At 60.4% G+C, this 56,339-nt stretch carries 56 protein-coding genes (2 of these 56 cut by a window edge); 25 read left to right on the top strand and 31 right to left on the bottom strand.

Going from position 1 to position 56,339, the window contains the following annotated elements; all coding sequences use genetic code 11:
* Positions 1-120, top strand: partial view of a cupin domain-containing protein gene (locus NL123_RS05435; protein WP_248484230.1) — the end only. The gene continues 261 nt to the left of window position 1, outside the view; 120 of the gene's 381 nt are visible here — the last part of the coding sequence; the start codon falls outside the window, past its left edge; the stop codon is at positions 118-120.
* Positions 121-228: 108 nt separating this feature from the next.
* Here the strand turns inward: NL123_RS05435 and NL123_RS05430 are convergent, their stop codons facing one another.
* On the bottom strand, positions 229-513 hold the full coding sequence (locus tag NL123_RS05430) for a hypothetical protein (protein ID WP_494357371.1): 285 nt from the start codon (positions 511-513) through the stop codon (positions 229-231).
* Positions 514-787: 274 nt separating this feature from the next.
* On the opposite strand from NL123_RS05430, the gene NL123_RS05425 reads away from it, so the two are divergent.
* Positions 788-1,117, top strand: a complete 330-nt coding sequence (locus NL123_RS05425) for a hypothetical protein (RefSeq protein ID WP_058423396.1) — start codon at positions 788-790, stop codon at positions 1,115-1,117.
* A gap of 8 nt (positions 1,118-1,125) precedes the next feature.
* On the opposite strand, the gene NL123_RS05420 is transcribed toward NL123_RS05425, so the two are convergent.
* Positions 1,126-1,761: a LysE family translocator gene (locus tag NL123_RS05420; protein ID WP_058423397.1), complete on the bottom strand. Its 636-nt coding sequence runs from the start codon at positions 1,759-1,761 to the stop codon at positions 1,126-1,128.
* 141 nt (positions 1,762-1,902) lie between these two features.
* Between NL123_RS05420 and NL123_RS05415 the strand changes: the two genes are divergently transcribed.
* Positions 1,903-2,274 carry a PH domain-containing protein gene (locus NL123_RS05415; protein ID WP_494357370.1) on the top strand — a complete coding sequence of 124 codons (372 nt, stop codon included), beginning with the start codon at positions 1,903-1,905 and terminating at the stop codon, positions 2,272-2,274.
* Between the two features lie 97 nt (positions 2,275-2,371).
* Here NL123_RS05415 and NL123_RS05410 read toward each other — a convergent pair whose 3' ends face one another.
* Positions 2,372-2,680, bottom strand: coding sequence for a DUF3077 domain-containing protein (locus NL123_RS05410; RefSeq protein ID WP_248484236.1), 309 nt, complete (start codon positions 2,678-2,680; stop codon positions 2,372-2,374).
* Positions 2,681-3,135: 455 nt separating this feature from the next.
* Between NL123_RS05410 and NL123_RS05405 the strand changes: the two genes are divergently transcribed.
* Positions 3,136-3,558, top strand: coding sequence for a hypothetical protein (locus NL123_RS05405; protein WP_494357369.1), 423 nt, complete (start codon positions 3,136-3,138; stop codon positions 3,556-3,558).
* A 153-nt stretch (positions 3,559-3,711) separates the two neighbouring features.
* On the opposite strand, the gene NL123_RS05400 is transcribed toward NL123_RS05405, so the two are convergent.
* The 3 genes from NL123_RS05400 to NL123_RS05390 all read right to left on the bottom strand — a co-directional run bounded on the left by NL123_RS05400 (position 3,712) and on the right by NL123_RS05390 (position 5,741).
* Positions 3,712-4,287 carry a PIN domain-containing protein gene (locus tag NL123_RS05400; RefSeq protein WP_248484256.1) on the bottom strand — a complete coding sequence of 192 codons (576 nt, stop codon included), beginning with the start codon at positions 4,285-4,287 and terminating at the stop codon, positions 3,712-3,714.
* A complete protein-coding gene (locus tag NL123_RS05395; RefSeq protein WP_248484258.1) occupies positions 4,284-4,754 on the bottom strand; it encodes a helix-turn-helix domain-containing protein in 471 nt (156 codons plus the stop codon). Before NL123_RS05395 ends, NL123_RS05400 begins: the two co-directional genes overlap by 4 nt.
* Before the next feature lie 351 nt (positions 4,755-5,105).
* Positions 5,106-5,741, bottom strand: a complete 636-nt coding sequence (locus NL123_RS05390) for a type VI secretion system amidase effector protein Tae4 (protein ID WP_494357368.1) — start codon at positions 5,739-5,741, stop codon at positions 5,106-5,108.
* A gap of 156 nt (positions 5,742-5,897) precedes the next feature.
* On the opposite strand from NL123_RS05390, the gene NL123_RS05385 reads away from it, so the two are divergent.
* The 3 genes from NL123_RS05385 to NL123_RS05375 are packed head-to-tail and all read left to right on the top strand — an operon-like array spanning position 5,898 to position 7,843.
* Positions 5,898-7,055 carry an S-type pyocin domain-containing protein gene (locus tag NL123_RS05385; RefSeq protein WP_494357367.1) on the top strand — a complete coding sequence of 386 codons (1,158 nt, stop codon included), beginning with the start codon at positions 5,898-5,900 and terminating at the stop codon, positions 7,053-7,055.
* A gap of 13 nt (positions 7,056-7,068) precedes the next feature.
* Positions 7,069-7,356 carry a colicin E3-like toxin immunity protein gene (locus NL123_RS05380; RefSeq protein WP_248484265.1) on the top strand — a complete coding sequence of 96 codons (288 nt, stop codon included), beginning with the start codon at positions 7,069-7,071 and terminating at the stop codon, positions 7,354-7,356.
* Between the two features lie 4 nt (positions 7,357-7,360).
* The gene (locus NL123_RS05375; RefSeq protein ID WP_494357366.1) at positions 7,361-7,843 is read left to right on the top strand and encodes a hypothetical protein; all 483 of its coding nucleotides are present in this window, start codon (positions 7,361-7,363) and stop codon (positions 7,841-7,843) included.
* Positions 7,844-7,846: 3 nt separating this feature from the next.
* On the opposite strand, the gene NL123_RS05370 is transcribed toward NL123_RS05375, so the two are convergent.
* The 3 genes from NL123_RS05370 to NL123_RS05360 all read right to left on the bottom strand — a co-directional run bounded on the left by NL123_RS05370 (position 7,847) and on the right by NL123_RS05360 (position 10,515).
* Complete coding sequence (locus NL123_RS05370) at positions 7,847-8,413, bottom strand: hypothetical protein (protein ID WP_494357365.1); 567 nt, start codon at positions 8,411-8,413, stop codon at positions 7,847-7,849.
* A gap of 90 nt (positions 8,414-8,503) precedes the next feature.
* On the bottom strand, positions 8,504-9,856 hold the full coding sequence (locus NL123_RS05365) for a sensor histidine kinase (protein ID WP_494357364.1): 1,353 nt from the start codon (positions 9,854-9,856) through the stop codon (positions 8,504-8,506).
* Complete coding sequence (locus tag NL123_RS05360; protein WP_494357363.1) at positions 9,853-10,515, bottom strand: response regulator; 663 nt, start codon at positions 10,513-10,515, stop codon at positions 9,853-9,855. Before NL123_RS05360 ends, NL123_RS05365 begins: the two co-directional genes overlap by 4 nt.
* Positions 10,516-10,661: 146 nt before the next feature.
* On the opposite strand from NL123_RS05360, the gene NL123_RS05355 reads away from it, so the two are divergent.
* The 5 genes from NL123_RS05355 to NL123_RS05335 all read left to right on the top strand — a co-directional run bounded on the left by NL123_RS05355 (position 10,662) and on the right by NL123_RS05335 (position 15,465).
* Complete coding sequence (locus NL123_RS05355) at positions 10,662-10,928, top strand: PepSY domain-containing protein (protein WP_015885790.1); 267 nt, start codon at positions 10,662-10,664, stop codon at positions 10,926-10,928.
* Positions 10,928-11,473: a cytochrome b/b6 domain-containing protein gene (locus NL123_RS05350; protein ID WP_494357362.1), complete on the top strand. Its 546-nt coding sequence runs from the start codon at positions 10,928-10,930 to the stop codon at positions 11,471-11,473. Before NL123_RS05355 ends, NL123_RS05350 begins: the two co-directional genes overlap by 1 nt.
* A 22-nt stretch (positions 11,474-11,495) precedes the next feature.
* Positions 11,496-12,764, top strand: a complete 1,269-nt coding sequence (locus NL123_RS05345) for a sialidase family protein (RefSeq protein ID WP_248484285.1) — start codon at positions 11,496-11,498, stop codon at positions 12,762-12,764.
* Positions 12,764-13,345, top strand: a complete 582-nt coding sequence (locus NL123_RS05340) for a hypothetical protein (RefSeq protein WP_494357361.1) — start codon at positions 12,764-12,766, stop codon at positions 13,343-13,345. Before NL123_RS05345 ends, NL123_RS05340 begins: the two co-directional genes overlap by 1 nt.
* Before the next feature lie 98 nt (positions 13,346-13,443).
* A complete protein-coding gene (locus NL123_RS05335; protein ID WP_494357360.1) occupies positions 13,444-15,465 on the top strand; it encodes an LTA synthase family protein in 2,022 nt (673 codons plus the stop codon).
* Here NL123_RS05335 and NL123_RS05330 read toward each other — a convergent pair whose 3' ends face one another.
* Complete coding sequence (locus tag NL123_RS05330; protein WP_494357359.1) at positions 15,466-15,840, bottom strand: c-type cytochrome; 375 nt, start codon at positions 15,838-15,840, stop codon at positions 15,466-15,468.
* Positions 15,841-16,077: 237 nt separating this feature from the next.
* Here NL123_RS05330 and NL123_RS05325 point away from each other — a divergent pair, with 237 nt between their 5' ends.
* From NL123_RS05325 to NL123_RS05315, 3 genes are all read left to right on the top strand, one after another.
* Complete coding sequence (locus NL123_RS05325) at positions 16,078-16,458, top strand: response regulator (protein ID WP_071496415.1); 381 nt, start codon at positions 16,078-16,080, stop codon at positions 16,456-16,458.
* Positions 16,459-16,653: 195 nt separating this feature from the next.
* Positions 16,654-17,268: a biliverdin-producing heme oxygenase gene (locus NL123_RS05320; protein WP_494357358.1), complete on the top strand. Its 615-nt coding sequence runs from the start codon at positions 16,654-16,656 to the stop codon at positions 17,266-17,268.
* Positions 17,265-19,508, top strand: a complete 2,244-nt coding sequence (locus tag NL123_RS05315) for an ATP-binding protein (RefSeq protein WP_248484304.1) — start codon at positions 17,265-17,267, stop codon at positions 19,506-19,508. The genes NL123_RS05320 and NL123_RS05315 overlap by 4 nt, the downstream gene beginning before the upstream one ends.
* A gap of 64 nt (positions 19,509-19,572) precedes the next feature.
* Here the strand turns inward: NL123_RS05315 and NL123_RS05310 are convergent, their stop codons facing one another.
* Positions 19,573-20,892 carry an ATP-binding protein gene (locus NL123_RS05310; RefSeq protein WP_494357357.1) on the bottom strand — a complete coding sequence of 440 codons (1,320 nt, stop codon included), beginning with the start codon at positions 20,890-20,892 and terminating at the stop codon, positions 19,573-19,575.
* Positions 20,889-21,599 carry a response regulator gene (locus NL123_RS05305; protein ID WP_248484308.1) on the bottom strand — a complete coding sequence of 237 codons (711 nt, stop codon included), beginning with the start codon at positions 21,597-21,599 and terminating at the stop codon, positions 20,889-20,891. Before NL123_RS05305 ends, NL123_RS05310 begins: the two co-directional genes overlap by 4 nt.
* Before the next feature lie 166 nt (positions 21,600-21,765).
* Here NL123_RS05305 and NL123_RS05300 point away from each other — a divergent pair, with 166 nt between their 5' ends.
* The 3 genes from NL123_RS05300 to NL123_RS05290 all read left to right on the top strand — a co-directional run bounded on the left by NL123_RS05300 (position 21,766) and on the right by NL123_RS05290 (position 26,043).
* A complete protein-coding gene (locus NL123_RS05300) occupies positions 21,766-22,554 on the top strand; it encodes an MlaA family lipoprotein (protein WP_248484310.1) in 789 nt (262 codons plus the stop codon).
* A gap of 445 nt (positions 22,555-22,999) precedes the next feature.
* Positions 23,000-24,892: an alkaline phosphatase D family protein gene (locus NL123_RS05295; protein WP_494357356.1), complete on the top strand. Its 1,893-nt coding sequence runs from the start codon at positions 23,000-23,002 to the stop codon at positions 24,890-24,892.
* Between the two features lie 137 nt (positions 24,893-25,029).
* Positions 25,030-26,043 (top strand): diguanylate cyclase domain-containing protein, encoded by a 1,014-nt coding sequence (locus tag NL123_RS05290; protein WP_494357355.1) that lies wholly within the window; start codon positions 25,030-25,032, stop codon positions 26,041-26,043.
* Between the two features lie 11 nt (positions 26,044-26,054).
* Here the strand turns inward: NL123_RS05290 and NL123_RS05285 are convergent, their stop codons facing one another.
* Positions 26,055-27,083 carry an amino acid ABC transporter substrate-binding protein gene (locus NL123_RS05285; RefSeq protein WP_494357354.1) on the bottom strand — a complete coding sequence of 343 codons (1,029 nt, stop codon included), beginning with the start codon at positions 27,081-27,083 and terminating at the stop codon, positions 26,055-26,057.
* A gap of 144 nt (positions 27,084-27,227) precedes the next feature.
* Between NL123_RS05285 and NL123_RS05280 the strand changes: the two genes are divergently transcribed.
* Both NL123_RS05280 and NL123_RS05275 read left to right on the top strand, forming a co-directional pair.
* Entirely contained in the window at positions 27,228-28,127 is a 900-nt protein-coding gene (locus tag NL123_RS05280; RefSeq protein WP_494357353.1) for a LysR substrate-binding domain-containing protein, read from the top strand.
* A gap of 83 nt (positions 28,128-28,210) precedes the next feature.
* Positions 28,211-29,458, top strand: coding sequence for a 2-aminoadipate transaminase (locus NL123_RS05275; protein ID WP_494357352.1), 1,248 nt, complete (start codon positions 28,211-28,213; stop codon positions 29,456-29,458).
* On the opposite strand, the gene NL123_RS05270 is transcribed toward NL123_RS05275, so the two are convergent.
* A complete protein-coding gene (locus NL123_RS05270; RefSeq protein ID WP_494357351.1) occupies positions 29,455-31,479 on the bottom strand; it encodes a c-type cytochrome in 2,025 nt (674 codons plus the stop codon). The genes NL123_RS05275 and NL123_RS05270 overlap by 4 nt on opposite strands.
* Positions 31,480-31,709: 230 nt before the next feature.
* Between NL123_RS05270 and NL123_RS05265 the strand changes: the two genes are divergently transcribed.
* Together NL123_RS05265 and NL123_RS05260 are read left to right on the top strand one after the other, a co-directional pair.
* Complete coding sequence (locus NL123_RS05265; RefSeq protein ID WP_058423425.1) at positions 31,710-31,952, top strand: type II toxin-antitoxin system prevent-host-death family antitoxin; 243 nt, start codon at positions 31,710-31,712, stop codon at positions 31,950-31,952.
* Positions 31,953-32,096: 144 nt separating this feature from the next.
* Positions 32,097-32,816, top strand: coding sequence for a hypothetical protein (locus NL123_RS05260; protein ID WP_494357350.1), 720 nt, complete (start codon positions 32,097-32,099; stop codon positions 32,814-32,816).
* A gap of 300 nt (positions 32,817-33,116) precedes the next feature.
* Here NL123_RS05260 and ptaA read toward each other — a convergent pair whose 3' ends face one another.
* The 8 genes from ptaA to hmpA form a co-directional block, all read right to left on the bottom strand.
* A complete protein-coding gene (gene ptaA / locus NL123_RS05255; RefSeq protein WP_248484335.1) occupies positions 33,117-34,202 on the bottom strand; it encodes a pyoverdine biosynthesis transaminase PtaA in 1,086 nt (361 codons plus the stop codon).
* 144 nt (positions 34,203-34,346) lie between these two features.
* Positions 34,347-35,234, bottom strand: coding sequence for a heme o synthase (gene cyoE / locus NL123_RS05250; RefSeq protein WP_003194050.1), 888 nt, complete (start codon positions 35,232-35,234; stop codon positions 34,347-34,349).
* Between the two features lie 11 nt (positions 35,235-35,245).
* Entirely contained in the window at positions 35,246-35,587 is a 342-nt protein-coding gene (cyoD, locus tag NL123_RS05245; protein ID WP_016979640.1) for a cytochrome o ubiquinol oxidase subunit IV, read from the bottom strand.
* Positions 35,587-36,213: a cytochrome o ubiquinol oxidase subunit III gene (locus NL123_RS05240; protein ID WP_058426759.1), complete on the bottom strand. Its 627-nt coding sequence runs from the start codon at positions 36,211-36,213 to the stop codon at positions 35,587-35,589. Before NL123_RS05240 ends, cyoD begins: the two co-directional genes overlap by 1 nt.
* Before the next feature lie 3 nt (positions 36,214-36,216).
* Positions 36,217-38,235, bottom strand: coding sequence for a cytochrome o ubiquinol oxidase subunit I (cyoB, locus tag NL123_RS05235; RefSeq protein WP_071489204.1), 2,019 nt, complete (start codon positions 38,233-38,235; stop codon positions 36,217-36,219).
* 3 nt (positions 38,236-38,238) lie between these two features.
* On the bottom strand, positions 38,239-39,180 hold the full coding sequence (gene cyoA / locus NL123_RS05230; RefSeq protein WP_058426761.1) for a ubiquinol oxidase subunit II: 942 nt from the start codon (positions 39,178-39,180) through the stop codon (positions 38,239-38,241).
* Between the two features lie 791 nt (positions 39,181-39,971).
* The gene (locus NL123_RS05225) at positions 39,972-40,478 is read right to left on the bottom strand and encodes a disulfide bond formation protein B (RefSeq protein ID WP_058426762.1); all 507 of its coding nucleotides are present in this window, start codon (positions 40,476-40,478) and stop codon (positions 39,972-39,974) included.
* 211 nt (positions 40,479-40,689) lie between these two features.
* Positions 40,690-41,871: an NO-inducible flavohemoprotein gene (hmpA, locus tag NL123_RS05220; protein WP_494357349.1), complete on the bottom strand. Its 1,182-nt coding sequence runs from the start codon at positions 41,869-41,871 to the stop codon at positions 40,690-40,692.
* Positions 41,872-42,018: 147 nt separating this feature from the next.
* Here hmpA and norR point away from each other — a divergent pair, with 147 nt between their 5' ends.
* The gene (gene norR / locus NL123_RS05215; RefSeq protein WP_248484339.1) at positions 42,019-43,542 is read left to right on the top strand and encodes a nitric oxide reductase transcriptional regulator NorR; all 1,524 of its coding nucleotides are present in this window, start codon (positions 42,019-42,021) and stop codon (positions 43,540-43,542) included.
* Positions 43,543-43,562: 20 nt separating this feature from the next.
* Here the strand turns inward: norR and NL123_RS05210 are convergent, their stop codons facing one another.
* On the bottom strand, positions 43,563-44,465 hold the full coding sequence (locus tag NL123_RS05210; protein WP_494357348.1) for a DMT family transporter: 903 nt from the start codon (positions 44,463-44,465) through the stop codon (positions 43,563-43,565).
* A gap of 138 nt (positions 44,466-44,603) precedes the next feature.
* Between NL123_RS05210 and NL123_RS05205 the strand changes: the two genes are divergently transcribed.
* Positions 44,604-45,479, top strand: coding sequence for a helix-turn-helix domain-containing protein (locus NL123_RS05205; RefSeq protein WP_494357347.1), 876 nt, complete (start codon positions 44,604-44,606; stop codon positions 45,477-45,479).
* Here the strand turns inward: NL123_RS05205 and NL123_RS05200 are convergent.
* The 8 genes from NL123_RS05200 to NL123_RS05165 all read right to left on the bottom strand — a co-directional run bounded on the left by NL123_RS05200 (position 45,476) and on the right by NL123_RS05165 (position 55,687).
* Positions 45,476-47,971 carry a LuxR C-terminal-related transcriptional regulator gene (locus NL123_RS05200; RefSeq protein ID WP_494357346.1) on the bottom strand — a complete coding sequence of 832 codons (2,496 nt, stop codon included), beginning with the start codon at positions 47,969-47,971 and terminating at the stop codon, positions 45,476-45,478. The genes NL123_RS05205 and NL123_RS05200 overlap by 4 nt on opposite strands.
* 146 nt (positions 47,972-48,117) lie before the next feature.
* Positions 48,118-49,476 (bottom strand): DUF1329 domain-containing protein, encoded by a 1,359-nt coding sequence (locus NL123_RS05195; protein ID WP_248484348.1) that lies wholly within the window; start codon positions 49,474-49,476, stop codon positions 48,118-48,120.
* Between the two features lie 26 nt (positions 49,477-49,502).
* Positions 49,503-51,293 (bottom strand): DUF1302 domain-containing protein, encoded by a 1,791-nt coding sequence (locus tag NL123_RS05190; RefSeq protein WP_248484351.1) that lies wholly within the window; start codon positions 51,291-51,293, stop codon positions 49,503-49,505.
* Between the two features lie 483 nt (positions 51,294-51,776).
* Positions 51,777-52,688 carry an SDR family oxidoreductase gene (locus NL123_RS05185; RefSeq protein WP_058426770.1) on the bottom strand — a complete coding sequence of 304 codons (912 nt, stop codon included), beginning with the start codon at positions 52,686-52,688 and terminating at the stop codon, positions 51,777-51,779.
* Positions 52,689-52,805: 117 nt separating this feature from the next.
* Positions 52,806-53,708, bottom strand: coding sequence for an alpha/beta fold hydrolase (locus tag NL123_RS05180; protein ID WP_248484353.1), 903 nt, complete (start codon positions 53,706-53,708; stop codon positions 52,806-52,808).
* On the bottom strand, positions 53,708-54,490 hold the full coding sequence (locus NL123_RS05175) for a class II aldolase/adducin family protein (protein ID WP_248484356.1): 783 nt from the start codon (positions 54,488-54,490) through the stop codon (positions 53,708-53,710). The genes NL123_RS05180 and NL123_RS05175 overlap by 1 nt, the downstream gene beginning before the upstream one ends.
* A 149-nt stretch (positions 54,491-54,639) precedes the next feature.
* Positions 54,640-55,326, bottom strand: a complete 687-nt coding sequence (locus NL123_RS05170) for an LrgB family protein (protein WP_494357345.1) — start codon at positions 55,324-55,326, stop codon at positions 54,640-54,642.
* The gene (locus NL123_RS05165; RefSeq protein ID WP_248484360.1) at positions 55,316-55,687 is read right to left on the bottom strand and encodes a CidA/LrgA family protein; all 372 of its coding nucleotides are present in this window, start codon (positions 55,685-55,687) and stop codon (positions 55,316-55,318) included. Before NL123_RS05165 ends, NL123_RS05170 begins: the two co-directional genes overlap by 11 nt.
* A 98-nt stretch (positions 55,688-55,785) precedes the next feature.
* Between NL123_RS05165 and NL123_RS05160 the strand changes: the two genes are divergently transcribed.
* Positions 55,786-56,339, top strand: the 5' portion of a protein-coding gene (locus NL123_RS05160) for a LysR family transcriptional regulator (RefSeq protein WP_248484369.1). It continues 343 nt past the right edge of the window; 554 of the gene's 897 nt are visible here — the first part of the coding sequence; the start codon lies at positions 55,786-55,788; its stop codon lies off the right edge, out of view.

The following is a 56,339-nucleotide window of genomic DNA, read 5'->3' as shown; positions in this document are numbered from 1 at the left end:
GTAGCGCACCGCACAGCCGCCGAAGGCGAGGCCAAGCTGATGATGATCGAGCCACGGGGCATCTTGAATACCGGGCATGAAGGTGGGGAGCTTACGGCTGTGAATGACCAGTGGATCTGAGGCTGGCGTCGCCTGCTCGCTCATACCGTTATGAGACACTCACTCCACTTACCGTGTCAGCCTTGAACAGGTCAAGACGCGGCCGCCCCAGACGAGCGGCCGGGAGGGTTATTTCAGCAAGGCAATCAGCGTGCAGACCACCGTGATCGCCAGCGCCGGCCATTGCATCGGCATGAAAAAGAAGTGGTGGCGCACGCCATCGGCGTGCGGTTGTCGGTTCAGTACAAAGCCCAGCACAGTGTTGATCGCTGACCCCGTCCCAAAGCCGAGCAACACCTGCATCAGCGATGTGTTGCCGGGTTTGACGCTGGGGTCGGGCCACAGCCACATTAATAGCAGCACCATCGCCACCGGTGTAAACAACGTCAGCCAGCCTGCGCCGCGATAGATCATCGATTAATCCTCACAACTTGCGAGTCTGTGGGGGCCTGGGTGGGAAGTGAGTGCATGCGTTTTTCCGTCCTTGTAATGGGTCAAGCCTTGCACCGCCCCCGTCTGGTGGCCGAGTGCATTTGGCACGGCGAGTTGGAACATGGCTAATTAATATTGTTCCTTGGGCAAATGACTTCACAGGGGCGTGAGCCTGGCAGTTCGCGGTATTGGGGTCTTTTTTTTCCTGCGTAGAACAGTGATCATCGCCCTCCCCCAAGCCCTAGGAACCAAGACCATGGAGTTGACGCTGGAAGCTGTTGCGCTTTTTGCACTCAAGCTGGTGCACGAGACGGACGGCGGCAGCCCGGTCTTGCGGGACGATCCGGTGATGGATGGGTATGAGCGGGAGGTATTCGGGCTGCTGGTGCGGCAGGGAGACTTGGCGGCCATTCAATCCAAAGTCGCGGAATGTGTGGATCAAGCGCTTGAAGCACTGGGCGGGGCCGATACGGTGATGGGGCGCGAGTTGCAGCGCTTGGCGCTGGGCGTGCGCCAGGCGTCGACATTGGATGAACTCAATGCCCCGCTCAACGCACTCAAGGATTACCTGAAAGCCATTCTGTAACGCGCGGTTCAGCGCCGCCCTTCCACCGCCATCCGCACCGCCAGCCCCATCAACACCGAGCCCATCAACCAGCGCTGCACCACCTGCCAACCCGGCCGGGTAACGAAAAACACCGCAATGGACCCCGCCAGGGTGGCAATCACCGCGTTGACACTCACGCTGATAAAAATCTGCGTAAAGCCCAGCACCAACGATTGCGTCAGCACGCTGCCATGGCCGTTCGGGTCGATGAACTGCGGCAGCAGCGACAAATACATCACCGCTACCTTGGGGTTGAGCAGGTTGGTCACCAGGCCCATGGTGAACAGCTTGCGCGGGCTGTCCTTGGGCAAGTCCCGCACCTGGAACGGCGAACGCCCACCCGGCCGGATCGCCTGCCAGGCCATGTACGCCAGGTACAGCGCGCCGCCGAAACGCAGCGCGTCATAGGCAAACGGCACCGCCATGACCAAGGCCGTGATCCCCAAAGCCGCGCACAGCATATAAACCAGAAACCCCAACGCCACGCCGCCGAGGGAAATCAACCCGGCCGTGCGACCCTGGCAGATCGAACGGGAGATAAGGTAAATCATGTTCGGACCGGGCGTGAGCACCATGCCGAGTGAAATCAGCGCATAGGCCAACCAGCTTGACAGTTCGGGCATTATTGGGCTCCTGGGGTGTTATTTTGTCGACGTGAAACATTTGGCCAAGGTTGTCGGCTTGGCCCCCATGGTAGGGCGTTCAAAATGCGCGCGTTAGATACAGATCCGCGAGCAAAACGGCATACACCCAAGAGGCAGGACATGATCGACTTCAACAACAAAGGCTTCTTCAAGCTCAAGCAAAACAACGAATACGCCGAACGCGTCGCCACCCTGCTGCTGGACGGAGAAGAAGTGGTCGACGCCTACAAGGCCATGCGCGACGGTGTGGTGTTTACCACCAAGCGGATTATTGCGGTGAACGTGCAAGGGATTACCGGCAGCAAGAAAGACTTCACGTCGCTGCCATATAAAAACATCGTGGCGTATTCGGTGGAGACGTCCGGGACGTTTGACCTGGATTCGGAGTTGGAGATTTATTTTTCGTCGCTGGGCAAAGTGAAATTCGAATTTACCGGCAAGACCTCGATTGTGGAAATCTCGCGGTTGATTTCCAAGCACCTGCTGGCCTGATCGGCAGGCAATTGATTTAGACGGCGGTCCCCCAATCAAAATGTGGGAGGGGGCTTGCCCCCGATAGGGCCCCCTCCCACACCATCAAACCACAGCCCTACACACCAACGCCTTCCCCTTCCTCCACCGCCCCATTCGGCAACATCCCATTCGCCAAATCATCCACCACTGCCTTGGCCATCTCCCCCAAATAATGCGCCGCCCAGGCATAGCGATCTGCACTGGAATCCATGGCTGCATCCAACGCCAGCAACTTGGAACAGTGCAACAACTCGGAGGCATGCTCCAGGGCATCACGGATGGGCACGCCGGAATTGACGCGGAATAGACGGTGGAGGTTCGGCTGCTTGCCGCAGGTGGAGAAGGTGATGATGCCGAGGGTGTTGTTGAGGGGTGGGTTGATCATTGGGCACCTCCAGAGTGGTTGGAGATGCTTACGATGGTATTGCGTGGGTACGACCTGTCAGAAACGCTCATTGGCTTAACTCCTAATGTAGATAAGAGCCGCCACGTTCGTTTCCAGGCGAATGGGTGGCAGCTATGCGCAGGCTGGAAAACCGGGACAATAGGAACCCGGCAGACCCGAAGGTCTCCCGCGCACAGCCGCCATAACACGAATATGCTGGCACAAAAACACCAGCAATCGTGATAAATAGTGGCGCCTGTGCGCTATTGTTCCACGGGTTTCCAGGCCCGATCGCCGAAAGTCGACGACACGCCAAAAGTAGCCTAAAGACTGATTAGCGGAAAATCGGCTTTGTGGCTAAACGTGTCTGATGAAGCAGAAAAAATCAACTGAAATCAAAAGCCAATAACTTTTTATTAAACAATATAAAAGCAGTCGACGAGACCAGCACACATATGAAACCTGAGCAAAAGACATTAAATTTAGATTCATTTTACTCGGACATACTAAAAGAGGACGAATTAGGAGCAACCATCCGCACGCACATTTATATAGAGTCAGCTCTTGAGCAGCTGATTGAAATATTAGTTTCAGATTATGAGCACATCAAAAAGATGCAGCTCGACTTCTCTCAAAAGGTAAACCTAGCAGTTGCGGTAGGGATGCCAAAAGATTTCGCCCCAGCACTTTTAGCAGTCGGGACGATTCGAAATAAATTTGCGCACAGGATTGACACAAAAATTGACAAGGAGAAAACAAACAACCTTTACAAACAGCTTTCACCCGACCAGAGAAGTGCGATACATGCATCATTCAAAAACACGCTAAAAAAAAACACCACTAGATCAAGCGAGGAATCTTTCCGACATCACACCTAAAGAGCAATTTGCAATTTTATCTGTAGCATTATTAATGCAAATCCTCACCCTGATACAGGCACACGATAGATAAAAAAGCTGAATTGATTGGAACCACACAGTACTTTTATTAAAAGCGTGATCTTAGCGAGAACTGCACCGTTCGTATGAAATTTACAGCATCAACTCATAAGGCCCCAGCACCTTACTAGTCTGCACCAACCCCTGCCGCATCAACATCTCAAGATAACTCCCCGCCTCCATCGGAGGCCGCTTCAACGCCCGCCTCTGCTTCTGCGCCGCTCCCAGCACCGCCGCCTGATCCAGATCCCAAAGATCCGAAATAAAGTCATCTGGATGCATCGGTTCAATATCATAAGCAGACAGAATGTGCGCCGGGAAATCTTTCAAATTGAACGTCACGATAACCTCAGCTTTGCTCCGAATTGCCGCCGCCAGCACGTGACGATCATCTGGATCGGGCAGATCCAGACTCGAGCACAGATCCTCATATCCCGTCACCAAAGCGTCAGGTATAGCCTTGTCCATCAGCGCTGACGTGCAATTCACTTGCTCCGCCGTCAGATCGGGCCGGTTCTTGAGTACGTTGCGCTTCCACTCCTCATGAATCTGGCGGGTCCATCTCGCTCGATACAGCCCTGACAAGCCAAGCCACATCAGTAAATCCCGAAGCGCTGCCGGGTAAAGAACACAAGCATCGTATACAGCAGTAAAAGGCGAACACCTCATCCGTCATACCCCATTCCCAACTCCTGTGCCTGTTGTGCCAACGCTTCCATCGCCTCCTGACTTTCCTCATCCCTCCGCTGCTTGAACGCCATCAAGTCCGAAAAACGGATGCGTCGATGCCGACCGGTTTTTGTAAAGGGAATAGCGCCCTCCTCCAGCATCTTGACCAAGTGCGGCCGTGAAACGTTAAGCAGGTCAGCCGCTTCCTGCGATGTCAATTCAGCGTGCACCGGGACTACCTTGACCGCATTGCCGATCGCTAACTCGCCCAAAATATCGACCAGCAAGCGCAGTGCTGAGGTGGGGAGTACGAGGCTGTGAGGCTTGTCTTCTTTGTCGAAGATGTCGATGCGCTGGGTTTCAAATTTGGTCGACAGCAGCGAGGCCAGCTCACGCTGGCCTTGTACGGCAGCTTCGACTTCCTTTTCCAGAGGAGGAATGGTTTTAGGGAGGTGATTGGCCATCATGATGCAATTCCTGTGTTTCAAAATTCAGGTGAGACCAAACCTAAACGAAACAAACGAAAATCGCAATATTCGAAACACCAACATCGGGCGCTACCGAATCGGCTCCTACTTCCGCTTGGTAAGCTCATCACCTCCTTCGCAGAAGCCTACGATACCAACCCATCCCACCCGTCACTGCCCCGACAACAACCACCCCATTCCCCACCAGCCAAAGCCCAAAATTCCGACTCTGCTCCGCATCCCCCTCATAAAACGGTCCAAAATACGCCGATAGCACCACTACCACCCCGTTAAACACCCCAAGTGCCACCGCAACCACCAGCACAACAAACACCACCCCCTTAACCACTTTCAGGCAACCTTCCAAAACCATATCTCCCTGGACTCGTGATAATCCGAGAACGTCCCTTCAATCGAAAATCCCAGCTGAATACGCGGATAGCTCAACCAGTCCGTCAACCGCCGCCCGTTCCATAGGTCGATGTGATCACCACTGCGATTACCAAACGTTTCGTTTCCCCGGCGCCAAAAGTCTTTGAAGAAGATAATGCCTTGATGCCCAGCCAGCTCATCTTCGAAGCTTTCGGGTTTTATCTTCTTCACGCTTCGTAAACCGGGAATGATGGCGCGGCTTAAAGCGTTGGCCATTTCCTCTGCGGCCAGTATGTGCCCCTCGCTTTTGGGATGCTGCCAACAATAGCGCACGCTGCTTAATCTGCTCAGGTCAACGCCAGATCTACGCAGCGCCACGCCAAGATTGATCGCGCATTGATCACTGAAATTCTTGGCGCCGTTGGTTCTGCATGGCGCCGCGTCGCCGAAGATTTCCGGGTGGTTTTTCCATAGGGTATGGAATGTCAGCATTCTGCTTTCCATGCATATTTTTTCCGCGACCGTAGCAAACACGGTGCGGATAAAGAGAACGCCAGAGCGAATCCAGAACGGTCCTACGCGAGACATAGGCTTGGCTTGCAGGACAATACGCACGAGCCTGTCGCGTGTGGATCAAGGCGCTCAAACGCTCGCCTTCTAGAGCGCTGACAACCTGTTGCCTTTTCCCACGCCAGCCATCGAACAAAGCCAATACCTCCCATCGCTCCCCCCTCATAGGCTCACCTCCTCGCACAAGGAAGTGAGCCCGTCATGCCAGAACGCTTTTACCCACCCACCGAAGAAGAGTTACGCAAACGACGCATCCTGACGCCGCAGCCATCGCGCGTGCCGTATTCGCCTTCGGTTGATTTTTTCGAGCCATCCCCTGCCCCCACGCGAGCCAGACCTCCCGGCTGCGTCTTCATGAAGCCTTGCCAACTGCCTGACGGCATCACTCATTACCTCAACCCGGCCGGGTATGTGCCGTTGGAGCTGATCAGGGAGTACGGCCACTTAAGCCTGCTGGGTGGGCGTGAGGTGGATAGCAGGGGCGCGGTTGCCTTGCGCAAGATCGGCGGCAGCACATTGCCCGCTGGCTTGGGCCAGTTGGCGTTGCGGTCGGCGGTTTGGGAGTCGGCGGCGACTGCCGTTGGATCGGTCGCCGGGGGCCTGCTGACGGGTTTGGTGGCGCTGGCCTGGCCGTCAGAGCTGGGTGATAGCGCGCTCTACAGCGAGGAGCAGTTGCGCTCAATGCAACGGGCGCGGTCGCAGATGCGGTTGCATATCGAGCAACGCGAGGACGGCACGCTCAAGGGGTATGGGTTCTACACGGGCAACCATGCCGATTGGCAGATGATTGATGTGGTGCAGTTTCAACAGCGTAACGATCAGTTTGTGGCGGATTTGGGTGAGGGTGTGGAGCTGATCTGGACGCCCGCCGTTGATCCCAGTGACACGCTGGGGATTCCGGCCTTGGAGGCTGCGCCGCAAGCGCCGGTGATCTGGATTTATCCGCCGACGGAGAAAGCGGCGCAGATTCTGGTGAACCCGGTTTATCCGCCGGAGTACCGGGATTTTATTCTGGTGTTCCCGGTGGAGTCGGGGGTTCGGCCGCTGTATGTGGTGCTTAACAAGCCAAGGAAAGGGCTCAGAAACCCAGACCATGACTACTTCCCAGCCCCCAAAGCCGAAGATATAACAGGCTTCCCTGGTCTGATTCCGCAAAGGCCTGTGACGCCAAGAAGAGGTGGCGTTGGCTTACGTGAACGTTGGATAGACGCAAAAGGAAGAAAAATATTTGAATGGGATTCCAAGAAAGCCGAGCTGGAAGTCTATCGAAACAGTGACTTGGAACACCTCGGTGCATTTGATCCTTATACCGCCGAGCGTCGAGGACCGGCGGATCCGAAACGTCGAATTTATAGATAAAGAGGATTTTGAAATGGTGATGAAAATCAGACTGCGATGGTACGAAAAGCACAGCAATGACTTGAAAGCGGATGAATACTCAGCGGATATCGCAGACCCAGACAGTATTTTTGAAGCATTGGGCTTAAGCGAAGAGACCGCGATATATGCCGACGTATTCAACGTCCAACCCAATTGGATAACGCTAATTCAGCCGTACTTCCAGCACGTGATCCAACCCAACCACCTCGACTACCAAATCTCCTTCCGCTACCAAGGCGCCTGGCCACCGCCTCCAAAACAGTCCAAAAAGGCGTCGTGATGCAATGAAACCCACATCGCAAAAGCCCCTCCTCTACCGCGCAGTCAACACCCGAACCCATGGCGTGCGCCACGGCAGTTATCGCGCCTACCGGTATGAGCGGCACACCAAAGGCGAAAAAGACAAACAATCAAACCGCGGTTCGATGCATAGCCATCAACGGCATGGCTTTGATTACACCCCGCTATACCGCTTTCTCCTCTCCAAAGTCGGCCACCCATGGGACCAGGTGTTCAGCGAAGCCAACGCCCGCCTGGATCGTCCGGAGCCGATGTTCTGGATGGTCGCGCAACATGAAAGCGACAAGCAGGATTACGTGAGAACGGATGAGAACAGCTACTACAGCGGCTTGTGGGTCGACGAAGGCGGCCTGCTGCAAAAGGTCAACCCACAGCTGACGCCCGAGCAGATGAAACCCTGCTGCAACTGCTGCACCCACACCTTCAACGGTGTGGTATTCCCGCAGGGTCTACCACACCACGGCTAACCCTCAACCCGACTTAACCCCACTCCCCGCCTCAGCCACCGGTACCCGATTCGCCGGATCGGTCACGTCATACACATGCTGCTCACACCCCGACCCCTTGAATTGAAATTCCACCAGATACACCTTTGCCTTCTCCGGGCTGAACGTATTCATCATCGGCCCGCAGGTGTAGTAGTAACCGGTGCGGGTGTCGTTCGCGTAACCCGATACAGTGAGTTTCTTGCCGGGGTCGGCCTGGATTTCCAGTTGTGGAAAACGCTTGAAGCCCGCACTGGCCACGGTCTGGTTGAGCTTGGCGATCCAGTTGAAGACCTTGCCTTCACCGGTGTCCATCACGGTGCCGATGGCTTCCATGCGTGGGTCGGGGTCGCCTTCGCGGCTGATCGAGAAGTCGACGGCGGGAGTGCCGCCACTGGACTTCATGATGACTTTGGCGTGCTCCGCATCCACAGCCACGGTTTTCTGGCGAAACTGAATGCCGTCCTTGAGCAGGCTGGGCGATGAGTCGCGTTGGTTGGATTGGCAGGCGCCCAGGGCCAGGGCAATGGAGAGCAGCGCGATTCGCTTCACGGGGGATGTCCTTATCGGGGAAGAGTGTGATGACTGGACCCGAATTTAAACGGATTGTTCCGCTTCAGGAGGGATGAGCGATGCCGCCGTTCAGGCGCTCTCAAACACCAACCGCGCGCACAACCCACCCTGCTTGCGGTTATGCAGCGCCAACCGACAGCCGATCTTGCCGACGATCATCTGCACAATCGCCAACCCCAAGCCCGCGCCATTGGCATTGCCCCGGCTGTAGAACCGTTCGAACAGGCGCTCCATTTGTGCCTCATCAATCCCCGGGCCCCGGTCTTTCACACTCAAACAATGAGCCCCCATCACGACTGTCACTTCACTGCCCGCAGGTGAAAAGTTAAGCGCATTGGTCACCAGGTTTTGCAGCGCAATCGCCAGCGCCAAGGGCTCGGTTTCGACCCAGCAATCTTCATTGCCTTCGAGCACCAGCTCCACGCCTTTTTCCATGGCCAGCGGGGTCAATTCGGCGAGTTCTTCGCGCACCAGTTCGGTCAGTTGCACGCGCCCGCACACAGGGTTGTGCAACTGCGGTTCGATGCGCGCCATCGTCAGCAGTTGGCTGCCGATGCGGGTGGCGCGGTCGACGCCGTTGACCAGAAAATCCAGCGCCTCGCGACGTTGTTCTCCAGTGACGGCGCTTTGCGCGTTCTGGGCGTGAATGCGCAGGATCGCCAGGGGCGTGCGCAGTTCATGGGCGGCGTCGGCGATGAAGCGGCGTTCGCGGTCGAGCAGTTCATCCACTTGGACCAGCAGCCGGTTCAGCGCGGTCTGCATGGGTTCCAGGTCGGTCGGCAGTGGGTTGAGGTGCAGCGGTTGCAAGGTTTCGGTATTGCGTCCACGAATCGACAACACCATGGCGCGCAGCGGTTTGAAGCCCCAGCCGATCACCAGCCAGATCAGCACCGTCAGCAGCGGCACGCCGATCAGCGTGGGCCACAGGGTGTGGCGCATGATGCGCTGGATCACGTCCTGGCGGATGTCGTCGCGCTCACCCACCCAGATCAACACGCCCTGTTGCGAGTCGGCGAGGAGGAAGGCGCACCAGTCGTTGCCGTTGTCCATCAGGTCATGGGAACCCAGGGTGGTCGGTGGCGCCGCCAGCACCGGCGCTTCGGCGGAGCGCACCAGCAGCTCACCCGCGCTGTTCCAGACCTGGAAGGTCAGGCGGGTTTCATAGGGGTGGGCCACGCCGTCCTCGCCGACTCGGCTCATGGCCTGGTCGAACGCCTGGTACAACCGCTCCCAACCCGCGTCCCCAGGGTCACGCTGGCGCAGCACGCCTTGCAGCAGGCGCGCACTCTGCGCGAGTTGGGCGTCGTAGACTTCTTCGATTTCGTGGTGGCTGTCGCGCAGGACCAACCAGCTGATCAAGGCATCGCCCAACAGGATCAACACCAACACCGGGACGAGAATGCGCGCGCGGACCGAGTTCATGCGGTGAGCACCAGCACATAGCCGACACCGCGCACGGTGCGGATCAACTCGGTGGATAACTTTTTGCGCAAGTTATGGATCAGCACTTCCAGCGTGTTGCTCTCGACCCGGTCCTGCCAGCCATACAACGCGCGGGACAGTCGCTCGCGGGTGACGACCTTGCCGGGGCGCACCATCAATTGGTGCAGCAGTTGGTACTCCATGGGGGTGACGATGATGTCAGCGTCCTGGTAGCGCACTTGCTGGGTGGCCGGGTCGAGGCTGATGCCGGCGTGTTCCAGCAGCGGTTGCGCGCGGCCCTGGCTACGGCGCAACAGCGCACGGACACGAGCCTTGAGTTCTTCCACATCGAAGGGTTTGACCAGGTAGTCGTCGGCGCCCGCGTCCAAGCCGGCGATGCGTTCGGCGGTGCCGTCGCGGGCGGTGAGGATCAGCACCGGCAAGTCGTGTTGCTCGGCGCGCAGTTGCTGCAACAGGTCGAGGCCGTCGAGGCGCGGCAAGCCGAGATCGAGCAGCAGCAGGTCGAACGATTCCGTGCGCAGGGCATGCAGGGCGGCAACGCCATCTTGCAGCCAGTCAAGGGTGTAGCCTTCGGCGCCCAGGGCCACGCGAATACCCTGGCCGAGGGCACGGTCATCTTCGACAAGGAGTAGGCGCATTACGAATTCTCTGTAGGAAACGGCGAAATCATGCCGGGTTTCGCCGAAGCCCCCTCGGCAAAGATGTTACGGCTCGTTGCCAACTAAGGTTGCACTAAGGTTGGTTTTGCACTGTGCAAACTCCCACATTTGCTGAGAGCTTTTCCATGCGCAAAATTCTCCTGCTGTCGCTGATTCTTGCCAGCCCCCTGGCCGTCGCTGGCCCACAGTGCACCACCGCCGAACGCTCGCAATGGCAAGACGAAAAAGCCTTCCAGGACAAACTCAAGGCCGAAGGCTACACCATCAGCAAGTTCAAGGTCACCGACGGCAACTGCTACGAGATCTATGGCTTTGACAAAGACAAGCGCAAGGTCGAGATCTACCACGACCCGGTCACCGGCAAAGCCGTGAAGACCGAGATCAAAGGCTGATGCCAGGCGAATCCCTGCGGCTGTGGGACCCGTTGGTGAGGCTGTTTCATGGCTCTATCGCCGGGGTCTTTGTCGCCAATTACTTCTTTAACGAAGCAGGCGACGACTGGCACGTCTGGCTGGGCTACTACGCCATGGCCTGGCTGCTGGTACGTGGGGTGTGGGGATTTGTCGGACCGCGTAGCGCCCAATGGGCGGACTTCTGGCCGACGCCACGACGCCTGAATGCCCACCTACGCTCGCTCCTCAACGGTCGGCCACAGCATCGCCTGGGCCATTCGCCGATTGGCGCGCTGGTGATGCTATTGATGTTGCTGGCGCTGCTGACCCTGGGTATCAGCGGTTTTCTGATGCAGGAAGTCGACGCTTTGTGGGGTGCCGATTGGCCGCTGCAAATCCACGAGACTGCCGCCAATGTGCTTCTGGGCCTAGTCTGCGTGCATGTGCTGGCAGCGATCGTCGAAAGCCTCCAGGTGCGGGAAAACCTGCCGTTATCCATGCTCACCGGTCGCAGGAAGCGCCTGCCGGATGAACGTGCGCCGTAATTCTTTGACCCACAGGTTCCCTATGCGCTCCGTCCTCCTGATCGTCGGCCTGCTCGCGGTGTTTTTCGCCGCCTGGCAAAGCCATCCGCCCCATTTACTGGCACCGTTTGCGCAGGTGAGCCCGAACACCGCCAAAGTGGCATCGGCCCCGCAGTACACCAGCCGGTTTGTATCGACACAGCTCACCGACTTTGTGCACTCCTCGTCCGTCACTGCCCTGCCCGGTGGCGACCTGATGGCGGTGTGGTTCGCCGGTTCCCGCGAAGGTGCCGCCGATGTGCAAGTGCGTACCGCGCGCTTCGACGCACGCGCCGGCGAATGGGGCGCCGAGCAGGTGCTGGCCACGCGGGAAAGCACCCGCGACGGCACCCAGCGCTATATCCGCAAGCTCGGCAACCCGGTGATTGCCCTGGCGCCAGACCAACGCCTGTGGATGTTTTATGTGTCGGTATCGGTTGGGGGCTGGGCCGCCAGTGCGATCAATGTGATGGTATCGGATGACCTGGGCGCCAGTTGGTCGGCACCGCGGCAACTGGTGACGTCGCCGTTCTTCAACATCAGCACGCTGGTGCGCGCCGCGCCGGTGTTCCATGCCGATGGCTCCATCGGGCTGCCGGTGTATCACGAGTTCATGGGCAAGTTTGCCGAGTACCTGTACTTGAGCGCCGACGGGGCGGTGATCGACAAATTCCGCATCAGCCGCGGCAAGCATTCCCTGCAACCGACTATCGTGCCGCAGGATGGCCTACGCGCCGTGGCGATGTTGCGTTACGCCGGCGACACCCACCACCGCGTGCTGGCCAGCCGCACCGAAGACGCCGGGCAAACCTGGAGCGAGCCCTACCCGCTGGCGCCAGCCAACCCCAATTCATCGCTGGCGGCGGTGGGCACGCAGGATGATGGTTTGCTGGTGGCTCTCAATGACTTGGAGGACGGTCGCTTCAAGCTCAGCCTGTATGGCACCGACGCACAGCTCACACAGTGGCGCACCGTGGTGGAACTGGACCAGTCACCCGACCCGCTCGGCCAACCGTTTTCGCCCGAGGCCTATAAAGCAATCATCGGCGAGGGCTTCCGCGCCTCCAGCGGTGCCCGGCGCCTGCCGCTGGAGCAGCGCTTCCTCAGTAACCTCGACTACCGCGTGTGCAAACCCCAGGGCTGCGATTTCGAATACGAATACCCGTATTTCAGCCGCAGCCCGGACGGCATGTACCACCTGGTGTACTCGTGGAATAACACCTTTATCAAACATGTCAGCTTCAACGAAGCCTGGCTGGCGGAGCGTCTGTGATGGTTGCTGTGTGGCAGGCCCATTTGAGTTTTGTGTTGCTGGGTTTCGTGGCGCTGAGCGCGCTGCGCTTCACCGAAGCGTGGCGGCCATGGTTGCTACCGGTGTTGGTGGCGGTGAGTTTTATCCCGGTCAATGCGCTGCCCCTGGCGGCGTATGTGCGCAGTTTTACTGATGACTTGGCGATCAGCACCTTGGTGTTGTTGGCATGGGTGGGGTTGTGCCGGCTGGGCGTGGTGCGGGCGCTGGATCGACCCCATCAGGTACAGATGCTGCTGCTCTTTGGGCTGCTGAGCCTGTTGCTGTACCCCGCCACCTTGGGCCTGACCTATTTCGATCCTTATCGCTGGGGCTTCAACCCTCGCCCGATGATTGTGCTGGTGGCCGTGGCGGCACTGGTGATGCTGTGGCTGCGCAACACGCTGGCGGTGTGGATGTTGGCGGTGGGCACGCTGGCGTTCGCGCTGCGGCTCAAGGCATCGGAAAACTATTGGGACTATCTGGTCGATCCGCTGCTGACGGTCTACTGCGTAGTCGCCGGACTAATGCAATTCAAACTGTGGGAGCGGGCTTGCCCGCGATAGCGGTGTATCAGTTACCGCTGTGTTTACTGAACCACCGCTATCGCGGGCAAGCCCGCTCCCACATGGGTTCTGCGTCGTTTTAAAGAATGGGAAAAATAATGAGTGCGTTGCAATCACGCCGCCTGCGCTACGGCGTGGGCGCGATCGGGTTGGTGTTTGTGCTGCTGGCGGCGTTGCGGCTGGTATTTGTGTTGGGTTTTTCCGGCCTTGACTTCAGTACTCCGGCCCTGCTGGAAACCCTGGGCATCGGCCTGCGGTTCGACCTGCGCCTGGCGGTGCTGGTCCTGCTGCCGCTGGCCGTGCTGGCATGGCTGCCGCGCTGGAACCTCGTCACTCTGCCGGCCCTGCGCTGGCTGGCACGCGGGTATCTGACGGTGGCGCTGGCATTGGTCGGCCTGGTGTACATCATCGACTTCGGCCATTACGCCTACCTCGGCGTACGCATCAATGCGACGGTGCTGCGCTACCTGCAAGACGCACAGATTTCACAACAGATGGTGTGGGAAACCTACCCAGTGCTGTGGATAACTGCCTGCTGGCTGGCGGCGGTGGCGCTGTGGGTCTGGGCGCTCGTCTGCCTCGAACGATTGACACTCGACCGTGCGTCCAGCGCCAGCGGCAAACTCTCCCTGATCGCCGTTTCCATCATCGCCGTGGTCGGCGTGCTGCTGGCGCTGCTCGGCCGCGTCGCCCATCTCAATCTGGAAAACCCGGTGCCCTTGCGCTGGAGTGATGCGTTCTTTTCCGGCAACAGCCAAGTGGCGGCGGTAGGACTGAACCCGGTGCTGTTTTTGTACGACACCCTCAAGGTCGGCCAGTCGCAGTTTGATGAAGCCCAGGTGCGCAAGCATTACCCGCAGATCGCCGACTACCTGGGAGTCGACCAACCTGATGCGCAGCAACTCAACTTTATTCGCAGCCAGAGCGTGCAGCCGTATCGTCTGGCGGGCGAGCGCCCGCCCAACGTGGTCTTCGTGATGCTCGAATCCCTTGGCACTAGCGCCGTAGGCGCCTACGGCAACCCGCTCAACCCCACGCCGAACCTGGACAAACTGGCCAGCCAAAGTTGGTTCTTCAAGCACTTCTACGTGCCCGTCACCGGCACCGCCAAGACGGTGTGGGCGAGCATCAGCGGCGTGCCGGACGTGACCCGCCAGGAAACCGCCACGCGCAACCCGCTGATTACCCGGCAACACACGCTGATCAACGCGTTCGAGGGTTACCAGAAGTTCTACATGATCGGCGGCAATGCCGGCTGGGCGAATATCAACGCGTTGATCCGCCAGAGCATCGACGGTGTGCAGCTGTATGAGGAAAGCCACTGGCGTTCGCCGCGGGTGGACGTGTGGGGCATCTCTGACCTTGACCTGTTCAAGGAAGGTGACGCGTTGCTGCGCGCGGTCCCGAAAGACCAACCGTTCTTCGCCTACCTGCAAACCTCCGGCAACCATCGCCCCTTTACCATCCCCAGGCACAACGACGGCTTCCAGGTGAAGGACGTGACCCTGGAGCACGTCCAGGCCGCCGGGTCGCGCAGCGTCGAGCAGTACAACGCGGTGCGCTTGCTGGACTACAACATCGGCCGCCTGATGGAAATCGCCAAGGCCGGCGGCTGGTACGACAACAGCATTTTCGTGTTCTTCGGCGACCACAACACGCGCATCAGCCAGATCCCGCACATGGCGCCGGCCTTTGAGCAGCTTGGTTTGGAGAGCAATAACGTACCGCTGCTGATCCACGCCCCTGGCCTGGCCCCCCGGGTGATCGAGGAGGCCGTGGGCCTGGCGGACCTGTTGCCCACCGTCGCCGGCATGGCGGGCATACCGTTTCGCAATGGCGCGCTGGGGCGTGATATCCAGCAGCCGGCGCCCGAAGGCGAACGCGTGGTGCCGCTGGTGTTGCGCGAAGGCACCTTCCCGATCATTGGTGGCGTCACCCGGCACTTCCTGCTGCAGATGCAACACGACGGTAGCTCGCCGACCCTGCATGACCTGGCCTCACCCAGCCCGCGAGAGAACGTAGCCGCGCAGCACCCCGAAGAGTTTCAACGCTTGAAGGGATTGACCCGAGGGCTGCATGAGAGTGCGCGGTTGATGCTGTTCAGCAACGTGCGAGAGTGACTATTTTGGCTGGAAGGTTTCGAGGTAGGCCAGGATGTCGGCAATCTTGTCCTGGTCGCTGATGCCCCAAAAAATCATGCGCGTGCCACTCACCACCTTCTTCGGCGCTTCGATATAGGCGGCGAGCTTGTCGCGGGTCCAGACCACACCGGAGTTTTTCATCGCGTCGGAATATTGATAGTCCGTGGTCGTCCCGGCGGGCCGGCCGATGATGCCGTTGAGCTCTGGCCCGAAGCCGCCGCGCGCGCCTTCGCCGATGCTGTGGCAGCCGCCGCAGGTCTTGGTGAAAAGTTTGCCGCCCGCCTCGGCGTCGCCGGCCGCCAAAACGGGGCTTGCGTTAAGGGCCAGGGCGAGGGTGAACAAGGCGTACTTCATGGCAGGCTCCACAGCAGGTTTAGCGAACGATTATGCCTGTTTGTCTGGAGCGCATGCTCATCCAGATTACCGTTTCAGTCCTTGGGGTGCGCAGCGCCGCTATCCTCCCGCCCCCCTTGCGCAAATGTGCAACCTAGACCCTCTGAATGACCATCCATCGCTTCATACACATCCAATCGAACCTAAGCAGCTGTGTTCTACTCCACCTCTATGAACCCTGATGGTGGAGTAAGGATCATGGCTCAGCCATCGATTTTGGTATTGGAAGACGACGAAATCATTCGGGCGTTGATGGTGGATGTGCTTGAGGAATTCGGCGCGGTGGTGACGTCGTTTCCTTCGGCGGATGAAGGAATGATTTACCTGGAGCGGGGCGACGATCCGGTGGACCTGATTGTCAGCGATATCCAGATGCCGGGTTTGCTCAATGGCTATGACCTGAGCAAGGTGGTGGCGCATCGTTGGCCGACGGTGCCAGTGGTGTTGACCTCGGGTAATACGAAGCTGGCGGCACAATTGGGCGGCTCGGTGCGGTTCCTGCCCAAGCCCTGGAGCTCCGAACATTTGATCCAATGTGTGCAAACGGCGCTCACCCAGCAAGGTTTATCCATGCATTGATAGCGCTTCAACATCACTCGAACCGAACTTCATGGCGGGCGCTGTGGTCATTGATGAAGCAAGGAGCGACTTTTCTGATCCGCTGGTCAGCCTTTTCGCCTTGTGCGTACAGCTGCCTGCCTTGAGTTGTGTAGAATTGTCGCCCATTAAAACGCGTCATTCATGGCCGAGAGGCCCACAGTTCGAGCTCACTGAATGCATTCACAGGCCCATGACGTTGGTGCGCCCTCTTTGCTGGAAACGTTGCGCACAGGCACGGCCCTGCTGCATGTGGCGTTGGAAAAGCGCCTGCCGTTTTTCTCCGAGCGCCTGGATGCCGATTGGTATCAGCGCTTGCTTGAGGCGTACTACGGGTTTTATGGGCCGATGGAAGCGGCGTTGTACGAATGCGATTTGATACCTGAGGGCTTCGACCAGGGTTTACGTACGAAAACCCCGACGCTAGTGCACGATCTCGATGCACTGGGCCTGAATGAACAGGCTATCGGCGCCCTGCCCCGCTGCGCCGAACTGCCGAACCTCGACACCCCCGCCGCTTGCCTCGGAGCCCTGTACGTGCTGGAAGGCGCGACCCTCGGCGGCCAAGTGCTGCGCCGGGAAATGGCCCAGCGCCTGGACGTCAATGCCGATAACGGTGGGGCGTTTCTCGATGTATACGGCGCCGAGACCGGTCGACGCTGGAAAGACTTTCTCGATTATCTGGGCCGCCTGCCGCTGGATGCCCCCGCCAAACAGCGCGCGGTAGAGGCAGCCCGTTCGACATTCCGCTGCTTTGAGCAATGGCTCGACAGCCAGGAGGTACTGCTATGAAACCCGAAGATTTTGAAGAGCTGCTTGCCAACTGTGCCAACGAGCCGATTCGCTTCCCGGGGGCGATCCAGCCCCATGGCGTGCTGCTGACATTGTCCGAGCCCGAGCTGAATATCATCCAGGTCAGCGCCAACGTGGGCAGCTTGTTCGGCCATGCGCCCGAGGCGCTGCTGGGCCAGCCGCTGCACACGCTGGTGGGCGCCGAGCACGCCCAGGCCGTTGCTGCCATGGCCGAAAACAACACGTTTTTTGACGCGCCGCCGCTGCACGTTTCCTTTAACGGCGCAGAGTTCGAAGGCCTGCTGCACCGCCATCAGAATGTGCTGGTGCTGGAATTCGAGCCGCGTCTCAAAGACTTCCGTCCACGGGCACTGAACGGGCGCACCAGTGACCTGGGCAAGATGCTGCAACGTTTGCAGTCGGCGAAAACCCTGCAAGCGCTGTACGAAATCAGCGTGACTGAAATCCAGGCCATGACCGGCTACGACCGCGTGCTGATCTACCGCTTCGAAGACGAAGGCCACGGCCAGGTGATCGCCGAAGCGTCGGCGCCGTCCATGGAGCTGTTCAACGGGTTGTTCTTCCCCGCGTCCGACATCCCGGAGCAGGCCCGCGAGCTGTACCGCACCAACTGGCTACGCATCATCCCGAACGCGGCCTACGAGCCGGTTCCGCTGTTGCCTAAGCTGCGCCCGGACACCGGCCAGCCGCTGGATCTGAGCTTTGCCACCCTGCGCAGCGTGTCGCCGATCCACTGTCAGTACATGCAGAACATGGGCGTGTTGTCGTCCATGAGCATCTCGCTGATGAAGGGCGACAAACTCTGGGGCCTGATCAGTTGCGGCAACCGCGAGCCGCTGCTGGTGCCGAACGACTTGCGCACTGCCTGCCAGACCATCGGCCAGGTGCTGTCGCTGCAGATCAGCGCCATGGAGGCCCTGGACCTGAGCCGCCAGCGCGAAGAGAAAGTCGAGGCCCTGGCGTTGCTCGACCAAGCGATGAAGCGCTCGGCAGAGAACGTATTCGACGGCCTGGCCCAGCAACCGCAGTTGCTGATGGACCTGACCTTGTCCGGCGGCGTGGCGATCATCGAAGACAAACAACTGCACCGCTACGGCAACTGCCCGGAACCGGCGCAGATCCGTGCCTTGCACAAGTGGCTGCAAGGGCGCGGTGAGCCGGTGTTTTCCAGCCATAACCTGGTGTCGGTTTACCCACCGGCCGCCGAGTTCCAACAAGTGGCCAGTGGCGTATTGGCCATGAGCCTGCCTAAGCCTGTGGACAACGGTGTGCTGTGGTTCCGCCCGGAAGTTAAGGAGAACATCAACTGGAGCGGCGACCCGAAAAAACCGCTGGACCTGGAAAACTCTGACGCCGGCCTGCGCCTTCGCCCACGCACCTCGTTTGAAATCTGGAAAGTGGAAATGGCCGGTATCTCCACCAAATGGAGCCACGGCGACCACTTTGCCGCCAACGACCTGCGCCGCTCGGCCCTGGAAAACGACCTGGCGCGCCAGGTGCTGCGCGAGCAACAAGCGGTGCGTGCGCGTGATGAGCTGGTGGCGGTGGTGTCCCACGACCTGCGTAACCCGATGACGGTGATCTCGATGCTGTGCGGCATGATGCAAAAGGCCTTCAGCTCCGATGGCCCACACACCTCGCGACGCATTTCCTCGGCTATCGACACCATGCAACAGGCCGCCGGGCGCATGAACGTGCTGTTGGAAGACTTGCTCGACACCTCGAAAATCGAGGCCGGACGGTATGTGGTCAAGCCGGTGGCACTCGACGTGACCCAGATCTTCGAGGAAGCCTATTCCCTGCTGGCACCGCTGGCGATGGATAAGGGCATCGACCTGTCTTTCAACGCCGAGCCGGGCCTGCAGATCAATGCCGACCCGGAGCGTCTGTTCCAGGTGCTGTCGAACCTGATCGGCAACGCGATCAAGTTCACTCCGCGCCAGGGCAACATCGGCATCAGTGCCATGAGCAATGGCGAAGAAATTGTGTTCTCCGTGCGCGACTCCGGCGAAGGCATTGCACCGGAACAACTGCCGCACGTGTTTGACCGTTACTGGACCCAGACGGAAAACAACCCGACCGGCAGCGGGCTGGGGCTGTATATCACCCAAGGTATCGTCCAGGCCCACGGCGGCAAGATCGTTGCCGAGAGTGAAGTGGGTCGGGGGAGTGAGTTCCGGTTTACGGTGCCGAAGGTGATCGACGACTCGCATACCTGAGTGGGTGGTTTGAGGGCTGCTGCGCAGCCCAGCGCGGGGCAAGCCCGCTCACGACAAGGTCCCCTTAAACCGGCAGCACCACCACCGCTTCCAGCCCTCCGCCGTGGCGTTCGGTCAGGGTCAGGGTGCCGCCGTGTTCCAGCACAATCGCCCGGGCGGTCGAGAGCCCCAAGCCCACACCGCCCGTGCTTTTGTTGCGTGAGCCTTCCAGGCGATAGAACGGCAGGAACACCTCCTCCCGATGTTCAGCCGCAATGCCCGGGCCGCGATCCAACACGCGAATCACCACCTCGTCCTGTGTGTGCTGCAACTCGATCTCCGGCGCGACGCCATAGTGGATCGCGTTGTCCACGAGGTTGGTCATCACCCGCTTGAGCCCCAGGGGCCTGCCGAAATACACCAGGCGTGGCGGACCGTGAAAGGTGATGTCGAGCGCCTGGTCGCGGTAGTCGTCGATCAGGGTTTGCAGCAACTCGGCCAGGTCCAGTTGGGTGGCCGGTTCCAGGCGGGCGTCGTCGCGGAAGAATTCCAGGGCGGTGTTGATCATGGCCTGCATTTCATCGACGTCGCGAAACAGCCGCTGCTGCTGGTCGGCGTCTTCGATGAATTCCCCGCGCAGGCGCAGGCGCGTCAGCGGCGCACGCAGGTCGTGGGAGATGGCCGCGAGCATTTGCGTGCGGTCCTGGATGAAGTGGCGTAACTGCGCCTGCATGCTGTTGAACGCAAGGATCGCCTGGCGGATTTCATGAGGCCCCACCGGTTCGACGGGCGGTGCGCGAAAGTCTGCACCAAAGCGCCGAACGCCGTAGGCAAAGTCCTGCAGCGGTCGCGCCAGCCTCCGAGTGGCCACCAGGGTGACCAGTGCGGTGGAGATCAGCACCAGCAATACCACGATCACACTGCGTGCGCCCTCGTCCAGGCCCCAGCTGCGGGCAGGCGCGGTGAACATCAGCCAGGAATGATCAGCCAGTTGCATCAGCAGCATGTAGTGGCCATTGCCGTCGGGCCAATCGGACGGTTCATAGGCTTCCATAGGGCGGATCGGGCCGTCGAGCAGGTGCTCGAAGGCCTGTTCTCCCGACTGGAAATCCGGGTCCTGCAGCACGGGCAAATCAAATGCTGTTCGCTGCGCCGACCACCTCACGCTGAACGCGTCGTCAGCCATTACTTCTGCCAGACGCGGTCGTTGCGCCGGCGCCGACGCTTCGACCACGCGCACCACCACGGCGATTTTTTCCAGCAGGCCGGTTTCGGTGAGCGGCGGCCGTGCCCAAACCCCCGCCAGCTTCACGAACAGGGCGTTGAACGCCAATGCGGTGAACATCGCGATCAGCACCGTCAGGGCGATCCAGCGGGCCACGGTGTCGCGTGGGCGGCGACTCATGAGCGCGTCACGCTGACGGTGAATTGGTAACCGCCGTTGCGTACCGTGCGGATCATCGCCGGGCGTTTGGTATCGAATTCCAGCTTGCGGCGTAGGCGGCTCACTTGCACGTCGATGCTGCGATCAAACGCGTCGTGGCTGTGGCCCCGCGCCAGGTTCAACAACTGCTCGCGGGTCAGCACGCGCTGGGGGTGTTCGGCGAACACCAGCAGCAGGTCGAACTCGCCGGACGACAACGGGATCATCACCTGGTCGGGCGAGCGTAATTCGCGGCGCGTGAGATCCAGTTGCCAGCCAGCAAAGCGGATCAATGGGCGGGCGACCTCCCCCATCGGCGGTCGCGCTTCACCCGCACGGCGCATGACTGCGCGCACCCGGGCCAGCAATTCGCGGGCATCGAAAGGTTTGCTCAAGTAGTCGTCGGCGCCCATTTCCAGGCCTACCACGCGATCGCTGAGTTCGCCCATGGCGGTGAGCATGATCACCGGCGTCGCATATTGCTGGCGCAGGCGCTGGCACAGCAGCAGGCCGTTGTCACCGGGCAGCATCAGGTCGAGGATGATCAGGTCAGCCGGTTGGCGCTCCATGGCCGCCCACAGCTCGGCGCCACTGGCAGCCGTCTCGACCCCATAGCCGTGTTGCAGGAAAAATTTTTTCAGCAGGGCGAGGACTTCAAGGTCATCGTCCACAATCAACAAGTTGCTCACCGACGGTCTTCACTGGGTGGGGTCGAGGCGCTATCTAAAACCATTCGGCACGGTCCGTCATATATTTCAATCGTGCAATAAAGCGTCAACGGCGCAATAAACCAGACATCTTTGCGCAAGGTCGCACTGCCAGGATCGGCCTCCCTTTTTTGCGGAGACTGTGCCCATGTGCTCGCTGACCTACCCCCGGCATCTGGCCCGCCAGGCCGTGCTGTTGCTGACAGTGTCTTACCTGACGGGCTGCGCAAGCCCGGCCCCGGTAGAGCCCGCGACTCGCTGTGCGCAGGTGAATTACCCGGTGTATGACCCGGCCGAGCCGGTCAACCGCGGCGTGTTCGCGTTCAACCGTGCTGTAGATGACTACGCCCTGGCACCGGTAGCGCGAGGCTACCGTTACCTGCCGGATTTTTTCCAGCAGGGTGTGCATAACTTCGCGAGCAACTTCAGCGAGCCGGAGATATTCATCAACGACCTGCTGCAAGGCAACCCGAGACGGTCGGTCAATACCCTGGGGCGCTTCGCCGTGAACACAACGGTGGGCGTGGTGGGGTTGTTCGATGTGTCGGATCGCCTGGGCATCCCGCGCCATAAAGCCGACTTCGGCCAGACATTCGGTGTGTGGGGGATCGGCAATGGGCCGATTGTCGAACTGCCGTTGCTGGGCACCAGCAATAGCCGGGATGCAGCGGGCAAGGTCTTGGGCTTCCTGGTTTCGCCACTGGGCGACAGCGATACCGTGCAAACCCTGGGCACCATCAGCCTGGTGGGCGGCACCGTCGATACCCGTGCGTCATTGTTGCCGCTCACCGACAGCCTGCAGAAACTGCCGGATTACTACAGCGCGTTGCGCAATGTGGTGGCGGAAAATCGGGCGGCCTTTGTACGCGAGGGCCAGGAAGGCGCGACATCTCCCGGGCTGGACGGTTGCGCCAACAGCGCCTCGGATGACTTCTGAAAGCACTGGCCACCCGTGTCATATCTTGCAGCAGCGCGTTTATAGCTGACTCGTTTCGCCCTCTATAAATTTGGCCTCGCTTCGCTGCTACAGGCGAAGTAGTCCTCTACTCAATAGAAGGAAACATCCATGCTAAGCGCTATCAATCACACACTGGGCAGCTTTCAATACCCGCCACTGCAGCAGGATGATGCAGAGCCCCAGCGCAGGAAGCGCAGCATTGACGTCACACACTCGCAACTGAGCGCCGCCGATCCTGAGAGCACGGCAGCCAACGACCGTCGCAAAAGCGGAGGTGGGCTAGACACTCTGGGTCAAGGCAGGTTGCTCTAACCCGCCTTAATACGAAGGGCAGTGCACGGCCCTTCGTACTGTTGTTTAACAAAACCATGACATTCACTGGGCTAACCTTGCCGGTTAAACCCAGCGTGGAACCCTTACCTGCATGCCGCACCTCGACACACTGCCCGCCGTATTGGCCGGCCCACTGCTGCGCCGCCTCGAACCCCGGCGCCTGGTGTTGTGGCTGGTGGGAAGTCGAGCCCTGGAACTGACCCTGCAGTTGCATCTACCCGCCCAAACCCTGGAGATCAACCTTGATCATTGCAAGGTCGTATCGGTTGGGCACCATGCTTTTATCCACTTGATCGATGTGCCATTGGACGAGGCCCTGCCCCTGGACGTCGCGATCGGTTACGACGTGTTGTTCGACAACACCGGCATCGCCGAGTGGGCACCCCACCTGCTGTACGCCAACACCCAATACCCAAGTTTTGTTTTGCACAGCCGTATTCATCAGTTGGTACACGGCTCATGCCGCAAACCCCACCACAGCGCCGATGAAGGCCTGCTGTGTGTCGATCGCCTGCTGGCCAACGCCTCCACTCCCGCCGACCGCCCGGCCCTGCTGATGATGAGCGGCGACCAGGTGTACGCCGACGATGTGGCCGGGCCGATGTTGCGCGCAATACATGCATTGATCACACGCCTGGGCCTGTTCGACGAATACCTGGAGGGCGCCGTGATCGATGACAGCGCAAGCCTCTACGGGCATCGTGCCAGTTACTACCATCGTGCCGACCTGCTGCCCGCACTGGACAGCAACGAAACCCTGCGTGAACGCTTCTTTGGCGGTGTGAAAAAGCCGATCTTCACCAGCAGCACTGCCGACAATCACCTGGTCACCTTCGCTGAAGTCATTGCGATGTACTTGCTGGTATGGTCGCCGACGCCCTGGGAACTGATCGCGCCTGAAGCGCCGCAACTGAGCACAGAAGAACTGCAGCGCTACGCCCGCGAACAGGTGCAGCTCGACCGATTCCGCGAGGGCCTGCCAGGTGTCGCCCGGGTGTTTGCCCACCTGTCCACCTTGATGATCTTTGACGACCACGACATCACTGACGATTGGAACCTCAGCGCCCAATGGGAAGCCACCGCCTACGGCCACCCGTTCTCTAAACGCATCATCGGCAACGCTTTGCTGGCCTACCTGCTGTGCCAGGGCTGGGGCAATCAGCCGGATGCGTTCAGCAAGCTGGTCAGCCAAACCCAGGCGCTTACCTGCCAGCCACAGGCCAATCATCTGGATGCCGCCGCTCAGGATGAATTGATCGACGCGCTGCTCAAGTTCCAGCAATGGCACTACGTACTACCCACCACCCCGGCCCTGGTGGTACTCGACACCCGCACCCGCCGTTGGCGCAGCGAGTTCACCCTCAAGCAACCGTCCGGCCTGCTCGACTGGGAGGCGTTGAGTGAGCTGCAACAGGAGCTGCTCGACCATCCCTCGGCCATTATCGTGTCACCCGCCCCCATCTTTGGCGTGAAGTTGATCGAAACAGTCCAGAAAATTTTCAGCTGGTGCGGGCACCCGTTGCTGGTGGATGCGGAAAACTGGATGGCCCATCGTGGCGCTGCCCAGGTGATCCTCAATATCTTCCGCCACTCGCGTACGCCGGGTAACTACGTGATCCTTTCAGGTGACGTTCACTATTCGTTCGTCTACGAAGTGCTGATCCGCCATCGCAACGCCGGCCCAAGGATCTGGCAGATCACCAGCAGCGGCATCAAGAACGAGTTCCCCCCACGCCTGCTGGAATGGTTCGACCGCCTCAACCGTTGGCTCTACTCACCGCGCTCGCCGCTCAACGGGTTCACACGCCGTCGCAGCATGCAGGTGGTGCCGCATATTCCCGAGCACGCCGAAGCCGGCGAGCGGTTGTGGAATTCGGCGGGGATCGGCCAGGTGTTTTTCAACGAGCAAGGCCAGCCTGAGGCGATCTACCAGCACAACGCGGATGGGAAGGGGCGGACGGAGATGATGGCACCTGGTAAATAGCCATTAGCCATCAACCTTTAGCCGTACATCTGCCCTATTCAAAGCACCCAGGCCCCGTTGTACAGTAGCGCCAGCCACGGAGTATCGGCGTCAACAACGGCAGGCTTTGCAGGCCTGCCCACGCAAGGAACGCGCAGATGGGCGATACCTCCGACAACAACCCGTTGAAACAGGACTTTTCTCACTTCAACGCCGACATGTTGCACACCGTCCTCGAATTGGTCAGCGACGGGATCTGGGACTGGAACGCCAACACCGGGTTCGTCTACCGCAACCCAGGCTGGTACGAAATGCTCGGCTATCCCCGCCACGCGCTGGAGAATAGTGTATTCACCTGGGAAAGCGTGATTCACCCGGATGACTATGCCCAGGTAATGAAGCTGTTTGACGACTACATCCACCGTCGCGCCCCTCACTACCAAGCCGAATACCGCTGTCGCAAAAAAGATGGCAGCTACCTGTGGATCGAAGACCGTGGCTACGTGATTGCGCGTAACGCAGACGGCTCGGTCGCACGGATGGTGGGCGCCCACCGCGACATTCATCTGCGAAAATGCTCCGTCGAGCAGTTGGAGCAACGCAATCAATCCCTTGAGGCACTGGTGGCCGAGCGCACACGCGAGTTGTCGCGGGTCAACCAACAATTGCAGCTACAGCTGGATGAAAACCGCTCGTTGGCCGAACGGGATGCCCTGACCCTGGTCGCCAACCGCTACCGCCTGGAGAAAGTGTTGCTGGAAGAATGCGACCGCGCCCAGCGCTTTCGCCTGCCGCTGGTGTTGATCGCGATGGATATCGATGACTTCAAGCCGATCAATGACCGTTTTGGTCATGGCGTGGGCGATCAGACGCTGGTGCAGGTGGTTGAATGCCTGCAACGCTGTATTCGCCCAGGTGATCTGTTGGCCCGATGGGGCGGCGACGAGTTTGTGCTGGTCCTGCCCAAGACCTCGCTGGAAAGCGCGAAGGCACTGGCACATAGCATCCGCCAGCAATTGAGCAACAGTCCGCACAGCCACGACTTCAGCGTCACCTTGAGCCTGGGTGTAGCCGAGCGCGAACGGGATGAATCCCCCGCCGCCCTGATAGCGCGTGCCGACCAGGCGCTGTACCGCGCCAAGGCGGCGGGGAAGGATGGGGTCTCTGAATAACAGCCCCCGTGTTACCGAACCGGCGGCGCGTACTGGATGCCGCCGTTGTTCCACAGCGCGTTGAGCCCGCGCTTGATCTTCAGCACGCTGCCCTGGCCGATATTGCGCTCGAACACTTCGCCGTAGTTGCCCACCTGCTTGACGATCTGCACCACCCAATCCTTGCGCAGCTTGAGGTCCTTGCCGTATTCGCCATCAGCGCCGAGCAACCGCGCGACATCCGGGTTCTTGGTAGTCTTGGCCTGCTCTTCGACGTTCTGCGAAGTGATGCCCATTTCCTCGGCATTGAGCATGGCGAACAAGGTCCACTTGACGATGCTGAACCACTCGTCATCGCCTTTACGCACCAACGGCCCCAACGGTTCCTTGGAAATCACTTCCGGCAGCACCACGAACTCGTCCGGGTGGGCCATCTTGATGCGCTGGGCATACAGGCCCGACTGGTCGGTGGTCAGCACGTCGCAACGCCCGGCTTCCAGGCCCTTGGCGCTTTCGTCGGCGGTGTCGAAGGTGATCGGCGTGTACTTCATGCCGTGGGTGCGGAAGTAATCCGATACGTTCAGCTCGGTGGTGGTGCCGGCCTGGATACACACGGTCGCGCCGTCCAGTTGCTTGGCGCCGGTAACGCCCAGTTTGTTGTTCACCAGAAAGCCGATGCCGTCGTAGTAGGTCACGCCGGTGAACACCAGGCCCATGCCCGAATCGCGGGAGCTGGTCCAAGTGGTGTTGCGCGAGATCAAGTCGATTTCACCGGATTGCAGCGCGGTGAAGCGCTCCTTGGCGGTCAACTGGGTGAACTTCACTTTCGATGCATCGCCGAACACTGCCGCCGCCACTGCGTGGCACACGTCTACATCGATGCCGGTCATCTTGCCCGTGCTGTCCGGCACACCGAAACCCGGCAGCCCGTCGCTGACGCCACACTGGATGAAGCCTTTTTTCTGGATAGCGTCCAGGGTTACGCCCGCATAGGCGCTGCTCACCAGACCCAATGCAGCGGTGGTGCCGATCACGGCCAAGGTGGTTTTGAATGGGTTCATGCAAGGCTCTCCCTGTCATTCCTTATTATTCGACGCCCCACAGCCCGCGCCGGTTTATAGTGCTGCCGGGCAGTATCAACGGCTTCGCACCGCTGCCACAAACGACCTTTAGGCAAAGGCTCCTTCCGATTTGGAATGAAGTGCATGATTTCAAAACGCTTGACCCCTTCGATGACCGCCCTGCAATGCTTCGAAGCCGCCGCCCGCCACTTGAGCTTCACCCGCGCCGCCGAGGAGCTGCACCTGACCCAGAGTGCGGTGAGCAAACAAGTGGCGCAGTTGGAGGAGATGCTTTGCCACAACTTGTTCGACCGGGTGCGCCAGCGTTTGTACCTGTCACCGGCCGGGTCGCTGTACCTGGCCGAAGTGCACAAGATCCTCACACAGGTGGACATCTCCAGCCGTTACATCCTCACCTACGGCGGCGAAACCGAAGTGCTGCGCATCGCCACCCAGCCGACCTTCGGCGACCGTTGGCTGGTGCCCAAGCTCAAGGATTTTGCGGCGCAACATCCGAACATCCACCTGGATGTGCGCAACGAGCTGGAGCCGTTCGATGTGCTACAAGCCAAGGCGGATATCGCGTTTTTCTTCGGCCAGGGTTCATGGCCGGGAGCAACCTGCATCGAGCTGTTCCGTGAGGCGGTGGTGCCGGTGTGTGCGCCGGGTTTTGTCGCCGAAGGCAGTGATGCTTCGTCGCGCCACACCCTGCTGCAATGCACCTCGCGCCCGGAGGCCTGGCATGAATGGTTCCTGGAGCAGGGCCTGCACTCACAGAACAGCTACCACGGGCCACGATTCGACACGTTCTACATGTGCATTCGCGCGGCGCAATCGGGCTATGGCGTAGCCTTGGTGCCGCAGTACCTGGTGGCCGAAGAACTGGCCCAGGGCAGCCTGATGATTCCATGGGACTATGCGATGCCCAGCAGCGGCGCACACTTTATCGCCCATGCCGAACATGCCGGCGAGATCCCCAAGGTGAAGGCTTTCCTGAGCTGGATGGTCGACTATGTAGGCGCACATCGCGATTTTCAGTCATGACCCAGCGACTTTATTTCGTTTGCGACAAGGGTGGGTGCCCGGCTTAGATAAAAAGACGCCCCTCACTGTCGAGTCTGCGATTCATGAGCCACGAAACCATCAGCCAGTCGATTTCCATCGTTCACCCCATCAGCCTCAGCCACGGTAAGAACGCCGAAGTCTGGGACACCACGGGCAAACGCTATATCGATTTTGTCGGCGGCATTGGCGTGCTCAACCTCGGTCATTGCCACCCGGGGGTAGTCGAGGCGATTCGTGACCAAGCCACCCGGCTGACCCATCACGCGTTCAACGCCGCGCCGCACGCGCCCTACATAGAGCTGATGGCGCGGCTGAGCGCATTTATCCCGGTGACCTACCCGGTCAGCGGCATGCTCACCAACAGCGGCGCGGAAGCGGCGGAAAACGCCCTGAAGATCGTGCGCGGCGCCACTGGCCGCACCGCAGTGATCGCCTTTGACGGCGCCTTCCACGGCCGCACCCTGGCCACACTCAACCTTAACGGCAAGGTAGCGCCTTACAAACAGAAGGTCGGTGTGCTGCCGGGACCGGTGTATCACCTGCCCTACCCGAGTGCCGACAATGGCGTGACTTGCGCCGAAGCGTTGAAGGCCATGGAGCGCCTGTTCAGCGTGGAAATCGACGTCAGCGATGTGGCCTGTTTCATCATCGAACCGGTACAGGGCGAAGGCGGGTTTCTCGCACTGGATCGCGAATTTGCCCAGGCGCTGCGACGCTTTTGCGATGAACACGACATCCTGCTGATTGCCGATGAAATCCAGTCGGGCTTCGGCCGTACCGGCCAGCGCTTCGCGTTCTCGCGCCTGGGCATCGAACCGGACTTGATCCTGCTCGGCAAAAGCATCGCCGGTGGAGTGCCGCTGGGCGCCGTGGTCGGGCGCAAGGCGCTGATGGACAACCTGCCCAAAGGCGGTTTGGGTGGGACCTATTCCGGCAACCCCATCGCGTGTGCGGCGGCCTTGGCCACGCTGGACGCGATGACCGACGAACACCTGGAGACCTGGGGCGCACAGCAGCAACACGCCATCGTCAGCCGCTATGAAAGCTGGCGCGCGCAAGGCCTGCCGTACCTGGGGCGCTTGACCGGTGTCGGCGCCATGCGCGGCATCGAGCTGGCAAACGCCGACGACACACCCGCACCGCAACAGCTCGCTCAACTATTAAGCCTGGCGCGGGACGCCGGGTTGTTGCTGATGCCCAGCGGTAAGTCGCGGCACATCATCCGTTTGCTTGCGCCGCTGACCATCGAGCCTGCGGTGCTGGAGGAAGGCCTGGATATCCTCGAGGCCTGCCTCAAGCAGTTGGGCTAGTAACGCGCATCCACGGGTCTGCCGCCGCTCGGCCAGTCCTTGACCTTGTCGGGGAAGTCCGGGCGCGGTTGACCCGAGAAATACGCCGCCACGTCCACCGCTTCCTGGTCTGACAAACCGCCCTGCCCCAGCGGGAATTTCTCGTGAAAGCCGATCGGCATGTTGCGTTTGACGAACGCTGCCGCCGTGTAGGTGCGCGCCATGCCGGCGCCGATGTTGAACGATTGCTCGCCCCACAGCGGCGGGTAGATCAGCTCGCCATCAGCGCGTGCCAGGCCCTGGCCGTTGTCGCCATGGCACACCGCGCACTGTTTGGCGTACACCTGCTTGCCATTGGCCAGGTCCGGCTTGAGCGCCGGGTCGACCTTGCCTACGCCGCGCCCGGCGACTTTGTCTTCGGGACGGGTGTTGTTTTTCATCCAGTCGAAGTACGCAACCATCGCCTGCATATCCGCCGATTGCGGCGGCAGTGGCGTGCCATTCATCGAGCGGCGGAAACAGCCGTTGATGCGCTCTTCCAGGGTCACCACCTTGCCCGCACGCGGCGCATAGCTGGGGAAAAACGCCGAGACGCCCACGAACGGCGAACCATCCGCCACCGTGCCGGCATTGAGGTGGCAACTGGTGCAGTTGAGCGAGTTTCCGACATTGGCGGGCAACAGCGCTTTGGTTTGCAGGTGCAGGCGCATGCCACGAATGACTTGGTCGGCATTCGGGGCAGCGAGCAGATTGGCCAGTCGCGGGGTTTCAAACGCCGATGAGTCCGTGGTGGCCGGGTTGAGTTGGTCACGCAGTTTTTTCACTTGGGCAGCGCTGATCGGCGTGCCTTCGTTGCCCCAACGGGTGCGCACGAATGTCAGGATTTCGGCGATTTCCTGATCTTTCAAACGGGCGAAACCCGGCATGGTGTAGACCCGTGGGTGCGTCGCCGTCTGTGCGGTCTCCCAACCGGTGAGGGTGATGTGCAGCAGTGAAGTCGGGTTGCTGGACGCGATGCTCGGGTTGCCCGCCAGGGATGGGAACAGGCCTTTCACGCCCGCGCCATCGCTGCGGTGGCAGTCGCTGCAGAACTGCATGTAACCCAGGCCACCGCGGCTGGTGAACAAGTCCGCCGGGGGCGCGGCGGGCGCCACGGCCACAGCCGGCATGGGCAGGTCGTCCTTGCCGGGCGGCAGGGACTTCAGGTAACGGGCGATGGCCGTCAGGTCGTCGTCACTGAAGTGCTGGGTGCTGTGGTGAATCACATCAGCCATGTTGCCGGAGACCGTGGCAAAGCGGTTCTGCCCGGTCTTGAGCAGTTGCACGGTGTCTTCCACGGTCCACAGGTTGCGCAGGCTCAAGGCGCGCCAATGCTCGACTGTTTCACCGGCCAGGTAATGCTGGCCACTGCGCCCCGCGTCGCTCATGGCTTTTTCCTGGAAGGCAATGCCCCGTGGGGTGTGGCAGGAGCCGCAGTGGCCCAGGCCCTGGACCAGGTAGGCGCCACGGTTGAGCTGTTCATCTCGCGCCGGATCGGCCAGGAAGGGCTGTTTATCGAGAAAGGCGAAATTCCACAGCGCCAGGCCCCAGCGCTGGTTGAACGGAAAGCCCATGTCCGCCTCAAGATTGGCCTGCTGCACCGGCTCGACGCCTTGCATCAGGTAGGCGTACAGGGCGCGCATGTCGGTTTCGCTCATCTTGGCGTAGGACGGATACGGCATCGCCGGGTACAGGTTCATGCCCGTCGGCGTTACGCCTTCGCGCATGACGCGGTCGAACTGTTCGAAGGTGTAGCCGCCAATGCCCGTCTCGCGGTCCGGCGTGATGTTGCTCGAAAAGATCGTGCCCATCGGCGTGCTCAACTCCAGGCCGCCGGCCATGACCTTGCCTTGCTTGGCGGTGTGGCAGGCAATGCAGTCACCCAATTGCGCGACGTATTTGCCGTGTTCGATCAGAGGCGTGTCGGGGGTGTTGGCGTGCAGGGGAAGAGACAAGCAGAGCGTCGCCCCCAGCAAAGCCAGGCGGGAGAGGGAAAGCGCCATCGTATTAGTCCTTTGACAACCTGGCGTGGGGCGGTCCCCTGGGCGCAGGTGTGTGGTCGTTTTTATGGGTTCATCAGGCCTCTGTGTTGTAAAGGATATGCGGGCGAAGGATGTTGATATGGGTCAGGGCGAAATCGATGGCAACGACAGGTACTTGACCGTTGATAAGTTGCCCTTTGAAGCCCCGTGCACAATTCTGTAGGTTTCAGCCATCGAACGAGGAGACCACCATGGAGACCGTCACCTACGCCAACGCCCGCGCCCATCTTTCCGAAACGATGGATCGGGTCAACGAAGATCGCATCCCACTGCTGGTAACCCGGAAAAAAGGCGAGCCTGTGGTGATGATTTCGTTGTCAGAGTTCAACGCGCTTGAAGAGACAGGCTATCTGCTGCGCTCGCCAGAAAATGCCAAACGCCTCATCAGCTCAGCCAACAGCCTGCGGGCCCGCAAAGCCAAAGTAGTTGATTGAATAATGAAAATACTCGCTTCCCCTGAGGGCAGAGGCGACTACTGAATGAATTTACCCGCAGGAACCCACCTTGACCTGACCTCCCTCCCCCCTGAAAATGCCCGACGCTTTTTTGTCCTCGTTTACTGAAGTAGTGAAATTTCAATGTCCGATTCTTACACCGAACACTCCGCCACCGAAGAATCCGTCGTCGCCTTGCACGCCAAAGCCGAATACGAAAACGCCATCAATCTTTCACAGCATCTGCCTGCGGCCAAGATCATCAGCGAGATGGTGCTGGACGCTTTCCACACCTCCAAGGAAAGCGACCAGATCCGCGAACTGCGCGTGGCCATCCGTCAGGCCCACGATGCCTTCGACGACGACAAGGCCTACGACCTGATGGGTCAGCTCAAGCAGCTCAAGGACGCCGAGGCCGCCGACAACGCTGCCCTGGAAAACTTGAGCAGCCAGTTCTCCATCAGCCGCATCCTGTCCAGCTTCAAGGACGACCCCGAGTTCCAGGAGCTGGTCTACGGCCTGGCGTTGAAAGTGCTGAACCAGAGCCACCAGGCCATCAGCAACCCGAGCGCCGGCAAGAGCAAGGCATCCCGCCCGAAGAAAGAAGCCGAAGTGTTTGTGATCAGCAAGGATGGCATCAGCGTCACCCTGCCGCTGCGCACGCCGCGTTCGAAGCTTAACGTTGACCGTGAGGCGTTCGAGTTCCTGGGATTCAGCTTTGTGGGTGAAGGCGATGAAGCGGAGCTGGAAGCCGAGAGCTTTGTGGATAACACCGGCGCCGAGCAGCCTTTGAGCCGCAAGAGTGTGATTACTGCGTTGCAGCAGCAGACGGCGTTTGATGGGTACAGCATCGCGCAGCAGTAACCCTTAATCCCAGCCCTTTCAAGGTCTTTAGGTAGAACAGGCGAAAAGTACTCTGTGGCGAGCGGGCTTGTCCCGCGTTGGGCTGCGCAGCAGCCCTGAAACCCGCGCCCGAAGAATGCCTGTCTCAGCGCATTCCTCCTTCAAGGGTCGCTTCGCAACCCAACGCGGGACAAGCCCGCTCGCCACAGTTGCAGTGTTCGTCCTCAGCCAGATAGGGTCGGTTTTTCAAAGACCTTGAAAGGGATGAGCCTTAATCCGCAACACTACTGGGTACCGCTCCCACGTTTGATCGGCGTCGCGTCAACTGACCTGCTGCGCAAACACCTCGCGAAACCGCGCCATATCCTGCTTGTCTCCCACCGTCACCCGTACCCACTGCGGCCAGCTTTTAAACACCCGGCCGATCAGCACACCGTGTGCCGCCAGCTTCTCGATCACCTGCTCCGCCGGCTGTTTCACGTCGATCATGAAACAGTTGGCCTGTGACGCCGTGCAGGTGAAACCACGCCCCTTCAACCAAGCCACAGTTTCATCACGCAGTTGGCTGTTCAGTGCCTTGCGTTGCGGCAGCAGTTTCACGTCTTGCAGGCTGGCAAGGCCACCCAGCAACGTGCTGCCTGCCGGCACGTTGTCACCGCCAAACACGGCCAGCCGCTCCAGCAGCGCCGGATGACCGATTGCCAGGCCCAGGCGCGCACCGGCCATGCCGTAGATTTTCGAGAAGGTGCGCAGCACCAGCAGGTCGTCGTGGTCCTTGACCCAACTGACCACGCTGGGAACATCGGCAAAGTCGATATAGGCCTCGTCCACCACCAGCACGCTGCCTTTGGGTTTGTTTGCCAAGGCCTGGCGGATGGCATCAGTGGACGTGACAGTGCCTGTAGGGTTGTTGGGGTTGCACAGATAGAGCATGCCAGCCTGGGGATCGGCGGCGAGCATGCCCGGGATGTCGTGGGCGTGGTCGGCGTTGAGGCTGACTTCCTTCACCGAGGCCCTGTTCGACTCAGCGGCCTGGCGTGGCACTTCGTAGGAAGGTGTGGGCATCACCAGTCCGCGGGTTTCGCTGGTGAATGCCAGCACTGCATAGCGCAGGGCAGCCATGGAGCCGGCAAATACCGCCACCTGTTCTTCTGCAATCCCCTGCTGTTGGGCAAACAGCCCGGCCAGGGCGTACATGTGTTTATAGGGATAACGCCCGGCTGTTGCGATTCCCTTCTGCATGGCTTCTCGGGCAGCCCGTGATGGCCCATAGGGGCTTTCGTTGTAGTTGAGCAGCACCTTGTCAGGCTTGGTCGGCGGCGGGCTGGCAACCGCCCAATCGAGGCGCCCCAGCAGAGGCAGGGCTGCGCCCAGGGCGAGAAGGGAGCGACGACTTACGCTGACCATAGGGCTACTCCTTGTAGGCGGGTGATGGATTCGCACAGCACGTACTGAGGGGTATGACGATAAACGCAGCCGGGGATTTAAACCCCGCCCAAGAAAAAGCCCCGCGCTTCTCTCGAAGGCGGGGCTTTTTCACTGCGGGACCACTCAGTGAGCGTAGGTCAGCAGCAGCTCTTTCGGTACTTGGAAATCCAGGGACATCATCACGCTCAGCGCGGTGATGGTGAAGATCGAGAACACGAACAGCTTGCGTGCCCAGACGGTGTCATCCACCGCCTTGTAGCCGGTCCAGGCCATGTACAACCAGTACATGCCCATGGCGGCAGCGACGGCGAGGTAGCTCATGCCGGCGTAGCCACTGAAGGTCAACATCAAGGTCGCCACAAGGAAGGCCAGGATGTACAGCAGGATGTGTTTCTTGGCGACCTGGATACCACGTTTCACCGGCAGGACCGGAATCGAGGCAGCCAGGTAGTCATTGAAGCGGAAAATCGCAATGGCGTAGGAATGCGGCATCTGCCACAGGCTGAACATCACCAGTAGCGTCAGCGCGGCCATGTCGAAGCTATTGGTTACAGCCACATAACCAATCACCGGCGGCATCGCCCCCGACAGACTGCCCACCAGCGTGCCGTGAACCGACTTGCGCTTGAGGTACAGGCTGTAGAGGCCGACGTAGATGACAAAACCGATCACGGCAAACAGCGCCGCCAGCGGGTTGGCCACCTTGTACAACAACGCCACACCGGCAACACCCAGGACGGTCGCGTAGATCAGTGCCAGTTTCAGGGAGATGAGGCCCTGGACCAGCACGCGATTCTTGGTGCGCTCCATCTTGATATCGATGTCACGGTCGATGCAGTTGTTGAACACACATCCGGAAGCTACCACCAGGGACGTACCGATCATTGCAGCCAGGAAGATGGCCAGATCGACATGTCCCTTGGAGGCCAGGAAGAAACCGCCCGCCACAGAAAGCACGTTACCGAAAATGATCCCCGGTTTGGTGATTTGGATAAAGTGCTTAAGCGACATCGGGTCTTACCTCACTTCGCCATCATGAACGTATGGATGCTGAACATGATCCATATCGACAGGCCAACCAGCAGTACGATTACGATCCCTGCGAACACGAACGCAACCACGTTGTCGCGCTGCTCCTTGGAACGGTCCAGGTGCAGGAAGTACACCAGGTGCACCAGAACCTGAATCACCGCGAATGCCAGCACGATCATCAAGGTGATCGACTTCGGCAGGGTCGGGTACATCACCAGACCGAACGGGATGAGCGTCAGGATTACCGACAGGATGAAGCCGATGGCGTACGACTTGACGCTGCCGTGGCTTGCATCATGGCTGTCATGGTCATGGGAGTGTGCATTAGCCATTACAGAGTCCCCATCAGGTAAACAACGGTGAAGACGCAGATCCAGACCACGTCCAGGAAGTGCCAGAACAGGCTCAGGCAGGTCAGGCGAGTCTTGTTGGTGTTGGTCAGGCCGTGCTTATTGACCTGATACATCATCACCGCCATCCACAGCAGGCCGGCAGACACGTGCAGACCGTGGGTGCCTACCAGCGTGAAGAACGCGGACAGGAAGCCGGAACGGTGCGGGCCGTAGCCTTCGGAGATCAGCAGGTGGAACTCGTTGATCTCCATGCCGATGAAGCCCAGGCCGAACAGGAAGGTCAGGGCCAACCAGCTCAGTACGCCTTTCTTGTTGCCCTTGTAGAAGGCCAACATGGCGAAGCCGTAGGTGATCGAACTGAACAACAGCAAGGCGGTTTCGCCGAGCACGTAAGGCAGTTCGAAGATGTCGTGGCCCGACGGGCCACCCGCTACGTTGTTTACCAGTACCGCGTACACCGCGAAGATCGACGCAAACAAGATGCAGTCGGTCATCAGGTAGAGCCAGAAACCGAAAACGGTCATCGGCCCCGAGTCGTGGTGATGGTCATCGTGCCCATGGTCATCGACATGGGCGTGTCCAGCATTGGTCACTAAGTTCGACATGGTTTAAGCCTGTTCCAACGAGGTTTCAACACGGTTGGCCGGGATCTTCTTCTCGGCTACCAGGCGAGCGTGCTGCTCGGCTTCGATGCGCTCGATCGTCTCGACCGGCACCATGTAGCCTTGATCATCACGGGCAGCGTGAATGATGAAGTAACCGATAGTGCCCACCAGGCTCACGATTGCCAGCCACCAGATGTGCCAGATCATCGCGAAACCGAACACGGTCAACAGCGCGCCCATCACCACGCCAGTGGCGGTGTTGTTTGGCATGTGGATCGGTTCATAGTGCTTCGGACGCTGGTACGCAGTACCGTCTTCCTTGGCTTCGGTGAACGCATCAATGGTGTTCGCGGTAGGGATCACGGCGAAGTTGTAGAACGGCGGTGGCGACGAAGTCGACCATTCCAGGGTGTGGCCATTCCATGGGTCGCCGGATTCGCAAGCGTTCTGCTTACGGTCACGGATACTCACGTACAGCTGGATCAGCTGGCAGGCGATACCCACAGCGATCATCACCGCACCGAACATGGCGACGTACAGGTACGGCACCCACTCAGGGTTGGTAGTGGCGTTCAGACGACGGGTCATGCCCATGAAGCCCAGAGCATAGAGCGGCATGAACGCGACGAAGAAGCCCGAGATCCAGAACCAGAATGCAGCCTTGCCCCAACCTTCGTGCAGCTTGAAGCCGAACGCTTTCGGGAAGTAGAAACTGAAACCAGCGATGTAACCGAATACCGCACCACCGATGATCACGTTGTGGAAGTGAGCGATCACGAACAGGCTGTTGTGCAGGACGAAGTCAGCACCCGGGATGGCCAGCAGTACGCCGGTCATGCCGCCGATGGCGAAGGTCACCATGAAGCCCAGGGTCCACAGAACCTGGCTGGTGATACGCAGACGGCCATGGTAGATGGTGAACAGCCAGTTGAATAGCTTCACCCCCGTCGGGATGGAAATCAGCATCGTCGCCAGACCGAAGAAGGCGTTGACGCTGGCACCCGAACCCATGGTGAAGAAGTGGTGCAGCCAAACCATGAAGCCCAGTACAGAGATCGCGCCCGATGCGTAGACCATCGAGTGGTGACCGAACAGGCGCTTGCCGGTAAAGGTCGAGATCACTTCAGAGAAGATACCGAACGCTGGCAGGATCAGGATGTACACCTCAGGGTGACCCCATGCCCAGAACAGGTTCACGTACATCATTGGATTGCCACCAAGTTCGTTGGTGAAAATGTGGAAATCCAGGTAACGGTCAAGCGACAGCAGCGCCATGGTAGCGGCCAGGATCGGGAACGAAGCCACGATCAGGACGTTGGCCCAGGTGCAGGTCCAGGTGAAGATCGGCATGTCCATCAGTTTCATGCCAGGGGCGCGCATTTTCAGGACGGTGGCCAGGAAGTTGACCCCCGTCAATGTCGTCCCGAGCCCTGATAACTGTAGCGCCCAGATGTAGTAGTCCACACCCACGCCAGGGCTGTACTGGATACCCGACAATGGCGGATACGCAACCCAACCGGTCTTGGCGAATTCGCCGACGCCCAGGGATACGTTGATCAGTACAACACCGGAAACCAGCAGCCAGAAGCTCAGGGAGTTCAGGAACGGGTAGGCAACGTCACGGGCACCGATCTGCAGCGGCAAGGCAAGGTTCATCAGGCCGGTGAAGAATGGCATCGCCATGAAGATGATCATGATCACACCGTGGGCGGTGAAGATCTGGTCATAGTGTTCAGGTGGCAGGTAGCCAGGCGAACCCTCGGTGGCCATGGCCAACTGGGTACGCATCATGATGGCGTCGGCAAAACCACGCAGCAGCATGACCATGGCAACGATGACGTACATGACACCGATTTTCTTGTGGTCGACGGACGTCAGCCACTCGGTCCACAGGTAGGTCCACTTCTTGAAATAAGTGATTGCTGCAAACAGTGCCAGACCACCCAGCGCGATCATGGCGATGGTCACCATCACGATCGGCTCGTGGAACGGGACCGCATCCCAACTTAATTTACCAAACATCGTTTACTCCTCTGCCCCAGCAGTTGAATGCGAGCCCGTGTCAGAACCTTCAACCACGGCCACTTCTTTCTTCTCGTGCTTGACCGGCTTGCCTGGCTTCATACCTTCGTACTTGTCGACGATTTTCTGAAACAGGTTCGGCTCATACGTGGAGTACAGGGCGACTGGGTTGTTCTGGCTTGGTTTGGTCAGGGCATCGTATTCAGCTTGATCAAGCTGTTTAGGTGCGGCCTTGACTTCGGCTACCCAGGCGTTGAAATCTTCCTGGCTCGTCGAGATCGCTTTGAATTTCATGCCGGTGAAGCCAGCGCCGCTGTAGTTCGCGGAGATGCCTTCCATTTCAGCTTTTTCGTTGGCGATCAGGTGCAGGCGGGTCTGCATGCCTGCCATCGCGTAGATCTGGCCACCCAGGGCTGGGATGAAGAACGAGTTCATCACGGCGTCGGAGGTGATCCGGAAATTGAGCGGGGTGTGCTCGGGGAACTTGATCTCGTTGACCGTGGCGATACCCAGGTCCGGGTAGATGAACAGCCACTTCCAGTCCAGCGCGACCACTTCGATGTTGATCGGCTTGACGTCGGACTCCAGCGGACGGTACGGGTCCAGCTCGTGGGTCGACTTATAGGTGATGTAACCCAGGGCGATGATGATGAGGATCGGGACCAACCACACCGCGATTTCGATCTTGGTGGAGTGCGACCACTTCGGCGCGTAGGTCGCGCTGGTGTTCGACGCGCGGTATTTCCAGGCGAAGGCGAAGGTCATGATGATCACAGGGACCACGACCAGCAGCATCAGCAGGGTGGCGGTGATGATCAGGTTTCGTTGATCCAGACCGATCTGTCCTTTCGGGTCCATCAAGGTCCACTTGCAGCCTCCCAGCATTAACATCATGCCAAGCAGCGGCAAAAAGCCTAGTAATCGGGGGTACCTGTTTTTACTCATCTCACGACCTCTAAAGCAGCTTGCGCAATGCAGTTGGGTTTTGATCGCCAACACTTCACCCTGCCAAGGGTTGGCATTTCTCTTCGATTGAATAAGAGCCTGCCCATCACGTCATAAGGGAACGTTTCACGGACCTGCGGTGAGTTCTTATTCGATTTCGTGGTTAAAGGCCTTGTTACAGACCAATTCCATTTGGTGCGGATAGTTGAAAGGCTGCCGGAACCTTGGGGTCGCACAGAGCCATCCATCTGCCCTTCGACCGCTCCGGTGCTCAAATATTGAACAGCACCGGACATTCAGTGCGGGCGATTGTAGTTAGCTAGCGATGTATAAACCATGTCTTATAAAGAAATAATTTTTATCGATTACAGCAATAATCCTTCACCATTATTGCAACGGTTCGCGATCTTATCGCGTTCGATTCTCAACAAAAACCACAAAAAATGCCGTGTTATAGGGCAGCCTGCCGCACCCCTTACCGCGTGTAAGGGGCTGCCAAACCGATGCAACCCCCCATAAAACAAGGCATTCGGACATCACCGAATCCCTGGCGCGGCGCGAGGTGCGCGGCCTTCCCGGCGCCCCGAACTGACAGCACATCTTGGCGGTTTTATGCAAATTTAAGCGGGGGTTTGGCGGGTCAGAAACGTCCTGCGGCGGCTTCCGTGTGACAACATGTCGCACACTGCGCGCAGCCAAAATTGTCCGGCGTCACGTTCCGTTCACAAATCCCCACACGCAAAAACGCCCCGGCCTTCATGAATAAGCGCCGGGGCGTTTGAGTGAATGATTCAGGCTTTGCGCTGGCGATTGCGATAGATGCCCAGCGGCACCAGGATCACGGTCAGCACGAAGGCCACCAATGCCCATTGCGCCAGGGAAAGCCCCAGTACGGGTGGGTACGGTGTGCTGCAGAAGCCATCGACCTGGAAGCCCAGAGGGAACACCTTGGCCAGCGGCAGGTCATCGACGATCGGTTGCAGCACATCGATGCCGCAGCTGACCTGAGGGAAGAACTGGGTGTACACGTGATGACCGGCGGCAGCGACACCGCCAAGGGCGCTGAGCACCACCAGGCCCTCGAACAGCGTGATCGCACCTTTTTTACGCATGGCCGCGCCGATGAACGCGAAGATCGCGATCAACAGCAAGGCATAGCGCTGCAGGATGCACAACGGGCATGGCGCCTCGCCGAGTACCACCTGCATGTACAACGCACCGCCGATCAGCGCCAGGCAGATGATGCCCAGCAACACCAGAAAGCGCCGCTCCCTGCCTAAACGCAATTCGTCACTCATCCCCGTATCCCTTTGTTTGGTTGTGCCAATGGCCGCAAGTTTACACACAGGCCACCGTTTAAACAGAGGGGGGTTAACAGCGGATTAATCCAGAGAAATAGACCGCTGTATGTGGGAGGGGGCTTGCCCCCGATAGCAGTGGATCAGCCAGCTTATGTGCAACCGACCTACCGCTATCGGGGGCAAGCCCCCTCCCACACCTTTGACCGCCTTATTCCAGGGCAGCAGCCGGGCCAAAGAATTCGTAGCGGCTTTGCTGCTCGGGTACACCCAGGGCCTTGAGGTGGCGCTTGATCGCGGCCATGAAGCCCTTAGGCCCGAGGAAGTAGGCGTCCAGGTCGCGCTGCTCGGGCAGCCAGGCGGCCAGTTGTTCCTGGCTGAGCAAGCCCACCTTGTCCGCCGCCGGGCTTACGCCATCGTCTTCGGTGTAGCAGTAGAAGCGCTTGAGCTGCGGGTGCTTCGCCGCCAGGGCGTCCACCCAGTCACGGAACGCATGGACGCCGCCGTTACGTGCGCAGTGGATGAAGTGCACCGGGCGCTCGGTGGCCAGGGCGGCTTCGAGCATCGGCAGGGTGGGCGTGATCCCGACCCCGCCGCTGATCAGCACCAGCGGTTTGTCGCTGACCGCCAGGGTGAACTCGCCCGACGGGGTGAACAGGTCGATGGTCGCACCGACATGCAGCTGGTCGTGCAGGTAGTTGGACACCCGGCCACCGGCTTCGCGCTTGACGCTGATGCGATACATACCGCTATCGGTCAACGCCGACAGGGAGTAGTTGCGGCGCACTTCCTCACCGTCGAGCACCAGCTTCATGCCGATGTACTGGCCCGGCGCAGCGGCGAGGATCGGACCGTTGTCCACAGGAGCGAAATAGAAGGAGATGATCTCGTCGCTCTCGACCACGCGCTTGACCACAATAAACGGCCGCGCCCCACGCCAGCCACCGGGCGCCTGGGCCTTCTCGTCGTAGATCACCGCTTCAGCGCCGATCAGGATATCCGCCAATTGGCCGTAGGCCGCACCCCAGGCACTCATGACCTCAGGGGTCGCAATCTCACTGCCCAGCACTTCGGAAATCGCCCGCAACAGGCAGGCACCGACGATCGGGTAATGCTCCGGCAGGATCTGCAGGGCCACGTGCTTGTTGATGATCTTGGCTACCAGGTCGCCCAACTGGTCGAGCTGATCAATGTGTCGCGCATACATCAACACGCCATTGGCCAGGGCACGGGGCTGGTCACCGCTGGCCTGGTGGGCCTGGTTGAACAGCGGGCGAACTTCCGGGTACTCGGACAGCATCATGCGGTAGAAATGGGTGATCAGCGCTTCACCGCCGCTTTCCAGCAGGGGCACGGTGGATTTGACGATGGCACGGTCTTGGGCACTAAGCATGGGAGCCTCCTGGGCTTCTTTACTGATTGCCTTTACCTACTCAGTATTCGTGCCAACTAATAAACCGTTAATTTTCAATAACTTAATTAATGTGTAGTCAGTATGACTTCCTACACCTTATAGTCATTAGGACTACAAGGAGTCATTATGACTGCGCAATCGCTGCTCACCACCCTGCTGCCCCTGGTCGCCGACCTGTCCCGCGAACTGCCCGAAGGCGAGCGTTACCGCCGCCTGCTGCAAGCCATGCGCGCCCTGCTGCCCTGCGATGCCGCCGCGCTGTTGCGCCTGGACGGCGAGTGGCTGGTGCCGCTGGCGGTGGACGGGCTCAGCGCCGACACCCTGGGTCGACGCTTCAAGGTCAGCGAGCACCCGCGCTTTGCCGTGCTGCTCAGCAGCCCCGGCCCCACGCGCTTTGACAGCGACAGCGAATTACCCGACCCCTACGACGGCCTGGTCGAGGGTCTGCACGGGCACCTGGAAGTACACGATTGCATGGGTTGCCCGCTGTTCGTCGACGACCAGCCCTGGGGCCTGCTGACCCTGGACGCCCTCGACACCGAGCGTTTCGAACGCGTGGAACTGGACGCCCTGCAGGCGTTCGCCAGTCTCGCCGCCGCCACCGTGAACGTCGCCGAACGCATCGAACGCCTGACCCTGCGCGCCGAAATCTACCGCGAGGCCAGCGGCCAGCAGCACAAGGAAATGATCGGCCAGAGCAAACCCCACAAACGCCTGGTGGAAGAGATCAAGCTGGTGGGCGGCAGTGACCTCACCGTGCTGATCACCGGTGAAACCGGCGTGGGCAAAGAACTGGTGGCCCAGGCCATCCACGCCGCTTCGCCCCGCGCCGACAAACCGCTGATCAGCCTCAACTGCGCCGCCCTGCCGGAAACCCTGGTGGAGAGCGAGTTGTTCGGCCACGTACGCGGCGCCTTTACCGGCGCGTTGAACGAACGTCGCGGCAAGTTCGAACTGGCCAACGGCGGCACACTGTTCCTGGATGAAGTGGGCGAACTGTCACTGACCGTACAGGCCAAGCTGCTGCGCGTATTGCAAAGCGGCCAGCTGCAACGCCTGGGCTCGGACAAGGAACACCAGGTGGACGTGCGCCTGATCGCCGCCACCAACCGCGACCTCGCCGACGAGGTGCGCAACGGCCGCTACCGCGCCGACTTCTACCACCGCCTCAGTGTGTACCCGCTGCAGGTCCCGGCGCTGCGTGAGCGCGGACGCGATGTGTTGCTGCTGGCCGGTTTCTTCCTGGAGCAGAACCGCTCGCGCATGGGCCTGGGCAGCCTGCGCCTGACCAGCGATGCCCAGGCGGCACTGTTGGCCTATAACTGGCCGGGCAATGTGCGGGAGCTGGAACATTTGATCGGACGCAGCGCGCTGAAAGCACTGGGTAACTGTCGCGAGCGTCCGAAGATTCTCAGCCTGAATGCACAGGACCTGGACCTGCCCGATGTCAGCGCAGCGCTGGTCGAAGAACCCGCCGAGGCGGTCGCCCTGGTGACCGGCGACCTGCGCCAGGCCACCGAGCAGTATCAGCGCCAGGTCATCAGCGCCTGCCTGGAACGCCACCAGCACAACTGGGCCAGCGCCGCCCGCGAACTGAGCCTGGACCGTGCCAACCTCGGGCGGATGGCCAAGCGCCTGGGCCTCAAATAACCCAGGCACCTCCCACATTTTTAGATTGCCTTTGCCTTGAAGGCCGGGCTCGCTGGCTTGGGCTTACGAAACACCAGCACATTGCCCAGCATCACCAGCACCAACCCCGCCAACGCCGGTGCGGTCCACTGATACCCCTCGGCAAACGCCGACACATTCAGCGCCACCACCGGGAACAGCACGGTGCAATAGGCCGCACGCTCCGGCCCCATGCGCCCGACCAGCGTCAGGTACGCGGTAAAGCCGATCACCGAACCTGGAATCACCAGGTACCCCAGCGCGCCGATATACCGCGCGCTCCAGTCCATCTCGAAGGGAATCCCGCGCACCGCGCAGTAAGTCGCCAGCATTGCCGATCCATAAGCCATGCCCCACGCATTGGTGGTCAGCGGCTTGAGCCCGGCCTTCTGTTGCAGGCTCGAGAGCATATTGCCGGCCGAGAAACACATGGTCCCCAGCAACGCCAACCCCAGGCCAAGCAAGGTCTGCGGGCTGGCGGTGTGCCCCACCAGCTCCGGCCAGAACAACAGGCCCAACCCTGCCAGCCCCAGGCCGCCACCCATCAATACATTGCGCGCCACCCGCTGGCCGAAAAACACCCGGGCATTCAGCGCGTTCCACAGCGTGGCCGTGGAAAACACCACCGCCACCAAGCCGCTGGGGATCCATTGGCTGGCCGTGAGGAAGCACATGAAGTTCACGCAAAACAGGCACAGCCCCTGGGCCAGGCAGATCAGGTGCCCGCGCCGGTTCATCACCTGCAACCTGCGGCTCACCAGCAACAGTGCAAACAACACCAGTGCTGCCAGGCCGAAGCGATAGACGATGGACACAGGAATCGCCACCACGCCCAACTGCCATTTGAGGGCGATCCAGGTGGTGCCCCAGATCAGCACGGTGAGTAAATACAGGAAAAGATTCATAGCGGGCTCCATCGGTTGAGCCACAGTGTGGCCCCCAGCCTGGGATGCGCTCTTGCACAATCTTGCGCTTTTGTCGGCCAATGGGATCACAGCAACCAGCGCGCGGAGTAGGATGCAAGGCGTCAGAGAGTACGAACCATGCCAGACCTGGAATCCCTGCAAGTCTTCCAAGCGCTTAACCGCTCGCCCAACGCACGCCTCGAAGCCTGCGCCGAGCTCGGTGACGGCTTGTCTGCAGCGCTATGGAGCAACCATCACGACGCGCAGGACTACCAGGCCCCCAGCCATCACACGTTGTCCTGCTACATCGGCGGCGGCACCGGCACCTTTCGACGCGACCAACCCGGCACCAAGGGCGGCCCCGACAAACTGTGCATCCTGCCCGCCGAACACCAGTCGGCCTGGGTGATCAACGGCGAAATCCGCCTGGCCCATGTGTATTTCAGCCCGGAGCAATTCGCACTCGGTTGCGTCACCCTGCTCGACCGCGAACCGCGCGCCCTGCAATTGCGCGAAAGCACCTTTCTGGAGGACGCCGGCCAGGCGCGACGCTTTCATCAGTTGATAGCGCTGAACTGGCACGAACCCGCCGAGCGCCTGCTGACTAGCAGCCTGGCCCATGAAATGCTCAGCCACACGCTGCTCAGCCAAGTGGGCGCACGCGACGGGCTGCGCCTTAAAGGCGGGCTGGCGGCGTACCAGCGGCGGCTGTTGGTGGAGTACATCGACCAGCACCTGGAAGACCCGATCAGCCTAGGCCAACTGGCCGGCCTGTGCGCACTCTCGGAATACCATTTCGCGCGGATGTTCCGCCAAAGCTTCGGCCTGCCGCCCCATCAGTACCTGCTGGCGCGCCGCCTGACCCGCGCCCAGGCGCTGCTGCGCAGCGGCGCGCTGCCCTTGGGTGAAATCGCGTTGATGTGTGGCTTTTCCAGCGCCAGCCACTTCACCCATCGCTTCCGCCAGGCCATGGGCGCCACGCCCGGCGAATACCGCCAAGCCTTCAGCGCCTAGGTCATCAACCCCAGGGTCTTGGCCTTGGCCACTGCTTGCGTACGCCGTTCCACCCCCAGCTTGCTGTGGATGCGCCGCGCATGGGTCTTGACGGTGTGCAGGGAGATAAACAGGCGATCGGCGATTTCCAGGTTGGAGTTGCCCAGGGCGATCAACTGCAGCACTTCCAGCTCGCGCTGGCTCAAGGGATTCTCTGCCGCGCCCGACACGGCCGCCTGAGGTTCCATGCCCAACTCACTGAGCACCCCCGGCGAGCGCAATCGCAGTTCGCGAATCGCTTGCTGTACCTGGCAACGCGCCGCCAGCTCCAGCCCGGTTTGCAGCGAGCGACGCGCCAGGGCCGAGTCGCCCATTTGCCAAGCCACCTCCCCCAGCACCAGGTGCAGTTCGGTTTCCAGGCAGAGCATGCCGTGTTGATGGGTTGCCTCCAGCAAAGCCGTCAGCCGTGCCACCGGTTGCTCGGCGCAGCCCAGCTTCACTTCCGCCAGCACCAGCAGGTATTCCAGGCGCGGGATCAGTTCCAGGGTGGCCGGCGGCGCCTGTTTGGCCTGGGGACCACGAAAGTGGCGAAGCACACGACGCACCGCTTCCACCGTCAATTCGGCGCGCCCCTGCTGCAACCAGAAATGCCCACTGACCAACAGCAACACTGCGCGGTACACCGTGTCGGGGACCTGGCGCTGTTGCATCAAGCGTTCGGCCTCGCGCAGTTGCACAAAGGCCTCGGCGTAGTCGCCACGGTTGGCGGCCAGCAGGGCCAGGCCGAGAAATCCATAAAGCACGCGCTTGTCCTGGCTGTGCAGGCACATCTGCATGCCGCTCTCGAAGCACTCGGCAGCCAGACTGTCCTGGCCCTGACGCAACGCCAGGTGCCCACGGCGCAGGGCGATGCGCCCCACCAATGGCCCGGCTTTCAGACGTTGCTTGAGCAACATCGCCTGCACACTCTCCAGCAGGCTCTGCGCCCGATACGGGGCGCCGCGCTGCTCCAGCAACTGCGCGTGATCCAGTTCAAGCAACGCCTCAAGCAGCAACGACCCATGGGCGCGGGCCAGGCACAACGCTTCGCGGCTCAGCGCCTGGGCTACGTCCAGTTCGCCGCGCAGCAGTGCTTGCTGAGTGAGGCCCGACAGGCACATCAGCCGCGACGTCCAGGCGCTGTCGGGCAAGGCTTGCAGCGCTTCGAGGAAATGCGCGCGGGAGCGTTCGGCATCGCCGCCCAAGTGCAGCAGCCAGCCCCACTGTGCCTGCCAGCGCGCCAGCAGGTAGCGTTGTTGCGCCGCCGTCGGTTGCGGCGCGAACCGTGCCAACTGGTCGATACATTGCGCGGCCTGGTCGAAGCGCCCGGCGAACAGCAACGCCGCCGTCACCAGCCCCACCAGTTGCGCCGAGCCGAGCATCAACTCTTCACCATGCTCTTCATGCAAACGCAGCAGCAATACGGCGTTCTGCTGGCGGAACAGGTCTTCGAAACTGAAATGCTGCAACAGGCTGACTGCCACCTCGTACTCTTCGGCCAGCAGCGCGTGCTCGAACGCGGCCTGCCAGTCCTGTTCGGCGGTGAACCATTGGCAGGCACGCCGATGCCAGGAACGCTTGGCCGGCCAGGGGTCATCGCGTATCAGCTGGGCAAGCGGCGGGAAAACCTGCAACCACTCGGTATCTTCCCAAGGCTGGATAAAGGCGCCGAGCGCCTGCAACTCGCGCAGGTAGTGGTCACCGTCGCCAAAGCCGAACAAGTGCTCGCACAATCCCGAATTAAAGCGTGGCATGTGGGCCAGCACGCGCCAGGCTTCGGTCAGCTCGGGCGGCAAGGTGCTGAACAGTTCGTGCTGCAAATAATCGAGCAAGGTTTTCTGCGGATGGCCGTCCCCCAGCAACGCAATACGCACGCCGGCGCACCAGCCGGCGCTGAACTGCCACACGACGTCCGCTGACGGCCCCAGCGGGAGCAGTTGCTGGATTTCTTCAAGGGTGAACGCCAAGTCGGCGCCCCCCTCCAGCAATTCATCGTCGAGCAACAGGCGCGGCCAGTTGCAGGCTGGACGGCGCCGCGCGCCCAGCCACCAGGTCAGCGAGGGGCTGCTCGCCGTGAGCAGGCGGTCGAGCAAGGCATCGGTTTCGGGGGTGGGCAATCGGCAGAAATCATCGAGGAACACCCAGGCCGATGTTGGCCAGCGGCCAAGATCCGACAGCAGCGTGGCTTCGTCAGTGAACGCCAAGCCGAGGTTTTGCGCCAGGCGCCGGCAAAGGTCGAGGGGGCTCAGGGCGACACCATTGAGCGGCAACCAGTACACCTGGCATCCCGCTGGCGCCTGCAACGCACATTCGGCCAGCAACGCACTCTTGCCGCTGCCGCCGGGGGCGCACAGCAACTTGACCCTGACCGGCGCTGCCAGCAGAGGCCCGGCCAGGCGTGGGCGCAACAGATGGTGGGCGGACAGCCGAGGCATGAATCCAGGACGGTCCAGGCAGCGTGTCATGGCGGTCATTGCTGCATCCTGCGTTCTTATTGTTATGCAACGTGGCGTCTACCCTAGTCCTGTGGCGGGCAGTAGTTGAAGAAGTATTCAGCGGGGTGATTGGCGGGCATAAAAAAGCCGGGAGCCCGAAGGGTCCCGGCCAGGTCAGAGGGTGATCAGCGAACGCCTTCGGCCCTCAGCGCAGCCGGGGTGTAATCCGCCGCCTTGGCATTGAAGCCGAACACGAAGCTGCTCTTCTCCTCGTTCTTCATGCCCAGCGCGATGTAGCGCCCGGCGATGATGTCGTACAGGGTTTCCACGGTGTAGGCCGGGGTCTGGTGGTCGTAGTAGAACTGCGCATGGCCTTCGGCGACCCGCCACAGTTGGCCACGGCCGTCATAGTGATCCACCAGCGCCACCTGCCAGCTGTCTTCGTCGATGTACATGTGGCGCTTGGCGTAGATGTGCCGCTCACTCGGCTTGACCGTGCCCACCACTTCCCACACGCGGTGCAACTCATAGCGGGTCAGGTCCTGGTTGATGTGACCGGCCTTGATGATGTCGTCGTACTTGAGCGTTGGCTGGTCCAGCTTGTAGCTGTTGTAAGGGATGTACATCTCCTTCTTGCCCACCAGCTTCCAGTCGTAGCGGTCCGGCGCGCCGGAGAACATGTCGAAGTTGTCCGAAGTACGCAGGCCATCGGAGGCGGTGCCCGGTCCGTCGTACGCCACTTGCGGCGCCCGGCGCACACGACGCTGCCCGGCGTTGTAGATCCACGCCAGGCGCGGTTCCTTCACCTGGTCGAGGGTTTCATGCACCAGCAGCACGTTGCCCGCCAGGCGCGCTGGTGCCGTCACCGACTGTTTGAAGAAGGTCAGTACGTTGGCCGCTTTGGCCGGGTCCATGTCGGGGATCAGTTGCGGCACCGCTACTTCTTCCTCAAAGCGGATCGGCGTGTAGCTCCCATTGGTCTGCGGGGTGGCCTGGGTGATGATGCGGCGCAGGTTGCCGCCGTGGTAACGGGTGATGTGGTTCCACAGCACCTCCACGCCATTCTTGGGAATCGGGAACGCGTAGTAGCGGTTGCCGGTGAACCCTTCGAGGCCGTTGCCATCGTTGATCGGCTTGACGTTCAACGCGCTGCGCTTGATCGATTCATAGATCTCCGGCGGCAGGTTGACGGTGCGGTGGGTCGGGTACACCGGGATCTTATAGGTCTCGGGGTAGCGCTTGAACATGGCCACCTGGCCGTCGGAAAGTTTGTCCTTGTACTTGTCGACGGTGGCCGCGGTGATCACGAACAGCGGTTTTTCACTGGCGAACGGGTCAGCCAGGAAGCCCTTGCTGTCCACGGCTCCGGCGTTTTTCGGGATGCCTCCAGTCCAGGCAGGGATCGAGCCATCGGCGTTGCCGGCTTTCTCGGCGCCCACCGGGGTCAACGTAGTGCCGAGCTTGGCCGCCTCTTCCGGGGAGACCGCGGCCATCACGTTGACGGCCAACAGGCTGAGGGCCATTACCGCAATTATCTTACGCATAGAGTGTTGTCCTTCCTTAAGCCAGATCAGAAGTTCGCGCCGAAGCTGAGGGCGATGAAGTCGCGGTCGGTGAGGGTGTTGTAGTCGCCGCCGAAAAAGTCGGTGTAGCTGAGGCTGGCGGTATAAGTGCTGCGGTAATCCGCATCCACGCCGACGCTGATGGCCTTGGCGCCCTTGTTGAACAGGCCGTTGGGGCCGTAGCCGGCCACGTCATGGGACCAGGACAGGTTGGGCTTGAGGTTCACCCCGGCAATCGCGTTGTTGTAGTCGAGGATCGCCCGCGCGCGGTACCCCCAGGAGTTGGCCGTGACAAAACCGTCGGTGTCACCCTGGAAACCGTAGGCGCCATACACCGAGTCGCGGCCATAACGCAGCTTGGATTTGTCCTCCAACCCGCCAACGTGCACGTAGGCCGCTTCGCCGACCAGGGTCAGGCGTTCAGCGCCCAGTACCTGGTCGAAGAATTGGGTCATGGTGCTTTGGATCTGGGTGATTTCCTTGCGGCGGTAACCTTTGTTGTCGTCACCGAAGTTGCTGCGGATCGGCGAGGCCAGTTGCCCGGCGACCGGGTTGATCAGGGCCAGGGTCAGGTCGGTGGTGTTGAGTTGCACCGGGGCATTGGGGCGATAGCTGATCTCGCCGGTCCACGCCGTGCCGGTGGGCAATGTGGTGGAGAAACTCGCACCAAACAGGCGGATATCTTCCGGGTAGTCCAGGTAGTACTGGCCACGGCCAAGCATCAGGCTCTGGACCAGACCTGCGCCGGAGCCGGGCGCGATGCCATTGGCTGCACCGGCGATCGCACCGAGCCGGGCCAGGCTCGTATTGTTGGTGATGGTGCCCACGGTCGGGGTGCGGCTGTGGTAGTTCATGAAATACAAGCCGTATTCGGTGTCATCCCCCAACCAACGCAACGCCGTACCGAATTGACCACTGTCACGCGCGTCGCGATCCTGCGCACGCTGCACGATCACCCCTTCACGAGTCACTTGAAAGCCTTGCCCAAACGCGGCGGCGACAGGCTGCAACGGCGCAATCGCCGGGTTGCCCACCGTGTAGTTGCCATTACAGCCATGGGCCGCCACATCCCCACCAAAGAATGTGCCGCAGTTATCCAGCACGGTGTTTTCCCAGTTCAGCTGGTAGAAGCCTTCCACGGTGAGTTGGTTGGTCAGGCTCTGGGAGGCGAACAGCATGTTCACCGGGATCAGCCCTTCCTTGATCTCTGCGCCCGGGCGGCGGAAGGCCGAAACGTCGATGGGGTTGATGCTGTTGATCGAGTTACCGATAAAGGTGCTCTCGCCCCAGCTGACCACTTGCTTACCGAGGCGCACGTTGCCCGGTTGGTCGCCAATCGAATAGTTGTGATACACGAAGGCATCGAGCAATTCATAGCCGGATGAACGCGCGCCCTCGTCACGATGGTGATTGCTGATCTGCTTGAACTCGCGGTCTTCGTCCTGCAACTCGAAGTCGTACCAGTACTTGCCGCGCACGAAGACGCCGCTGTCACCGTACTTGAGCTCCAGGTCGTGAATGCCCTTGAAGATCTTGGAGAAGGTCTCGCCCTTCTTGAAGTTCAGGCGCCCGTCATCCCCGGTAGACGCCTGGCCAGTACCGCCGTTGACGGTGCCTACCAGTTTTTTGTCGGCGTCGCGCATGCCCCAACTCGCGCCCACCGACAGCGAGGAATCGAATTGCCCTTCGATCTCGCCAATGTTGAACGAAACAGCCTGTGCCTGGGCACAGCACCCCAACGCAACCGCAGCGGCCAGCGCCTGTGGCCTGAAGATGGCGCGCATTGTTGTTCTTGTCATGCGTCTTCCCCGGTGAGTGACAGAAGGCCCCACCCTACTGCCGCGTCTCAGGAGCGATAAGCGCACCAAGGAGGGATTCGTGTTGTCGCTCGAAAGGATGACAAGGCGCTCTGGCCGGGGTCTGGCCGGGGGCATGCAGCGGGTGGATAGGGGGTTATCAGGGGAATGGATAGCACGTACGGACACTATTGCCGTTTTAGTAACAGTCCTTGTCACGAACCGGCATTACTCATCCTGTTACAAACGACTATTCTTAGCGGGCTTTCAGGGCAAACGGCCCGCTTCCCCCGACCGGAAGAAAAGCCAGATTCAAATAGATTGAGGCCTGTTTTCAATCTGTTACCGGTGTTCACTGACGTTGATTTGTCGCTCCTTGATCCAACGTCTGACTTCAGCCGCTGCGTTTGCAGCGGCTTTTTTTTGCCCTGAATAAAACGGGGCGCCATCAGCGCCCCGCAGGATTAAAGCTTTTTCAAGCAACGATCACAGGCTGTACTTCTGCAAGTTGGCCATCATTTCCTTCAACGCTTCGATGTTGTCCTTGGGGTGTGCCGCGCCTTCGAAGTCGCAGATCTGCTGCCAGTGCGCCGCCACGTCTTCGGGCGAGAACCCCGCCTCAGGGTCAAAGCCCACACCCAGGCTGCGTTCCCAGCGGGTCTTGCCGATCCAACCGCCGCCCACTTCAAACAGCCCGGAGGTTTCCTGGCAGGCTTCACTGCCCAGGTACACCACCAGCGGGCTGACCAGTTCCGGTTTGAGGCGTTCGAACACCTGCGGCGGGATCAAGCCTTCGGTCATGCGTGTACCGCCGGTGGGGGCGATGGCGTTGACCAGGATGTTGTTCTTGCGTCCTTCCAGCGCCAGCGTTCGGGTCAGGCCGTACAGGCCGAGCTTGGCCATGCCGTAGTTGGACTGGCCGAAGTTGCCGTAGATACCCGAGGTAGACGCGGTGAAGATCACCCGGCCATACCCTTGCTCGCGCAGATGGGGCCAGGCGGCGCGGGTGACTTTGTAGGCGCCTTCGACATGAACCCGGTAAACCAGGTCCCAGTCGCTGTCGTCCATTTTGTGGAAGGTCTTGTCGCGCAGGATCCCGGCGTTGTTGACCACCACATCGATACGGCCGAAGGCGTCGAGGGCGTTCTGCACGATCTTGTCACCGTCGGTGACAGAGTCGTGGTTGGCCTCGGCGATACCGCCCGCTTCGCGAATCTCGGCCACCACCCGGTCGGCGGCGGACGCATTGGCGCCTTCACCTTGCGTGGAACCGCCGAGATCGTTGACCAGAACCTTGGCGCCATGCCTGGCGAACAGCAGCGCATGGGCCCGGCCCAATCCGCCACCGGCACCGGTGACGATCACGACCTTATCCTGGAACTGCACTGATTCACTCATACCGAACTCCAATGGCGACAATGGGAATGGGTCGAGTGTCAGGCACCGGGGCGCTGGTCACAATAAAGCCGGCCAGGGCTGAATGGTGCTCGATAAGGCTGAGGGATAATCGTCCGATCAGGAATAGGCCATTCGCGGAGCCGAGTGGCCGATGCGATCACGAAACGCCAGGTAATGCTTGAGCACCTGCACCGGCGCCTCGATCTGCGGGTAATGGCCGATATTGGCCAATAGCACCGTGTCGGCGTGAGGCACCAGTTCGTGATAACGCGCCACCATGTGGGCACCGGAGATCGGGTCGATCTCGCCGTCGATCACCCGCAGCGGCACATCAGTGTGTTGCATCGCCGCCACCCAACGCTCACGCAGGCGCCGACGCTGAGGAATGTAAGCGATGAGTTTGTGCAGGATGCGCGTGCCATCGTTGCGGTCGATCAGGCTCCAGAAATCGTCCAGGGCGCTTTCGCTGGGGCGGGTGTTGGGGCCGAATATCTGGCTGAAACTGTTGGCCAGGGCATTGCGCCCGAACGCGCGACCGATCATCCAGCCCAAGGGGCTGAGCAGCAGCTTTTGCACCAGCGCCGGACGATGGGTTTCCGGGAACAACCCGCCGTTGAGAAACACGCAGCTGGCCATGTGAAAGCGGCCTTCGCAGTGCCGGGCCAGCAGTTCCTGGGCCACGCTGTCGCCATAGTCGTGGGCGAGCACATGCACCGGCTGATCCACACGCAGGTGCTCCAGCAGCGCCTGTTGCAAGTCTGCCTGTTCCAACAGGCAATAACCATGGTCGAGGGGTTTGGCCGAGTCGCCAAAACCGAGCATGTCGCAGGCGATCACCAGGTTGCGTTGGGCAAGGGGCTGCCACAGGTAATGCCAGTCCCAACTGGCAGTGGGAAAGCCATGGATCAACAACAAGGGTTCGCCCTGCCCCGCCACCCAGTAGCGGATAGTGCGTCCGTTAAAGTCGAAGGTCTGGCTGCGTTTGCGCCAGACACTCAGCGGGATCTCGGCGAGAGGCATCAGGTTTTATACCCAGGATCGAGGCTGTCCAATTTGCGCAGCAACGCCGGCCAGGCCAGCGCGCCCCCCATACCTTGCGCACTCTTTGTGACAGCCGCCACCATCGCCTTGGCACCGGCGAGGATCTGCGGCCCGATGGGGATCAAATCCGCCCCGCCGCTCTGGGCCAGCACCTGGATATCGCAGGCGCGCTGGAAGGTAAACATCATCAGAAACGTGTCGGCGATGGTGCTGCCGCAGGTCAGCAGACCGTGGTTGTGCAGCATCAGGAAATTATTTTGGCCAAGATCGGCCTGCAAACGGGCCTTCTCTTCGTGGTTCAGCGCCACGCCTTCGTAGGCGTGATAAGCCAGGCTCGACAGCACGAAGATCGATTGCTGGCTGATCGGCAAGACGCCCTGCTTCTGCGCCGCCACCGCGACACCGGCAGCGGTGTGGGTATGCAGCACGCACGTCACATCGTGGCGCACTTCATGGATGGCGCTGTGGATGGTGTAGCCCGCCGGGTTGATCTCGTAGGGGCTGTCCATCAGCTTGTTGCCGGCCTGGTCGACCTTGACCAGGCTCGACGCGGTGATCTCGTGAAACATCAGCCCGTAGGGGTTGATCAGGAAATCGTCGGTGCCCGGCACCTTGGCCGAGATATGGGTGAAGATCAGGTCATCCCAGCCGTGCATCGCCACCAGGCGGTAGCAGGCGGCCAGGTCGACGCGGGTCTGCCATTCGGCGGCGCCGACCTGATCTTTGACATTCTGTGGCGATGGAACGGGGGCTAGACTCACGGCAACGACCTCCTTGGCGCACTTTCTTATTGTTTTTTGAGTGATGGGCCAGTCTAGTCAGACGCCCTGCCCGCCGTAGTTGCCTTGGCAGCCAGCTTGATGACCGTGCGGGTCAGCCTTGAGAATAGTTTAAATCCGTGCAAGCGACGTCAGAGAAGTGCCGCCAATAAAGGCGCGGCGAACAGGTTGAGCAAGCCGGTCAGGACCATCACCAGGCCAGCAACCGAGCCCTCTTCGCCGCCCACTTCATGGGCCCGGCTCACGCCCGCACCGTGGGCACCCACGCCAAACAGCGCACCGCGCGCCAGCGGCGTACGCAGGGGTAGCCATTTGAGCAGCACGCCGCCGAGCATCGCCCCAAACACACCGGTGAACATCACGAACACCGCCGTCAGTTCAGGCACGCCACCCAGGTCGGAGGACACCGGCATGGCGAACGGCGTGGTGATGGAGCGCGGCACCAGGGACATGGTCACCGAGCTGTCCAGGGCCAACGCTTTGGCCAAGCCAAATGAGGTGGCGATGGACGCCACGCTGCCCGCCACCATCCCCAGCAACAACGCCGACCAGTAACGCGCCAGCAACCGCCGCTGCTGCCAGATCGGCACGGCGAATGCCACGGTGACGGGGCCGAGTACCAGCATCAGCCAGTGAGTATCGGCGGAGTATTCGGCGTAGGCCGTGTTCATCGGCACGGCCACCGCCAGCAACAGCACGGGCACCAGGATCAGCGGCGACAACAGATAACGCCCGGTACGGCGGTAGATCCAGCGGCTGAAGACATATGCGCCCACGGTCAAGGCGAGCCAGAACACCGGCATCAGCTCAAGCTTCATGGCGCAGCCTCCAGCGGCACACCAGCTCCACGGTGAACGCGGTCACCAGCATCACCGCCAGGGTGCTGAGGCCGATGACCAGCAGGATGCGCCAACCGTCATTGCGCAGCAGGCCGCCGTAGTCCAGCAGACTCATCAGCGCAGGGATGAAGAACAGCAGCATTTCAGCCATCAGCACGCCGGCCCCCAGTTGCAGGGCCGCCGGTTTGACCAGGCCGCTGGCGAAGACCATCAACAACAGGCCCAGGCCTACCACACCGCCGGGAATCTGCCACGCCCACCACACGGCCAGTTGGCAGCCGAACAGGTAAATGGCCAGTAGCACGACCAGTTCAATCAACAGACGGGTGAAACGTTTCATGGGCTTTGGGTCCTCGCAGGCCTTCATTTTAAAGAGGCATGTCCCATCCCCACAGCGAATTGTTAGACTGCCAGCTATTCCAAATCGGAATTTCGCACATGGAATTCAAACAGCTACGCAGCTTCGTCGAGGTAATCCACCGCGGTGGCTTTACCCAGGCCGGCAAAACCCTGCATATCAGCCAGTCCGCCGTCAGCAAACAGGTTGCGCAATTGGAGCAGAGCCTGGGCACGCCCCTGCTCGACCGGATCGGCTCGCAGATTCGCCTGACCGCCGCCGGCCAAGTCGTCCTGCAACGCGCCGAAGCCATGCTGCGCCTGCAAAACGAGCTACTCAGCGAGTTGGACGATATGCACCAGTTGACCCGAGGCGAGTTGCGCCTTGGCCTGCCATTGTTGGCCGGCGATACGTTGTTTGCCGGGCTGTTTGCCGAATACCGCAGGCGTTACCCGAACGTGACCATCCAGTTGCTGGAGGGCGGCAGTCGCAATATCGAACAGGCCATCCTGAGCGGCGAACTGGAAGTAGGGGGCAGCCTGAAACCCAGCGACTCGGCGTTTGCCTGGCAAGCGTTCTGCGATGAGCCCCTGGACGCGCTGTTGCCGATTGATCATCCGTTGGCGGAAAACGCCCAGGTACGCCTGGAGGAATT

It is taken from the genome of Pseudomonas sp. FBCC-B1565 (genome assembly GCF_059133265.1).
This window is presented reverse-complemented; position numbering and strand designations above follow the sequence as displayed.

Bases quoted from the DNA above. Each gene is read 5' to 3' on its own strand.
- cyoA (WP_058426761.1), bottom strand. From the start codon at position 39,180: ATGAGTAAAAACAGGTACCCCCGATTACTAGGCTTTTTGCCGCTGCTT.
- NL123_RS05270 (WP_494357351.1), bottom strand. From the start codon at position 31,479: ATGGCGCTTTCCCTCTCCCGCCTGGCTTTGCTGGGGGCGACGCTCTGC.
- NL123_RS05395 (WP_248484258.1), bottom strand. From the start codon at position 4,754: ATGATGGCCAATCACCTCCCTAAAACCATTCCTCCTCTGGAAAAGGAA.
- norR (WP_248484339.1), top strand. From the start codon at position 42,019: ATGACTGCGCAATCGCTGCTCACCACCCTGCTGCCCCTGGTCGCCGAC.
- NL123_RS05375 (WP_494357366.1), top strand. From the start codon at position 7,361: ATGAAACCCACATCGCAAAAGCCCCTCCTCTACCGCGCAGTCAACACC.
- NL123_RS05420 (WP_058423397.1), bottom strand. From the start codon at position 1,761: ATGCCCGAACTGTCAAGCTGGTTGGCCTATGCGCTGATTTCACTCGGC.
- NL123_RS05300 (WP_248484310.1), top strand. From the start codon at position 21,766: ATGTGCTCGCTGACCTACCCCCGGCATCTGGCCCGCCAGGCCGTGCTG.
- NL123_RS05355 (WP_015885790.1), top strand. From the start codon at position 10,662: ATGCGCAAAATTCTCCTGCTGTCGCTGATTCTTGCCAGCCCCCTGGCC.
- NL123_RS05200 (WP_494357346.1), bottom strand. From the start codon at position 47,971: ATGACCGCCATGACACGCTGCCTGGACCGTCCTGGATTCATGCCTCGG.
- NL123_RS05205 (WP_494357347.1), top strand. From the start codon at position 44,604: ATGCCAGACCTGGAATCCCTGCAAGTCTTCCAAGCGCTTAACCGCTCG.
- NL123_RS05165 (WP_248484360.1), bottom strand. From the start codon at position 55,687: ATGAAACGTTTCACCCGTCTGTTGATTGAACTGGTCGTGCTACTGGCC.
- NL123_RS05340 (WP_494357361.1), top strand. From the start codon at position 12,764: ATGGTTGCTGTGTGGCAGGCCCATTTGAGTTTTGTGTTGCTGGGTTTC.
- NL123_RS05350 (WP_494357362.1), top strand. From the start codon at position 10,928: ATGCCAGGCGAATCCCTGCGGCTGTGGGACCCGTTGGTGAGGCTGTTT.
- NL123_RS05415 (WP_494357370.1), top strand. From the start codon at position 1,903: ATGATCGACTTCAACAACAAAGGCTTCTTCAAGCTCAAGCAAAACAAC.
- NL123_RS05385 (WP_494357367.1), top strand. From the start codon at position 5,898: ATGCCAGAACGCTTTTACCCACCCACCGAAGAAGAGTTACGCAAACGA.
- NL123_RS05365 (WP_494357364.1), bottom strand. From the start codon at position 9,856: ATGAACTCGGTCCGCGCGCGCATTCTCGTCCCGGTGTTGGTGTTGATC.
- NL123_RS05275 (WP_494357352.1), top strand. From the start codon at position 28,211: ATGAGCCACGAAACCATCAGCCAGTCGATTTCCATCGTTCACCCCATC.
- NL123_RS05210 (WP_494357348.1), bottom strand. From the start codon at position 44,465: ATGAATCTTTTCCTGTATTTACTCACCGTGCTGATCTGGGGCACCACC.
- NL123_RS05425 (WP_058423396.1), top strand. From the start codon at position 788: ATGGAGTTGACGCTGGAAGCTGTTGCGCTTTTTGCACTCAAGCTGGTG.
- hmpA (WP_494357349.1), bottom strand. From the start codon at position 41,871: ATGCTTAGTGCCCAAGACCGTGCCATCGTCAAATCCACCGTGCCCCTG.
- NL123_RS05290 (WP_494357355.1), top strand. From the start codon at position 25,030: ATGGGCGATACCTCCGACAACAACCCGTTGAAACAGGACTTTTCTCAC.
- NL123_RS05280 (WP_494357353.1), top strand. From the start codon at position 27,228: ATGATTTCAAAACGCTTGACCCCTTCGATGACCGCCCTGCAATGCTTC.
- NL123_RS05180 (WP_248484353.1), bottom strand. From the start codon at position 53,708: ATGCCTCTCGCCGAGATCCCGCTGAGTGTCTGGCGCAAACGCAGCCAG.
- NL123_RS05295 (WP_494357356.1), top strand. From the start codon at position 23,000: ATGCCGCACCTCGACACACTGCCCGCCGTATTGGCCGGCCCACTGCTG.
- ptaA (WP_248484335.1), bottom strand. From the start codon at position 34,202: ATGGTCAGCGTAAGTCGTCGCTCCCTTCTCGCCCTGGGCGCAGCCCTG.
- NL123_RS05320 (WP_494357358.1), top strand. From the start codon at position 16,654: ATGCATTCACAGGCCCATGACGTTGGTGCGCCCTCTTTGCTGGAAACG.
- NL123_RS05330 (WP_494357359.1), bottom strand. From the start codon at position 15,840: ATGAAGTACGCCTTGTTCACCCTCGCCCTGGCCCTTAACGCAAGCCCC.
- NL123_RS05405 (WP_494357369.1), top strand. From the start codon at position 3,136: ATGAAACCTGAGCAAAAGACATTAAATTTAGATTCATTTTACTCGGAC.
- NL123_RS05310 (WP_494357357.1), bottom strand. From the start codon at position 20,892: ATGAGTCGCCGCCCACGCGACACCGTGGCCCGCTGGATCGCCCTGACG.
- NL123_RS05380 (WP_248484265.1), top strand. From the start codon at position 7,069: ATGGTGATGAAAATCAGACTGCGATGGTACGAAAAGCACAGCAATGAC.
- NL123_RS05195 (WP_248484348.1), bottom strand. From the start codon at position 49,476: ATGCGTAAGATAATTGCGGTAATGGCCCTCAGCCTGTTGGCCGTCAAC.
- NL123_RS05345 (WP_248484285.1), top strand. From the start codon at position 11,496: ATGCGCTCCGTCCTCCTGATCGTCGGCCTGCTCGCGGTGTTTTTCGCC.
- NL123_RS05240 (WP_058426759.1), bottom strand. From the start codon at position 36,213: ATGTCGAACTTAGTGACCAATGCTGGACACGCCCATGTCGATGACCAT.
- NL123_RS05360 (WP_494357363.1), bottom strand. From the start codon at position 10,515: ATGCGCCTACTCCTTGTCGAAGATGACCGTGCCCTCGGCCAGGGTATT.
- NL123_RS05335 (WP_494357360.1), top strand. From the start codon at position 13,444: ATGAGTGCGTTGCAATCACGCCGCCTGCGCTACGGCGTGGGCGCGATC.
- NL123_RS05285 (WP_494357354.1), bottom strand. From the start codon at position 27,083: ATGAACCCATTCAAAACCACCTTGGCCGTGATCGGCACCACCGCTGCA.
- NL123_RS05185 (WP_058426770.1), bottom strand. From the start codon at position 52,688: ATGAGTGAATCAGTGCAGTTCCAGGATAAGGTCGTGATCGTCACCGGT.
- NL123_RS05410 (WP_248484236.1), bottom strand. From the start codon at position 2,680: ATGATCAACCCACCCCTCAACAACACCCTCGGCATCATCACCTTCTCC.
- NL123_RS05265 (WP_058423425.1), top strand. From the start codon at position 31,710: ATGGAGACCGTCACCTACGCCAACGCCCGCGCCCATCTTTCCGAAACG.
- NL123_RS05315 (WP_248484304.1), top strand. From the start codon at position 17,265: ATGAAACCCGAAGATTTTGAAGAGCTGCTTGCCAACTGTGCCAACGAG.
- NL123_RS05325 (WP_071496415.1), top strand. From the start codon at position 16,078: ATGGCTCAGCCATCGATTTTGGTATTGGAAGACGACGAAATCATTCGG.
- NL123_RS05430 (WP_494357371.1), bottom strand. From the start codon at position 513: ATGATCTATCGCGGCGCAGGCTGGCTGACGTTGTTTACACCGGTGGCG.
- NL123_RS05400 (WP_248484256.1), bottom strand. From the start codon at position 4,287: ATGAGGTGTTCGCCTTTTACTGCTGTATACGATGCTTGTGTTCTTTAC.
- NL123_RS05260 (WP_494357350.1), top strand. From the start codon at position 32,097: ATGTCCGATTCTTACACCGAACACTCCGCCACCGAAGAATCCGTCGTC.
- cyoB (WP_071489204.1), bottom strand. From the start codon at position 38,235: ATGTTTGGTAAATTAAGTTGGGATGCGGTCCCGTTCCACGAGCCGATC.
- cyoE (WP_003194050.1), bottom strand. From the start codon at position 35,234: ATGTCGCTTAAGCACTTTATCCAAATCACCAAACCGGGGATCATTTTC.
- NL123_RS05170 (WP_494357345.1), bottom strand. From the start codon at position 55,326: ATGAAGCTTGAGCTGATGCCGGTGTTCTGGCTCGCCTTGACCGTGGGC.
- NL123_RS05225 (WP_058426762.1), bottom strand. From the start codon at position 40,478: ATGAGTGACGAATTGCGTTTAGGCAGGGAGCGGCGCTTTCTGGTGTTG.
- cyoD (WP_016979640.1), bottom strand. From the start codon at position 35,587: ATGGCTAATGCACACTCCCATGACCATGACAGCCATGATGCAAGCCAC.
- NL123_RS05190 (WP_248484351.1), bottom strand. From the start codon at position 51,293: ATGACAAGAACAACAATGCGCGCCATCTTCAGGCCACAGGCGCTGGCC.